This window comes from Escherichia sp. E4702 (assembly GCF_963883545.1).
Taxonomy (GTDB): domain Bacteria; phylum Pseudomonadota; class Gammaproteobacteria; order Enterobacterales; family Enterobacteriaceae; genus Escherichia.
Window position 1 is genome coordinate 1 of the sequence record NZ_CAWORF010000020.1, and the last position, 57,671, is coordinate 57,671.

Annotated in this window: 53 protein-coding genes and 5 tRNA genes (1 of these 58 running past the window's edge); 20 read left to right on the forward strand and 38 right to left on the reverse strand. The window is 50.5% G+C overall.

All coding sequences use genetic code 11. The features are described 5' to 3' along the window. Positions 1-259 precede the first annotated feature (259 nt). From AACU94_RS12785 to AACU94_RS12795, 3 genes are all read right to left on the reverse strand, one after another. The gene (locus AACU94_RS12785) at positions 260-2,521 is read right to left on the reverse strand and encodes a hydratase (RefSeq protein ID WP_135489545.1); all 2,262 of its coding nucleotides are present in this window, start codon (positions 2,519-2,521) and stop codon (positions 260-262) included. A 57-nt stretch (positions 2,522-2,578) separates the two neighbouring features. Continuing rightward, entirely contained in the window at positions 2,579-4,012 is a 1,434-nt protein-coding gene (locus tag AACU94_RS12790; protein WP_001036488.1) for an anion permease, read from the reverse strand. A 75-nt stretch (positions 4,013-4,087) separates the two neighbouring features. Further along, positions 4,088-5,140: a 4-oxalomesaconate tautomerase gene (locus AACU94_RS12795; RefSeq protein WP_135489546.1), complete on the reverse strand. Its 1,053-nt coding sequence runs from the start codon at positions 5,138-5,140 to the stop codon at positions 4,088-4,090. A gap of 183 nt (positions 5,141-5,323) precedes the next feature. On the opposite strand from AACU94_RS12795, the gene AACU94_RS12800 reads away from it, so the two are divergent. Then, entirely contained in the window at positions 5,324-6,277 is a 954-nt protein-coding gene (locus AACU94_RS12800; protein ID WP_135489547.1) for a LysR family transcriptional regulator, read from the forward strand. Positions 6,278-6,318: 41 nt separating this feature from the next. On the opposite strand, the gene pgl is transcribed toward AACU94_RS12800, so the two are convergent. Next, a complete protein-coding gene (pgl, locus tag AACU94_RS12805) occupies positions 6,319-7,314 on the reverse strand; it encodes a 6-phosphogluconolactonase (protein ID WP_135489548.1) in 996 nt (331 codons plus the stop codon). 154 nt (positions 7,315-7,468) lie between these two features. Between pgl and ybhA the strand changes: the two genes are divergently transcribed. Then, complete coding sequence (gene ybhA, locus AACU94_RS12810; protein WP_130214925.1) at positions 7,469-8,287, forward strand: bifunctional pyridoxal phosphate/fructose-1,6-bisphosphate phosphatase; 819 nt, start codon at positions 7,469-7,471, stop codon at positions 8,285-8,287. Here the strand turns inward: ybhA and modC are convergent, their stop codons facing one another. The 4 genes from modC to acrZ form a co-directional block, all read right to left on the reverse strand. After that, the gene (modC, locus tag AACU94_RS12815; RefSeq protein WP_135489549.1) at positions 8,288-9,346 is read right to left on the reverse strand and encodes a molybdenum ABC transporter ATP-binding protein ModC; all 1,059 of its coding nucleotides are present in this window, start codon (positions 9,344-9,346) and stop codon (positions 8,288-8,290) included. 2 nt (positions 9,347-9,348) lie between these two features. Next, positions 9,349-10,038 (reverse strand): molybdate ABC transporter permease subunit, encoded by a 690-nt coding sequence (gene modB / locus AACU94_RS12820; RefSeq protein WP_000604034.1) that lies wholly within the window; start codon positions 10,036-10,038, stop codon positions 9,349-9,351. Continuing rightward, positions 10,038-10,811, reverse strand: a complete 774-nt coding sequence (modA, locus tag AACU94_RS12825; RefSeq protein ID WP_130258664.1) for a molybdate ABC transporter substrate-binding protein — start codon at positions 10,809-10,811, stop codon at positions 10,038-10,040. Before modA ends, modB begins: the two co-directional genes overlap by 1 nt. Positions 10,812-10,976: 165 nt before the next feature. Then, complete coding sequence (gene acrZ, locus AACU94_RS12830; protein WP_000891515.1) at positions 10,977-11,126, reverse strand: multidrug efflux pump accessory protein AcrZ; 150 nt, start codon at positions 11,124-11,126, stop codon at positions 10,977-10,979. Positions 11,127-11,254: 128 nt separating this feature from the next. Here acrZ and modE point away from each other — a divergent pair, with 128 nt between their 5' ends. The 7 genes from modE (at position 11,255) to gpmA (ending at position 19,059) form a co-directional block, all read left to right on the forward strand. After that, positions 11,255-12,043, forward strand: coding sequence for a molybdenum-dependent transcriptional regulator (gene modE / locus AACU94_RS12835; protein WP_130214929.1), 789 nt, complete (start codon positions 11,255-11,257; stop codon positions 12,041-12,043). A gap of 67 nt (positions 12,044-12,110) precedes the next feature. Next, positions 12,111-13,583: a molybdate ABC transporter ATP-binding protein ModF gene (gene modF, locus AACU94_RS12840; RefSeq protein ID WP_135489550.1), complete on the forward strand. Its 1,473-nt coding sequence runs from the start codon at positions 12,111-12,113 to the stop codon at positions 13,581-13,583. 262 nt (positions 13,584-13,845) lie between these two features. Next, positions 13,846-14,862 carry a UDP-glucose 4-epimerase GalE gene (galE, locus tag AACU94_RS12845; protein ID WP_001265443.1) on the forward strand — a complete coding sequence of 339 codons (1,017 nt, stop codon included), beginning with the start codon at positions 13,846-13,848 and terminating at the stop codon, positions 14,860-14,862. 9 nt (positions 14,863-14,871) lie between these two features. Continuing rightward, the gene (gene galT / locus AACU94_RS12850; RefSeq protein WP_130258667.1) at positions 14,872-15,918 is read left to right on the forward strand and encodes a galactose-1-phosphate uridylyltransferase; all 1,047 of its coding nucleotides are present in this window, start codon (positions 14,872-14,874) and stop codon (positions 15,916-15,918) included. Positions 15,919-15,921: 3 nt separating this feature from the next. Beyond that, positions 15,922-17,070 (forward strand): galactokinase, encoded by a 1,149-nt coding sequence (galK, locus tag AACU94_RS12855; RefSeq protein ID WP_000053408.1) that lies wholly within the window; start codon positions 15,922-15,924, stop codon positions 17,068-17,070. Then, positions 17,064-18,104 (forward strand): galactose-1-epimerase, encoded by a 1,041-nt coding sequence (galM, locus tag AACU94_RS12860; RefSeq protein WP_059321515.1) that lies wholly within the window; start codon positions 17,064-17,066, stop codon positions 18,102-18,104. The genes galK and galM overlap by 7 nt, the downstream gene beginning before the upstream one ends. A 202-nt stretch (positions 18,105-18,306) precedes the next feature. Further along, positions 18,307-19,059, forward strand: a complete 753-nt coding sequence (gene gpmA, locus AACU94_RS12865) for a 2,3-diphosphoglycerate-dependent phosphoglycerate mutase (RefSeq protein WP_001295305.1) — start codon at positions 18,307-18,309, stop codon at positions 19,057-19,059. Between the two features lie 158 nt (positions 19,060-19,217). Here the strand turns inward: gpmA and aroG are convergent, their stop codons facing one another. Then, on the reverse strand, positions 19,218-20,270 hold the full coding sequence (gene aroG / locus AACU94_RS12870; RefSeq protein WP_135489551.1) for a 3-deoxy-7-phosphoheptulonate synthase AroG: 1,053 nt from the start codon (positions 20,268-20,270) through the stop codon (positions 19,218-19,220). Positions 20,271-20,585: 315 nt separating this feature from the next. Between aroG and AACU94_RS12875 the strand changes: the two genes are divergently transcribed. Next, positions 20,586-20,966 carry a YbgS-like family protein gene (locus AACU94_RS12875; protein WP_064530615.1) on the forward strand — a complete coding sequence of 127 codons (381 nt, stop codon included), beginning with the start codon at positions 20,586-20,588 and terminating at the stop codon, positions 20,964-20,966. 114 nt (positions 20,967-21,080) lie between these two features. Next, entirely contained in the window at positions 21,081-22,022 is a 942-nt protein-coding gene (gene zitB / locus AACU94_RS12880; RefSeq protein WP_130258669.1) for a CDF family zinc transporter ZitB, read from the forward strand. On the opposite strand, the gene pnuC is transcribed toward zitB, so the two are convergent. From pnuC to cydA, 18 genes are all read right to left on the reverse strand, one after another. After that, positions 22,019-22,738, reverse strand: coding sequence for a nicotinamide riboside transporter PnuC (pnuC, locus tag AACU94_RS12885; RefSeq protein ID WP_130214942.1), 720 nt, complete (start codon positions 22,736-22,738; stop codon positions 22,019-22,021). The genes zitB and pnuC overlap by 4 nt on opposite strands. A 36-nt stretch (positions 22,739-22,774) precedes the next feature. Then, a complete protein-coding gene (gene nadA / locus AACU94_RS12890) occupies positions 22,775-23,818 on the reverse strand; it encodes a quinolinate synthase NadA (protein WP_135489552.1) in 1,044 nt (347 codons plus the stop codon). A gap of 277 nt (positions 23,819-24,095) precedes the next feature. After that, positions 24,096-24,171: transfer RNA gene (locus AACU94_RS12895), tRNA-Lys, on the reverse strand. Positions 24,172-24,203: 32 nt separating this feature from the next. Then, positions 24,204-24,279, reverse strand: a tRNA-Lys gene (locus AACU94_RS12900). Between the two features lie 48 nt (positions 24,280-24,327). Continuing rightward, positions 24,328-24,403, reverse strand: a tRNA-Lys gene (locus AACU94_RS12905). Positions 24,404-24,405: 2 nt separating this feature from the next. Next, positions 24,406-24,481 (reverse strand) — tRNA-Val (locus AACU94_RS12910). 35 nt (positions 24,482-24,516) lie between these two features. Further along, positions 24,517-24,592 (reverse strand) — tRNA-Lys (locus tag AACU94_RS12915). A 164-nt stretch (positions 24,593-24,756) separates the two neighbouring features. Beyond that, on the reverse strand, positions 24,757-25,548 hold the full coding sequence (cpoB, locus tag AACU94_RS12920; protein WP_130214946.1) for a cell division protein CpoB: 792 nt from the start codon (positions 25,546-25,548) through the stop codon (positions 24,757-24,759). Between the two features lie 9 nt (positions 25,549-25,557). After that, entirely contained in the window at positions 25,558-26,079 is a 522-nt protein-coding gene (pal, locus tag AACU94_RS12925) for a peptidoglycan-associated lipoprotein Pal (protein ID WP_001295306.1), read from the reverse strand. A gap of 34 nt (positions 26,080-26,113) precedes the next feature. After that, positions 26,114-27,406, reverse strand: a complete 1,293-nt coding sequence (gene tolB / locus AACU94_RS12930) for a Tol-Pal system beta propeller repeat protein TolB (protein WP_010352214.1) — start codon at positions 27,404-27,406, stop codon at positions 26,114-26,116. Positions 27,407-27,538: 132 nt separating this feature from the next. Next, entirely contained in the window at positions 27,539-28,831 is a 1,293-nt protein-coding gene (gene tolA / locus AACU94_RS12935) for a cell envelope integrity protein TolA (protein WP_130214948.1), read from the reverse strand. Between the two features lie 63 nt (positions 28,832-28,894). Further along, positions 28,895-29,323, reverse strand: a complete 429-nt coding sequence (gene tolR / locus AACU94_RS12940) for a colicin uptake protein TolR (protein ID WP_130214950.1) — start codon at positions 29,321-29,323, stop codon at positions 28,895-28,897. A gap of 3 nt (positions 29,324-29,326) precedes the next feature. Continuing rightward, positions 29,327-30,019: a Tol-Pal system protein TolQ gene (gene tolQ, locus AACU94_RS12945; RefSeq protein ID WP_000131310.1), complete on the reverse strand. Its 693-nt coding sequence runs from the start codon at positions 30,017-30,019 to the stop codon at positions 29,327-29,329. After that, on the reverse strand, positions 30,016-30,420 hold the full coding sequence (ybgC, locus tag AACU94_RS12950; protein WP_001098372.1) for a tol-pal system-associated acyl-CoA thioesterase: 405 nt from the start codon (positions 30,418-30,420) through the stop codon (positions 30,016-30,018). The genes tolQ and ybgC overlap by 4 nt, the downstream gene beginning before the upstream one ends. Before the next feature lie 149 nt (positions 30,421-30,569). Beyond that, positions 30,570-30,863, reverse strand: coding sequence for a cyd operon protein YbgE (gene ybgE, locus AACU94_RS12955; RefSeq protein ID WP_000034602.1), 294 nt, complete (start codon positions 30,861-30,863; stop codon positions 30,570-30,572). Then, the gene (gene cydX, locus AACU94_RS12960; RefSeq protein WP_135489553.1) at positions 30,863-30,976 is read right to left on the reverse strand and encodes a cytochrome bd-I oxidase subunit CydX; all 114 of its coding nucleotides are present in this window, start codon (positions 30,974-30,976) and stop codon (positions 30,863-30,865) included. The genes ybgE and cydX overlap by 1 nt, the downstream gene beginning before the upstream one ends. A 14-nt stretch (positions 30,977-30,990) precedes the next feature. Continuing rightward, positions 30,991-32,130 (reverse strand): cytochrome d ubiquinol oxidase subunit II, encoded by a 1,140-nt coding sequence (gene cydB, locus AACU94_RS12965; protein ID WP_135489554.1) that lies wholly within the window; start codon positions 32,128-32,130, stop codon positions 30,991-30,993. 15 nt (positions 32,131-32,145) lie between these two features. Beyond that, on the reverse strand, positions 32,146-33,714 hold the full coding sequence (gene cydA, locus AACU94_RS12970; RefSeq protein WP_010331061.1) for a cytochrome ubiquinol oxidase subunit I: 1,569 nt from the start codon (positions 33,712-33,714) through the stop codon (positions 32,146-32,148). Positions 33,715-35,093: 1,379 nt separating this feature from the next. Here cydA and glmS point away from each other — a divergent pair. The 8 genes from glmS (at position 35,094) to cobO (ending at position 43,858) form a co-directional block, all read left to right on the forward strand. Further along, a complete protein-coding gene (glmS, locus tag AACU94_RS12975; protein ID WP_064528860.1) occupies positions 35,094-35,543 on the forward strand; it encodes a methylaspartate mutase subunit S in 450 nt (149 codons plus the stop codon). After that, positions 35,543-36,931 (forward strand): methylaspartate mutase accessory protein GlmL, encoded by a 1,389-nt coding sequence (gene glmL / locus AACU94_RS12980; protein WP_135489555.1) that lies wholly within the window; start codon positions 35,543-35,545, stop codon positions 36,929-36,931. Before glmS ends, glmL begins: the two co-directional genes overlap by 1 nt. An 18-nt stretch (positions 36,932-36,949) precedes the next feature. Beyond that, a complete protein-coding gene (locus tag AACU94_RS12985) occupies positions 36,950-38,395 on the forward strand; it encodes a methylaspartate mutase subunit E (RefSeq protein WP_130209900.1) in 1,446 nt (481 codons plus the stop codon). Beyond that, entirely contained in the window at positions 38,395-39,636 is a 1,242-nt protein-coding gene (locus tag AACU94_RS12990; protein WP_130258673.1) for a methylaspartate ammonia-lyase, read from the forward strand. The genes AACU94_RS12985 and AACU94_RS12990 overlap by 1 nt, the downstream gene beginning before the upstream one ends. Positions 39,637-39,639: 3 nt before the next feature. Continuing rightward, a complete protein-coding gene (locus tag AACU94_RS12995) occupies positions 39,640-41,010 on the forward strand; it encodes an acyclic terpene utilization AtuA family protein (RefSeq protein ID WP_135489556.1) in 1,371 nt (456 codons plus the stop codon). After that, positions 41,007-41,324: a DUF4387 domain-containing protein gene (locus tag AACU94_RS13000; RefSeq protein ID WP_130214960.1), complete on the forward strand. Its 318-nt coding sequence runs from the start codon at positions 41,007-41,009 to the stop codon at positions 41,322-41,324. The genes AACU94_RS12995 and AACU94_RS13000 overlap by 4 nt, the downstream gene beginning before the upstream one ends. A 269-nt stretch (positions 41,325-41,593) precedes the next feature. After that, positions 41,594-43,246, forward strand: coding sequence for a class I fumarate hydratase (locus AACU94_RS13005; protein ID WP_135489557.1), 1,653 nt, complete (start codon positions 41,594-41,596; stop codon positions 43,244-43,246). A 9-nt stretch (positions 43,247-43,255) separates the two neighbouring features. Beyond that, complete coding sequence (cobO, locus tag AACU94_RS13010; protein WP_135381136.1) at positions 43,256-43,858, forward strand: cob(I)yrinic acid a,c-diamide adenosyltransferase; 603 nt, start codon at positions 43,256-43,258, stop codon at positions 43,856-43,858. Positions 43,859-43,891: 33 nt separating this feature from the next. Here cobO and AACU94_RS13015 read toward each other — a convergent pair whose 3' ends face one another. The 7 genes from AACU94_RS13015 to hutU all read right to left on the reverse strand — a co-directional run bounded on the left by AACU94_RS13015 (position 43,892) and on the right by hutU (position 52,809). Beyond that, positions 43,892-44,797, reverse strand: a complete 906-nt coding sequence (locus AACU94_RS13015; protein ID WP_130209888.1) for a LysR family transcriptional regulator — start codon at positions 44,795-44,797, stop codon at positions 43,892-43,894. A 270-nt stretch (positions 44,798-45,067) separates the two neighbouring features. Then, positions 45,068-46,738 (reverse strand): HAL/PAL/TAL family ammonia-lyase, encoded by a 1,671-nt coding sequence (locus tag AACU94_RS13020; RefSeq protein WP_135489558.1) that lies wholly within the window; start codon positions 46,736-46,738, stop codon positions 45,068-45,070. A gap of 50 nt (positions 46,739-46,788) precedes the next feature. After that, positions 46,789-47,739 (reverse strand): formimidoylglutamase, encoded by a 951-nt coding sequence (hutG, locus tag AACU94_RS13025; protein ID WP_135489559.1) that lies wholly within the window; start codon positions 47,737-47,739, stop codon positions 46,789-46,791. Further along, positions 47,739-48,950, reverse strand: a complete 1,212-nt coding sequence (hutI, locus tag AACU94_RS13030; RefSeq protein WP_135489560.1) for an imidazolonepropionase — start codon at positions 48,948-48,950, stop codon at positions 47,739-47,741. Before hutI ends, hutG begins: the two co-directional genes overlap by 1 nt. Next, the gene (locus tag AACU94_RS13035; RefSeq protein ID WP_240726475.1) at positions 48,947-49,528 is read right to left on the reverse strand and encodes a HutD/Ves family protein; all 582 of its coding nucleotides are present in this window, start codon (positions 49,526-49,528) and stop codon (positions 48,947-48,949) included. The genes hutI and AACU94_RS13035 overlap by 4 nt, the downstream gene beginning before the upstream one ends. A gap of 10 nt (positions 49,529-49,538) precedes the next feature. Further along, positions 49,539-50,948, reverse strand: coding sequence for a cytosine permease (locus AACU94_RS13040; RefSeq protein WP_130209878.1), 1,410 nt, complete (start codon positions 50,946-50,948; stop codon positions 49,539-49,541). 163 nt (positions 50,949-51,111) lie between these two features. Further along, a complete protein-coding gene (gene hutU / locus AACU94_RS13045) occupies positions 51,112-52,809 on the reverse strand; it encodes a urocanate hydratase (protein ID WP_130259808.1) in 1,698 nt (565 codons plus the stop codon). A 562-nt stretch (positions 52,810-53,371) separates the two neighbouring features. On the opposite strand from hutU, the gene AACU94_RS13050 reads away from it, so the two are divergent. Beyond that, positions 53,372-53,500, forward strand: a complete 129-nt coding sequence (locus tag AACU94_RS13050) for a hypothetical protein (RefSeq protein ID WP_276606037.1) — start codon at positions 53,372-53,374, stop codon at positions 53,498-53,500. A gap of 104 nt (positions 53,501-53,604) precedes the next feature. Here AACU94_RS13050 and sucD read toward each other — a convergent pair whose 3' ends face one another. The 4 genes from sucD to sucA all read right to left on the reverse strand — a co-directional run. After that, the gene (gene sucD, locus AACU94_RS13055; protein WP_135489562.1) at positions 53,605-54,474 is read right to left on the reverse strand and encodes a succinate--CoA ligase subunit alpha; all 870 of its coding nucleotides are present in this window, start codon (positions 54,472-54,474) and stop codon (positions 53,605-53,607) included. Beyond that, a complete protein-coding gene (gene sucC / locus AACU94_RS13060; RefSeq protein ID WP_001048602.1) occupies positions 54,474-55,640 on the reverse strand; it encodes an ADP-forming succinate--CoA ligase subunit beta in 1,167 nt (388 codons plus the stop codon). The genes sucD and sucC overlap by 1 nt, the downstream gene beginning before the upstream one ends. Positions 55,641-55,914: 274 nt before the next feature. Next, on the reverse strand, positions 55,915-57,132 hold the full coding sequence (odhB, locus tag AACU94_RS13065) for a 2-oxoglutarate dehydrogenase complex dihydrolipoyllysine-residue succinyltransferase (protein WP_130214980.1): 1,218 nt from the start codon (positions 57,130-57,132) through the stop codon (positions 55,915-55,917). A gap of 14 nt (positions 57,133-57,146) precedes the next feature. After that, positions 57,147-57,671: the end of a 2-oxoglutarate dehydrogenase E1 component gene (gene sucA / locus AACU94_RS13070; protein WP_001181473.1), read on the reverse strand. The gene runs 2,277 nt beyond the window's last position; only the last 525 of its 2,802 coding nucleotides appear in the window; its start codon lies beyond the right edge, outside the window — the gene reads right to left on this strand; the stop codon is at positions 57,147-57,149.

Consider the following 57,671-nt stretch of genomic DNA (forward strand, 5'->3'; position numbering starts at 1 on the left):
TGTAGGTCGGATAAGATAGCGCAAGCATCGCATCGACAATAAGTGCCGAATACGGCGTAAACACCTTATCCGGCCTACGGTTCGATGCGATTTGTAGGTCGGATAAGATGCGCCAGCATCGCATCCGACAATAAGTGCCGAATGCTGCGTAAACGCCTTATCCGCCTACGGCTCGATGCGATTTGTAGGTCGGATAAGATGCGCAAGCATCGCATCCGACAATAAGTGCCGGATGCGACCTACATTCACATGGCGCTTTTTATATCTGACGGTTTTTATTGAAGTTAATCAAACTACCCGCTTTGATAATCTCGCGCTCTTCAGCAGTCAGACTTTCCATATAGAGCGTAATCTCCCTTACCGGCGCATCTTTATGGATCACATAACCTTTAAATGTCGTACCTGGATTATCCAGCGCCGCTTTAATGCCAGGGATGTAAATGTAATCACCTACGTCAAAGTTCGGTGCCTCCGCCATTTGCAGCGGTAACATCCCCCAGTTGATGACGTTAGAACGGTAGCGTTTAGTCGCGTACTCCTCGGCAATATTCGCCAGACCGCCAATCACTCGCTGGCAGCTCGCAGCCTGCTCACGCGCAGAACCATCGCCTGGTTTGACCGCATAGACCATGCTGCCAATTTCAGTTTGCAGCGGATCAATATTTTCCTGACCAGCAATCTGCTTAATGCGCGCAAAAACGTCTGCCAGTTCGCTGACATTCCCCGCCAGACGCTGATTTTCCAGCTCGGCAGTGGCTTTACTTCTGCCAACATAACCCGGATCACGGCGTGACAGGGTAAATTCCGCCAGACCAATCGGATTTGAACGATACGAAGAGGTTTCACCGGAAGGAATCAATTCGTCAGTGGTGGTCACTTCGTCGAGGATCTTCGAGCACACTTTGAGGACGATATTGTCAGTCAGCGCGCCCAATTCCGGCCAGTCTTTGATGTTCGGTCCGTAGATCAGCGGTTGCTGAGTCGCCCCTTTAACAAAGCCCTGATAAACACGGTTTTTATACGGCGTTACATCGAAGGCGTACTCCGGCACGTTGTCCCAGCAATCGAGTTCGCTGGCAGAGGTTAAATAGCCACCGTTTGCCGCAGTCGCAGCGATAGAACGAGCGTCCATCAACGCCACCGCTGACATCTGCCCATTGGCTGGCTTAGAGCCTTCGCGGTTCGGGAAGTTACGTGTGGTGTGGCGAATACTCAAACCGTTGTTGATTGGCGTATCGCCCGCGCCAAAGCATGGGCCGCAGAACGCGGTTCTGATGATTGCGCCTGCACCAATCAAATCGGCTACCACACCTTTTTTGGCGAGATCCATAAACACCGGCTGTGATGACGGGTAAACCGACAGCGAGAAGGTGTCATTACCACAGGATTGACCGCGCAGCGCATTTGCTGCGGCGATAACGTTTTCATAGTTACCGCCAGAACAGCCAGCGATAATCCCCTGCTGCACTTTCAGGCGACCATTTTCCACTTTATCCAGCAGCGAGAGTTTGGCTTTACCGTGCGCCACGCGTTCGGACTCAATTTCAATCTCACGCAGAATGTCGGTCAGGTTCTGGTTCAGTGTGTCGATTTCATACACGTTGCTCGGGTGGAACGGCAGCGCAATCATCGGTTTGATGGCACTTAAATCAACGCTGATGCAGCCATCGTAGTACGCCATCGGTTGAGGGTTAAGCTGGCAGTAATCCTGGCCGCGACCGTGAAGCGCCAGCCAATTATGCACTTCTTCATCGGTTTGCCAGACAGAACTTAAACAGGTCGTTTCGGTAGTCATTACGTCAACGCTGTTACGGAAATCGGTAGAGAGCGCAGCAACACCGGGACCTACGAATTCCATCACTTTGTTTTTGACGTAGCCGTTTTTAAACACGGCGCCGATAATCGCCAGCGCCACATCCTGCGGCCCCACATACGGCGCAGGTTTTCCGGTCAGATGCACCGCAACCACGCCCGGATAGTCGATATCCCAGGTGTCATTAAGCAGTTGTTTTACCAGCTCGCCGCCGCCCTCACCGACTGCCATTGTCCCTAATGCACCGTAACGGGTGTGGCTGTCTGACCCGAGGATCATTTTGCCGCCGCCTGCCATCATCTCACGCATATATTGATGGATGACCGCAATGTGCGGAGGCACAAAAATACCGCCATAACGCTGAGCCGCCGATAAACCAAAAATATGGTCATCACCGTTAATGGTGCCGCCCACAGCACAGAGTGAGTTATGGCAGTTGGTCAGCACATACGGCAGCGGGAAACGTTCCATACCGGACGCTTTAGCGGTCTGTACAATACCAACAAAGGTAATATCGTGAGAGGCTAATGAATCAAACTTAATTTTAAGTTTATCCATATTTCCGGACGTATTATGAGAAGAGAGAATAGACCAGGCAATAGTGCCTTTTTTTGCTTCTTCTTTTTTTATTTCGCCGGTGAAATGTTCTTCGGCGATTATTTCGTTATTACTGGCGAGAAACACGCCTTTTTCAGATAACTTGGTCATCAAATGCTCCAGATATCTGCGCACTGGAAAGTGCGCAGAAAGATAATGAAGGGATATTTACAGCATGTTCCAGCCGATCAGCATATTCCACCACCATACGCCGAGGGTGATATGCACCAGGAAGGTTAATATCGTCAGTACCGCACCGACCAACCACCAGGATTTAATATCGTTGTAACCCACACCAAAGATGACCGGACCAGCCGCGCCACCATAGTGAGTAACCATGCCGCCGTAGGAGTTGGAGAACAACAGTGCCAGCGCGGTTAACATTAACGGTGCACCGGAGACGTTCGCCAGCATGGCAAATACCGGTAACATGGCAACGATATAGGCACTACCGGAAGCGAAGAAATAACGTACGATGATGCTAAGGAAAATAATAACGAAGAAAGCAACGTTACCGTGACCATCAAATGCCAGGTTATTTTTAAAGACTTCAGCTAACCATTCGAAGAATTTAACTTTCGATAATAAGGAGCTTAAGCCGATAATACCGCCGTACCAGATTAAGGTATTCCAGCCGCCTTTATTTTTAACCACGTCTTCCCAAGTAACGATTCCTAGCAGCAGCATGGTCGCCATAACAACGATTGCCACAGTGGATTCATCAACCCCGAGCGTTTTACTGAAAATCCAGCCCAGCAACGCCAGCACAAAGACACCGAGCAGCATTTTTTCACGGATTTTCATCGGTCCCAGTTCAGCAAGGCCCGCTTTAGCGATGGTTTTGTTATCCACCTTTTTAATTTCTGGCGGATACATGGTGTAAATCACCAGCGGAGTGACCAGCAGCATAATGATACCCGGCAAACCGGCGGCCAACGCCCATCCCCCCCAGCTAATTTGCAGGTGCAGAATGTCGTTGATCATTTTCAGCGCCAGAATGTTCCCTGCCATTGCGGTAAAGAACATATAGCTGGTGGTTTTGGTGACCATGTAAATGGACATCATCAAGTAATGTCCGACACGACGCGGGCTTTTTTCAGGTTCTGACCCCAAAGCCACCGCCACGCTGTTGATGATCGGTAATACAATGCCGCCCGCACGCGCGGTGTTAGACGGTGTTGCCGGAGCCAGTACCAGATCGAGGAATACCGTAACGTAACCCAGACCCAGGGTAGTGCTACCAATTTTACCAATCAGCAAATAGGCAATACGTTTACCTAAGCCGGTGGTCACAAATGCGGCGCTTAAGGTAAACGCCGAGAACACCAGCCAGGTGGTACCTGAAGAGTAACCGCTTAATACGGCGGTGGTTTTAAACGCACCGTCGGATAAGTTACCAACCACCACCATCGAGGCAGCAACGGCAATTAACAGTACGACAGGTTCCGGGAAAGGCTTGATAACCAGCCCCACAATCGCCGCCAGGTAAATACCAAAAAGTACCCATGCCAGTTCGCTTAATCCTGCCGGGGCTGGCATAAAGCCAATAATACATGGGATCGCTAATATCAGAATTAGCTTCCATAACGATTTCTTATTCATTTAAAATCCTGTTCTTTCTGTATGACTCATACAGAAGTCCTTTATTGATTGTCCTTATCACGACAACGAAATTTTTCAGGGAAGATAAACTTCACCGGAAAATATTTTTCTGGTCGTCCGAATAACAGATGCACGTAACGTTGTGGCATCCTGACCTTCATTACTTAAATGAACGTCAAGCGCACCACTGGGGTGTTCAATATTGATATTGCCGTACCCCACAGAAGGGACGATTTGTCGGGTGACGGTGCCTTCCAATGCACAGCTACTGGAAATGGCAATAGCGCCAGTTATCGCCAGCGCGCGATGGCAAGAATGCGGCATAAAATAACGCACATTAATTGCCCCGCCTTTCTGCGCTGGAGAAATAAGCACAGGTTTAGGGATAACCATATTACTGACATCGCCTAAGCCCATTGCTTGACCCGCTTGCAGACGGATAGATTCAATGCGGGCTAATAATGCTTTGTCGGCATCCAGTTCCGCCGGTAATTCATAGCCTGTTTTGCCCAGATATTCAGCCGGAATAATGACGACTGGCATCGCCATATCAATACAGGTCACTGGAACATCGTCAAAATAATCAATCTGATTATCAGTCGGGAAGACTTTTCCGGTTTTTGTTCCTGCGGCATTCAGGAAAGTGAGAGCGACCGGTGCGGCTGTCCCTGGCACACCATCAATTCTGGCGCTACCCTCGTACTCGACAACACCATTTGGCGTTTGCACATCAGCTTCGATGAACGTACCGGTATTGACGTTGCGGATACGCACACGGGTGACCGGTGATGTCGCGGCAATCAAACCATTTTCAATGGCGAATGCCCCAACCCCAGACAGCATATTGCCGCAGTTGGGTGTCGTATCGACACGCTGCTCATGGACGATAACCTGAGCAAACAGATAATTGACATCAGCACGCGGATCGTCGGAACGGCTAATAATGGCGACTTTACTGGTCAGCGGATTACCGCCGCCGATACCATCTATTTCCAGATCGTTACCGGAACCCATAATTGCCATCAATATTTTATCGCGCTGCGTTTGATCTTCGGGTAAATGTTCCGCTAACAGGAACGCGCCCCTCGAGGTTCCACCTCGCATCATCACGCAGGGTATTTTTTTCATAATAATGCCCTCAATTTAAAAACATAACTTATTGCGATATGGTTACATTAAGGGCAAAGCATCTCTAATGACTTTAGCTCCACGATTAATAACATTTTTTCATTAATTTAAGTGATTAAATTGCAGTTAAACTGTTTAACTGTAAATCACTAAAACGCACCGCTTCCATTTTTCGGAGTAATAATGAAGCATGAATTATCAAGTATGAAGGCATTTGTTACGCTGGCAGAGTCCAGTTCATTTAACAATGCTGCTAAATTACTTAATATTACGCAACCTGCATTAACGCGCAGAATAAAAAAGATGGAAGAAGATTTACACATTCAACTTTTTGAGCGTACAACTCGCAAGGTTACGTTAACAAAAGCAGGAAAAAGGTTACTCCCGGAAGCTCGGGAATTAATAAAGAAATTCGATGAAACGCTTTTTAGTATTCGTGATATGAATGCTTATCATCGTGGTATGGTGACGTTAGCGTGTATTCCGACCGCGGTATTTTATTTTTTACCACTGGCAATCGGTAAATTTAATGAGCTGTATCCCAATATTAAAGTGCGGATTCTGGAACAAGGCACGAATAATTGCATGGAATCGGTGCTGTGCAATGAATCTGACTTTGGCATAAACATGAACAATGTCACAAATTCATCCATTGACTTTACCCCACTGGTCAATGAGCCGTTCGTGCTGGCCTGTCGGCGTGACCATCCATTGGCCAAAAAGCAGCTGGTGGAATGGCAGGAGTTAGTAGGTTACAAAATGATTGGCGTGCGTTCCTCCAGCGGCAACCGACTGCTGATTGAGCAAAAATTGTCCGATAAGCCCTGGAAACTGGACTGGTTTTATGAAGTGCGTCATCTTTCGACGTCATTAGGATTGGTGGAAGCGGGACTGGGGATTTCGGCGCTTCCTGGCCTGGCAATGCCTCATGCGCCCTATTCTTCGATTATTGGTATCCCATTGGTGGAACCCGTTATACGTCGAACATTGGGAATAATTCGCCGTAAAGATGCCGTACTTTCTCCAGCAGCAGAACGCTTTTTTGCCTTGCTGATTAATTTATGGACTGACGATAAAGACAATTTGTGGACCAATATCGTCGAACGCCAGAGACACGCGTTACAGGAGATGGGCTAATACTCCCGGCGCAGGAGATTCAGCGCCGGGTAAATCAGCGGTTAGTGTGCGTTCACCACAACCCACATTGGCCCCTGCCCTACCGCATAGCGGCCTTTTTCATGCAGCAGCCCCTGCTCGCCGACAATTTCGTATACCGAGATATGGTGCGATTTTTGCCCGGCAGCAATCAGATATTTGCCACTGTGCTCAACATTAAAGCCGCGCGGCTGAGTTTCCGTTGGCTGGAAGCCTTCTTTACTCAACACGCTGCCATCTTCCGAAACGCTGAAAACGGTAATCAGACTGGCGGTACGGTCGCAGGCGTATAAATGACGACCATCCGGGGTGATATGAATATCAGCCGCCCAACGGGTGTCGGAGAAGTTTTCCGGCATCATATCCAGCGTCTGGACACATTCGATATTGCCGTGCGGATCTTTCAGTTCCCAGACATCCACTGAGCTGTTTAACTCATTGACGCAATATGCATATTGTTCGTTTGGATGGAACACCATATGACGCGGACCGGCCCCTTCAACGGTAGTCACTTCTGCGGGGTCCTGCGCCACCAGATGACCGTCATCGCTGACGGTAAACAGGCAAATACGATCCTGCTTTAATGCCGGAACCCACAGAGTGCGGTTATCTGGTGAAATATTGGCGGAATGACAGCCGTCCAGTCCCTCAACCACATCGACAACGCCCACTGGCAGGCCATCTTCCAGACGCGTTACGCTCACGTTACCCGCATTGTAAGAACCTACAAAGACAAACTGCCCCTGGTGATCGGTGGAAATATGCGTCGGGCTACCCGGCAGCGCAGACTCTGCGGCAAAGGTCAGTGCGCCATCGTCCGGGGCGATACGATACGCCAGGACGCGAAACTCAGGGCGAACACCAACATAGAGATAACGTTTATCCGGGCTGACCACCATTGGCTGCACCTGCCCCGGCACATCGACAACCTGTGTCAGCGTCAGCACGCCTTCATGATTCAGGTTCCAGACGTGAATTTGCTGGCTCTCAGGGCTGGCGATATAAACTGTTTGCTTCATGAATGCTCCTTTGCATTTAGCAACTGACTTTAACAGCTAAAATTAGTCGCTTTTGGCGGTGAATGCTGAATTAAAACGCAGAATTTTGTCCAATAGTGGTATCGGTGTACCATTCTCGTAGACGAAAATTCTTAACCTTAATCTGGAAAACGCCATGACCACACGCGTGATTGCTCTCGACTTAGACGGCACCTTATTGACCCCGAAAAAGACTCTACTTCCCTCATCGATTGAAGCGCTTGCCCGCGCTCGCGAAGCAGGTTACCAATTGATTATCGTCACGGGTCGCCATCACGTCGCTATTCATCCTTTTTATCAGGCGCTGGCGCTGGATACACCTGCTATTTGCTGTAATGGCACCTATTTGTATGATTATCATGCAAAAACTGTGCTTGAAGCCGATCCAATGCCCGTTAACAAAGCCCTGCAACTCATTGAGATGCTGAATGAACACCACATTCACGGTCTGATGTATGTGGATGACGCAATGGTCTATGAGCATCCGACCGGACATGTCATTCGCACGTCTAACTGGGCGCAGACTTTGCCGCCGGAACAGCGCCCGACTTTCACACAAGTCGCTTCTCTGGCTGAAAAGGCGCAACAAGTTAACGCCGTGTGGAAGTTCGCTCTGACGCACGATGACCTGCCGCAGTTACAGCATTTTGGTAAGCATGTTGAACATGAGTTGGGTCTGGAGTGTGAATGGTCCTGGCACGATCAGGTTGATATTGCGCGCGGCGGCAACAGTAAAGGCAAACGCCTGACGAAATGGGTTGAGGCGCAAGGCTGGTCGATGGAAAACGTAGTCGCATTCGGCGATAACTTCAATGATATCAGTATGCTGGAGGCTGCCGGAACGGGTGTAGCGATGGGCAATGCCGATGATGCGGTAAAAGCACGCGCCAATATCGTGATTGGTGACAATACTACCGACAGCATCGCCCAGTTTATTTATAGCCACCTGATTTAATCAGGCGGTTATCGACACACTTTTAATTTGCGCGTATAGCCACAGGCCAGGTTTGATCGCCAGTTCATCCCTGGCCCACGGGCTTATTCGCGCCCACAGCGTTTTACCGCCGACTTCCAGTTCCACTTCCACCTGGCCGTTATCATCATAGCTATTGACGACTTTTGCGCGCAGCACATTGCGGATGCTGGTTTGTTGCGGCGGTTGTAAAACCAGAGAAACATCGGAAGCCTGGATGCGGATGCGTAGCGCGGCTTGCAGCGGTTCATCCAGCTTATTAACCCATAAATGCTGATCGCCCAACGCCAGCGCGGTCATTGCGTAACGCGGATGATGTTCCAGTACCGTTACTTTCAGAATGCTGCTTTGTTGCTCTTTCGGCAGCCACGGATTCATCACGCTACTGCCCCACACTTCTTCCAGCGCCCCGAAAGCTTTCACCTGGCCGTTTTCCAGTACCATCACTTTGTCCGCCAGATGGAGGATTTCATCCAGCGAATGACTGACATACAGCATCGGAATGTTGATTTCCCGCGTCAGCCGTTGCAGATAAGGCAATAGCTCGCGTTTGCGCGGAAGATCCAGCGACGCCAGTGGTTCATCCAGCAATAATAATTCCGGAGCCGTCAGCAATGCCCGACCAATTGCCACACGCTGTTTTTCGCCTCCGGACAGGCTGCCCGGTAAACAGTCAAGCAACGGTTCAATGCCTAAAAGCGCCACCAGCTTATCAAACTGATCGACCATACTTTTCGACATGCCGTAGCGCAGATTGCCACGCACTTTGTAATGCGGGAACAGCCGTGCATCCTGAAACACATAGCCAACGCGACGCTTTTCCGGCGTCAGGCAGATACCTTTTTCGGCATCATTTAGTACCCGACCATTGAGGACAATCCGCCCTTTTTGCGGGCGCGTCAGTCCACTAATGGCGTTAATCAGCGAAGTTTTTCCGGCACCGGAGACGCCAAAGATAGCAGTGATGCCATTGGCGGGCAGCGTTTCATTAATGGTCAGGCAATGGTTGCCCAAGGTCTGGGAAAAATTCAGTTCCAGCATGATTAGCGCCCCGCCCGTTCACGGCTGATTCTGGCCAGCCATTCTGAAATCAACAGGGAGATCATCGCTAGCGCAATAGAAATAATGCACAGTCTCGCTGCGCCGCTTTCACCGCCTGGGGTCTGGATCAGGGTATACATGGCAGAAGGAATGGTTCGCGTTTCACCTGGAATGTTAGAAACAAAGGTGATGGTTGCGCCAAATTCACCGAGCGAACGGGCGAAAGCCAGTACTGTACCGACGATAATTCCCGGCAACGTCAGCGGTAACGTGATAGTAAAGAAAACGCGCCAGCGCCCGGCCCCCAGCGTTCTTGCGGCCTGTTCCAGTTTGACATCAACCCCTTCCAGCGCCAGACGAATCGCCCGCACCATCAACGGAAAAGACATGACGGCGGCAGCGAGAACCGCGCCGCGCCAGCTAAACGCGAAGGTAATGCCAAACCAGTCATACAGGCGTTCGCCGATAAATCCGCGCCGTCCCATAGAAACTAACAGCAAGTAACCGACAACCACGGGCGGTAACACCAGCGGTAGATGCAGTACGCTGTCGAGCAGAGCTTTGCCCGGAAACGTGCAACGCACCAGTAACCAGGCAAAAAAGATCCCAAACGGCAGGCTAAACAGCACAGCCAGGGAAGAAACTTTCAGGCTTAGTAAAACCGCCTGCCATTCTGGATCGGTCAGTATCATTACTTAGTTGTAAATCCGTAACGTTTAAAGATTTCCGCAGCCTGCGGTCCCTTCAGATAATCGTAAAATGCTTTCACTGTCGCGTTGTTATGCCCTTCCACGACGGCAACTGGATATTCCACTTTTTTATGCGAATCTTCCGGGAAGGTGGCGACCACTTTTACCCCTTTGCTGGCAACTGCGTCAGAACCGTAGACAATACCCAGCGGCGCTTCATTACGTTCGACCAGCGCCAGCGCCCCACGAACATCTTCTGCCGGAGCCAGTTTCGGGGAGAGCGTATCCCATGCGCCCAGTTTTTGCAGAGCTTCTTTCGCATAAATGCCAGCCGGAACATGTTCCGGATCGCCAACCGCCAGGCGGCCGCCATTCAGCAGAGAGGTCCAGTTAGTTTTGCTGTCGATGGTGAAATCTTTCTGCTCGCTGGCTTTCGGTGCTACAACGACCAGGCTATTGCCGAGCAAGGTTTGACGCGTGGCGGTATCAATTCCTTTTTTATCAATTGCATAATCCATCCATTTCTGATCGGCAGAAATAAACAGATCCGCAGGCGCACCTGCTTCAATCTGACGAGCCAGAGTAGAAGAGGAGGCGAAAGAAGAAACGACGTCTACGCCTTTCTCTTTTTTATACTGCGTAGCGATATCCTGCATCGCGTTGGTCAGTGATGCTGCGGCAAAAACCGTGATTTTCCCTTCATCCGCCAACGCATTGCCAGCAACAGTGAAAGAGAGCGCCGCCCCGGCAAACAGGTTTAACCATTTACGAGCCATTTGTAACCCCTTTATTTAACGTTATGTAGGCGTCAATATAACGGCAAGTTCAGAATTTTCCCAGCAGTTATTGTTAACCTTTGAGAGGTAGATAGAAAAAATATCGGCAGGAAAAGCAGGAAGTTGAGAAAAAGAAAATGCCCGACTCAGCGGGCATTCATGGAATCAATGATTTTGTCCGGGCTGGTCTTTTTTACCAACACCAGAAAAGATGTTGAATACTTCACCAAGACCGTAAATCAGACCCAGGATGATGGCCATCACGACAGGTACCATGATTACGGCGAATACCAGACTTTTTAATAACTCTAACATGGTCAACTCCAGATGTAGTCCTGTGACTATTCTAACCGTTAAGCACAGAAAAGCACTCCCCTTTTGTGCGGTCAGCTTTGCGTGGCGCTCATTTTCCGTCACAATAAGACTTTTGCCAGGACATTGTTATGCAGGCCGAAATCCTTCTCACTCTTAAGCTGCAACAAAAGCTCTTTGCCGACCCACGCCGCATTTCGCTACTAAAACACATCGCGCTTTCCGGTTCCATCAGCCAGGGGGCGAAAGATGCTGGTATCAGCTATAAAAGCGCCTGGGATGCCATTAACGAAATGAATCAGTTAAGTGAGCATACGCTGGTTGAACGAGCTACGGGCGGAAAAGGCGGTGGCGGTGCTGTGCTGACCCGCTATGGTCAGCGACTGATTCAGCTCTATGACTTACTGGCGCAAATCCAGCAAAAAGCCTTTGATGTATTAAGTGACGATGACGCCCTGCCGCTGAACAGCCTGCTGGCCGCGATCTCACGTTTTTCACTGCAAACCAGCGCCCGTAACCAATGGTTCGGCACCATCACCGCCCGCGATCATGATGACGTTCAACAGCATGTTGATGTCTTACTGGCCGATGGTAAAACACGGCTGAAAGTCGCGATTACCGCGCAAAGTGGCGCGCGTCTGGGGCTGGATGAAGGCAAAGAAGTGTTGATTCTGCTGAAAGCGCCGTGGGTGAACATTACCCAGGATGACACCGTAGCCCAGAGTGCCGACAACCAATTGCCGGGCATTATTCGCCATATAGAGCGCGGCGCAGAACAGTGCGAAGTATTAATGGCGCTACCCGACGGGCAAACCCTGTGCGCCACGGTGCCGGTAAATGAAGCGGCTTCTCTTGAGCAAGGACAGAATGTCACGGCCTACTTTAATGCCGACAGCGTGATTATCGCCACACTGTGCTAAGCGTGTTGACAATTTGTTATGAAACACGTATCCCTGTCAGTAATCGCTGCAAAAAATGGGATATAAAATGTCATCGTTGCAAATTTTGCAAGGCACGTTTCGTCTTAGCGACACAAAAACGCTGCAATTGCCTCAGCTAACGTTAAACGCGGGCGGTAGTTGGGCGTTTGTCGGTTCGAATGGAAGCGGGAAGTCGGCGCTGGCCCGCGCGCTGGCCGGGGAACTTCCGCTTTTGAAAGGTGAACGGCAAAGCCAGTTTTCCCACATCACTCGTCTCTCCTTCGAGCAATTGCAAAAGCTCGTCAGCGACGAATGGCAGCGGAATAACACCGATATGCTCGGCCCTGGCGAAGATGACACCGGGCGCACCACAGCTGAGATCATTCAGGATGAAGTTAAGGACGCACCGCGTTGCGCGCAACTGGCGCAGCAGTTCGGCATTACCGCCCTGCTCGACCGACGTTTTAAATATCTTTCCACTGGCGAGACGCGAAAAACCCTACTGTGTCAGGCGCTGATGTCGGAGCCTGACTTACTGATTCTTGATGAGCCGTTCGATGGCCTGGATGTTGCCTCACGTCAGCAGCTGGCTGAGCGACTCGCCTCGTTACATCAGTCCGGTATTACTCTGGTACTGGTGCTCAATCGCTTCGATGAGATCCCGGAATTTGTCCAGTTTGCTGGCGTGCTGGCGGATTGCACGTTAGCGGAAACTGGCGCTAAAGAGGAACTGCTCCAGCAAGCACTCGTCGCGCAACTGGCGCATAGCGAACAGCTTGAAGGTGTGCAACTGCCGGAGCCGGATGAACCTTCAGCACGTCACGCCTTACCCGCCAACGAACCGCGCATTGTGCTGAACAACGGCGTGGTTTCTTATAACGATCGCCCCATTCTTAATAACCTTAGCTGGCAGGTGAATCCTGGCGAACACTGGCAAATTATCGGGCCAAATGGCGCGGGAAAATCGACATTATTAAGCCTGATTACTGGCGATCATCCGCAAGGTTACAGCAACGATTTGACGCTTTTCGGCCGACGTCGCGGCAGCGGCGAAACCATCTGGGATATTAAAAAGCATATCGGTTACGTCAGCAGTAGTTTGCATCTGGATTACCGGGTCAGCACTACCGTGCGTAATGTGATCCTTTCTGGCTATTTTGATTCGATTGGCATTTATCAGGCCGTTTCGGATCGCCAGCAAAAGCTGGTGCAGCAGTGGCTGGATATTCTCGGCATTGATAAACGCACGGCTGACGCCCCTTTCCATAGTCTTTCCTGGGGACAGCAGCGTCTGGCGCTGATCGTCCGCGCGCTGGTGAAACATCCAACGTTGCTTATTCTCGATGAACCATTGCAGGGGCTTGATCCGCTCAATCGCCAGCTTATCCGCCGTTTTGTTGATGTGCTGATTAGCGAAGGTGAAACGCAATTGTTGTTTGTTTCGCACCACGCTGAAGATGCGCCTGCCTGTATTACCCATCGTCTGGAGTTCGTGCCGGACGGTGACCTTTATCGTTATACACTCACCAAAATTAACTAAGTCTGTAATGCTGGCTGTGCCGGATGCGGCGTAAACGCGTTATCCGGCCCACGGTTCGACGCATCCAGGCATGAAACCGCATCTTTTTTTTCAGATAAAAAGCGCAATCATTCATAAACCCTCTGTTTTATAATCAATTAATCGCGCATAAAAAACGGCTAAATTCCTGTGTAAACGATTCCACTAATTTATTCCATGTCACACTTTTCGCATCTTTGTTATGCTATGGTTATTTCATACCATAAGCCTAATGGAGCGAATTATGAGAGTTCTGGTTACCGGTGGTAGCGGTTACATTGGAAGTCATACCTGTGTGCAATTACTGCAAAACGGTCATGATGTCATCATTCTTGATAACCTCTGTAACAGTAAGCGCAGCGTACTGCCTGTTATCGAGCGTTTAGGCGGCAAACATCCAACGTTTGTTGAAGGCGATATCCGTAACGAAGCGTTGATGACCGAGATCCTGCACGATCACGCTATCGACACCGTGATCCACTTCGCCGGGTTAAAAGCCGTTGGCGAATCGGTACAAAAACCGCTGGAATATTACGACAACAACGTCAACGGCACTCTGCGCCTGATTAGCGCCATGCGCGCCGCTAACGTCAAAAACTTTATTTTTAGCTCCTCCGCCACCGTCTATGGCGATCAGCCCAAAATTCCATACGTTGAAAGCTTCCCGACCGGCACACCGCAAAGCCCTTATGGCAAAAGCAAGCTGATGGTGGAACAGATCCTCACCGACCTGCAAAAAGCCCAGCCGGACTGGAGCATTGCCCTGCTGCGCTACTTCAACCCGGTTGGCGCGCATCCGTCGGGCGATATGGGCGAAGATCCGCAAGGCATTCCGAATAACCTGATGCCGTACATTGCCCAGGTTGCTGTAGGCCGTCGCGACTCGCTGGCTATTTTTGGTAACGATTATCCGACCGAAGACGGTACTGGCGTACGCGATTACATCCACGTAATGGATCTGGCGGACGGTCACGTCGTGGCGATGGAAAAACTGGCGAACAAGCCTGGCGTACACATCTACAACCTCGGCGCAGGCGTAGGCAGCAGCGTGCTGGACGTGGTTAATGCCTTCAGCAAAGCCTGCGGCAAACCGGTTAACTATCATTTTGCACCGCGTCGCGAGGGCGACCTTCCGGCCTACTGGGCGGACGCCAGCAAAGCCGATCGCGAACTGAACTGGCGCGTAACGCGCACACTCGATGAAATGGCGCAGGACACCTGGCACTGGCAGTCACGCCATCCACAGGGATATCCCGATTAAGGAACGACCATGACGCAATTTAATCCCGTTGATCATCCACATCGCCGCTACAACCCGCTCACCGGGCAATGGATTCTGGTTTCACCGCACCGCGCTAAGCGCCCCTGGCAGGGGGCGCAGGAAACGCCAGCCAAACAGGTGTTACCTGCGCACGATCCAGATTGCTTTCTCTGCGCAGGTAATGTGCGGGTGACTGGCGATAAAAACCCCGATTACACCGGGACTTACGTTTTTACCAATGACTTTGCGGCCCTGATGTCTGACACGCCAGATGCGCCAGAAAGCAACGATCCTTTGATGCGTTGCCAGAGCGCGCGCGGTACCAGCCGGGTGATCTGCTTTTCACCGGATCACAGTAAAACGTTGCCAGAACTGAGCGTTGCGGCATTGACGGAAATCGTCAAAACCTGGCAGGAGCAAACCGCAGAACTGGGGGAAACGTACCCATGGGTGCAGGTCTTTGAAAACAAAGGCGCGGCGATGGGCTGCTCTAACCCGCATCCGCACGGACAGATTTGGGCAAATAGCTTCCTGCCTAACGAAGCTGAGCGCGAAGACCGCCTGCAAAAAAAATATTTTGCCGAGCAGAAATCGCCAATGCTGGTGGATTATGTTCAGCGCGAGCTGGCAGACGGTAGCCGTACCGTTGTCGAAACCGAACACTGGTTAGCCGTAGTGCCTTACTGGGCTGCCTGGCCGTTCGAAACGCTACTGCTGCCCAAAGCCCACGTTTTACGGATCACCGATTTGACCGACGCCCAGCGCAGCGATTTGGCGCTGGCGTTGAAAAAGCTGACCAGTCGTTATGACAACCTCTTCCAGTGCTCCTTCCCCTACTCTATGGGCTGGCACGGTGCGCCATTTAATGGCGAAGAGAATCAACACTGGCAGCTGCACGCGCACTTTTATCCGCCTCTGCTGCGCTCCGCCACCGTACGTAAATTTATGGTCGGTTATGAAATGCTGGCAGAAACCCAGCGAGACCTGACCGCAGAACAGGCAGCAGAGCGTTTGCGCGCAGTCAGCGATATCCATTTTCGCGAATCCGGAGTGTAAGAAATGAGTCTGAAAGAAAAAACACAATCTCTGTTTGCCAACGCATTTGGCTACCCTGCCACTCACACCATTCAGGCGCCTGGCCGCGTGAATTTGATTGGTGAACACACCGACTACAACGACGGTTTCGTTCTGCCCTGCGCGATTGATTATCAAACCGTCATTAGCTGTGCGCCACGCGACGACCGTAAAGTTCGCGTAATGGCAGCCGATTATGAAAATCAGCTTGACGAGTTTTCCCTTGATGCGCCCATTGTCGCGCATGAAAACTATCAATGGGCTAACTACGTTCGTGGCGTGGTGAAACATCTGCAACTGCGTAACAACAACTTCGGCGGCGTGGACATGGTGATCAGCGGCAACGTGCCGCAGGGTGCCGGGTTAAGTTCTTCCGCCTCACTGGAAGTCGCGGTCGGAACCGTATTGCAGCAGCTTTATCATCTGCCGCTGGACGGCGCACAAATCGCGCTTAATGGTCAGGAAGCAGAAAACCAGTTTGTAGGCTGTAACTGTGGAATCATGGATCAACTGATTTCCGCGCTCGGCAAGAAAGATCATGCCTTGCTGATCGATTGCCGCTCACTGGGGACCAAAGCTGTTTCCATGCCGAAAGGCGTAGCTGTCGTCATCATCAACAGTAACTTCAAACGTACCCTGGTTGGCAGCGAGTACAATACTCGCCGTGAGCAGTGCGAAACCGGTGCGCGTTTCTTCCAGCAGCCAGCCCTGCGCGATGTCACCATTGAAGAGTTCAACGCTGTTGCACATGAACTGGACCCGATCGTCGCGAAACGCGTGCGTCATATCCTGACTGAAAACGCCCGCACCGTTGAAGCTGCCAGCGCGCTGGAGCAAGGCGACCTCAAACGTATGGGCGAGTTAATGGCGGAGTCTCATGCCTCTATGCGCGATGATTTCGAAATCACCGTGCCGCAAATTGACACTCTGGTTGAAATCGTAAAAGCTGTGATTGGCGACAAAGGTGGCGTACGCATGACCGGCGGCGGATTTGGCGGCTGTATCGTCGCGCTTATTCCGGAAGAGCTGGTGCCTGCCGTACAGCAAGCGGTCGCTGAACAATATGAAGCAAAAACAGGTATTAAAGAGACTTTTTACGTGTGTAAACCATCACAAGGAGCAGGACAGTGCTGAACGAAACTCCCGCACTGGCACCCGATGGTCAGCCGTACCGACTGTTAACTTTGCGTAACAACGCAGGGATGGTAGTCACGCTGATGGACTGGGGTGCGACTTTACTTTCCGCCCGTATCCCGCTTTCCGATGGCAGCGTCCGCGAGGCGCTGCTTGGCTGCGCCAGCCCGGAATGCTACCAGGATCAGGCCGCATTTCTTGGGGCCTCTATTGGTCGTTATGCCAACCGTATCGCCAATAGTCGTTATACCTTTGACGGTGAAACCGTGACGCTGTTGCCAAGTCAGGGCGTCAACCAACTACACGGCGGCCCGGAAGGGTTCGACAAACGCCGCTGGCAGATTGTGAACCAGAATGATCGTCAGGTACTGTTTGCCCTGAGTTCAGATGATGGCGATCAGGGCTTCCCGGGTAATCTCGGCGCGACGGTGCAATATCGTCTGACCGACGATAACCGTATCTCTATTACTTATCGCGCCACAGTTGATAAACCTTGCCCGGTGAATATGACTAATCACGTCTATTTCAACCTCGACGGCGAGCAGTCTGACGTGCGCAATCACAAGTTGCAGATTCTGGCGGACGAATATCTGCCGGTTGATGAAGGCGGCATTCCGCACGACGGCCTGAAATCTGTCGCCGGAACGTCTTTTGATTTCCGCAGCGCCAAAATCATCGCCAGTGAGTTTCTTGCCGACGACGATCAGCGCAAAGTGAAAGGTTACGATCACGCATTCTTGTTACAGGCCAAAGGCGATGGCAAGAAAGTGGCGGCGCATGTCTGGTCAGCAGATGAAAAATTGCAGCTGAAGGTCTACACCACCGCTCCGGCTCTGCAATTCTACTCCGGCAACTTCCTCGGCGGCACACCGTCGCGGGGAACCGAACCTTACGCCGACTGGCAAGGGCTGGCGCTAGAAAGCGAGTTTCTGCCGGACAGCCCGAACCACCCTGAATGGCCGCAACCGGACTGCTTCCTGCGTCCTGGCGAAGAGTATTCCAGCCTGACGGAATATCAGTTTATTGCTGAGTAATGTTAAGCCCTCGTAATGAGGGCTTTCTCCTCATATTGTTCAAATCACCAGCAAATGCCGACATATTTGCAACTCAATATTCACAACAACCTTACACTGCGACACTATTTTCGCTATGGTTATGCGTAAGCATTGCTGTTGCTTCGTCACGGCAATATAATGAGAATTATTATCATTAAAAGATGATTTGAGGAGTAAGTATATGGCTGTAACTAAGCTGGTTCTGGTTCGTCATGGCGAAAGTCAGTGGAACAAAGAAAACCGTTTCACCGGTTGGTACGACGTGGATCTGTCTGAGAAAGGCGTAAGCGAAGCAAAAGCAGCAGGTAAGCTGCTGAAAGAGGAAGGTTACAGCTTTGACTTTGCTTACACCTCTGTGCTGAAACGCGCTATCCATACCCTGTGGAATGTGCTGGACGAACTGGATCAGGCATGGCTGCCCGTTGAGAAATCCTGGAAACTAAACGAACGTCACTACGGTGCGTTGCAGGGTCTGAACAAAGCAGAAACCGCCGAAAAGTATGGCGACGAGCAGGTGAAACAATGGCGTCGTGGTTTTGCGGTGACTCCGCCGGAACTGACTAAAGATGATGAGCGTTATCCGGGTCACGATCCCCGTTACGCGAAACTGAGCGAGAAAGAACTGCCGCTGACGGAAAGCCTGGCGCTGACCATTGACCGCGTGATCCCTTACTGGAATGAAACCATTCTGCCGCGTATGAAGAGCGGTGAGCGCGTGATCATCGCCGCACACGGTAACTCCCTGCGTGCGCTGGTGAAATATCTTGATAACATGAGCGAAGAAGAGATTCTTGAGCTGAATATCCCGACTGGCGTGCCGCTGGTGTATGAGTTCGACGAGAACTTCAAACCGCTGAAACGCTATTATCTGGGTAATGCTGACGAGATCGCGGCGAAAGCAGCTGCTGTCGCTAACCAGGGTAAAGCGAAGTAAACGTCATTTGTTTAATAATGAGAAAGCCGACTGCAAGCGAGTCGGCTTTTTTGTTGCTAACAATGGAGCACATTGCCTGATGCGACGCTGCGCGTCTTATCAGGCCTACGGTGATTCATCGGATACGCCACTCTGACGGCGCATCCGACAATTAAACTTTACCCGCGACGCGCTTTTACTGCATTCGCCAGTTGACGTAACAAAGCATCGGTATCTTCCCAGCCGATGCAGGCATCGGTGATGCTCTTGCCATAAGCCAGCGGCTCGCCGCTCTCCAGACTTTGATTGCCTTCAACCAAATGACTTTCCACCATCACACCAATAATGGCTTTTTCGCCACCAGCAATCTGCTGGCAAACGTCAGCACACACATCCATCTGCTTTTGGAATTGTTTGGACGAGTTGGCATGGCTGAAATCAATCATCACTTGTGCTGGCAGGCCTGCTTTGTTCAGCCCTTCTTTCACTTCAGCAACGTGCTTCGCGCTGTAGTTAGGCTCTTTACCGCCGCGCAGAATGATATGGCAATCGCCGTTACCGCTGGTATTCACAATCGCCGAATGACCCCATTTGGTCACTGAAAGGAAGCAGTGCGGCGCACCGGCGGCATTAATGGCATCGATAGCCACTTTAATCGTACCGTCTGTGCCATTTTTGAAACCTACCGGGCAAGAAAGACCAGATGCCAGTTCGCGGTGCACCTGCGATTCCGTAGTACGTGCGCCAATTGCGCCCCAGCTCATCAGGTCAGCGAGATATTGTGGGGTGATCATGTCGAGAAACTCACCCGCCGCTGGCAGACCGCTGTCGTTAATATCAAGCAGCAATTTACGGGCAATACGCAGACCGTCGTTGATCTGGAAGCTGTTATCCATATGCGGATCGTTAATCAGCCCTTTCCAGCCCACCGTTGTACGCGGCTTTTCAAAATAAACGCGCATTACGATTTCCAGGTCGTCTTTTAGCCCTTCACGCAGCGCCAGCAAGCGAGTGGCATACTCTTTAGCCGCGACAGGATCATGAATTGAGCACGGACCAATCACCACTAACAGGCGATCATCATTACCTTTCAGGATATTATGGATCGCTTTTCGGGCATGGGCAACCGTATTCGCGGCATTTTCAGTAGCAGGGAATTTTTCCAGCAGTGCGACAGGAGGAAGTAACTCTTTGATTTCTTTGATGCGTAAATCGTCGTTCTGATAATTCATGTCTGTTCCAGTGTTGCCATACTTATCTTGGTGAATGCAATCCTTCCAATCTATATCTTCCGTCAGAATGTGTAAACGGGGTTTTACACTATGGACGGAATAATCCTGGAATCGGCAAGAAATACGCCATATTGTCGCGAAAAACGAGATCTCTCCTACAATTTCTAACTGTAACTTCTTTGTTTATTAATTATTTCAAGATTCTCTGCTGGATTTCTTTGCCTGGCTGAAATCTTAAACCATTGCCTGATATTCACCTGCAAATGCACTGTTGGAAGAGGTTATCCGACATAACGACCATAACAGGAGCATCCTATGAAAATGACAAAACTGGCCACACTATTTTTGACTGCCACTCTAAGCCTTGCCAGCGGTGCCGCACTGGCTGCCGATAGTGGAGCGCAAACCAACAACGGCCAGGCAAACGCCGCGGCAGATGCGGGCCAGGTTGCCCCGGACGCTCGTGAAAATGTCGCACCAAATAACGTCGACAATAACGGGGTTAATACCAACTCGGGCGGGACTATGCTGCACCCGAATGGTTCATCCATGAACAATGACGGCATGACCAAAGACGAAGAGCACAAAAATACCATGTGCAAAGACGGTCGCTGCCCGGACATCAATAAAAAGGTACAAACCGGTGATGGCATCAATAATGATGTCGATACCAAAACCGACGGTACTACGCAGTAAGCCAGGATATATGGCTGATAATGGGAGAGCGGAGGCTCTCCTTTTTAATTTTTCCCTTCTAAAAGAAGTATGATGTCATAAAGTTAAGTGAGATAAATTAAGGGATGACTCGTCATGGCGCACTCACACTCACACACTTCCTCACACCTGCCAGAAGATAATAATGCTCGTCGCTTGTTGTATGCTTTCGGCGTAACTGCCGGGTTTATGCTGGTAGAAGTCATTGGCGGTTTTCTTTCCGGTTCTCTGGCATTGCTGGCTGATGCCGGACATATGTTGACCGATACTGCCGCCCTGCTTTTCGCCCTACTCGCCGTGCAATTTTCACGTCGTCCTCCCACCATTCGCCACACTTTCGGTTGGCTAAGATTGACCACGCTCGCGGCGTTTGTGAATGCCATCGCCCTGGTGGTGATTACGATTTTGATTGTCTGGGAGGCGATAGAACGTTTCCGCACGCCGCGTCCGGTTGAAGGCGGTATGATGATGGCGATTGCCGTGGCGGGATTGCTGGCAAATATACTTTCTTTCTGGTTACTTCATCACGGTAGTGAAGAGAAAAACCTCAACGTGCGAGCAGCGGCACTGCATGTGCTTGGGGACCTGCTGGGTTCCGTTGGCGCTATCGTCGCCGCGTTGATAATTATCTGGACCGGCTGGACACCTGCGGACCCCATTCTCTCGATACTCGTGTCGCTTCTGGTTCTACGCAGCGCGTGGCGATTATTGAAAGACAGCGTGAATGAATTACTTGAAGGTGCGCCCGTTTCGCTGGATATTGCTGAAATGAAACGCCGCATGTGCCGGGAAATCCCGGAAGTCCGCAATGTGCACCATGTACATGTGTGGATGGTGGGCGAAAAGCCAGTGATGACGCTGCATGTGCAGGTGATCCCGCCACACGATCACGATGCCTTGTTAGATCAGATCCAACACTATCTGATGGATCACTATCAGATTGAGCACGCCACCATCCAGATGGAATATCAACCTTGTCATGGGCCAGACTGCCACCTGAATGAAGGGGTGTCTGGCCATTCACATCATCACCATTAATGGGACAGCGCGCGTGAACCTCTTTCGCGTGCGCTGTTGATCCACATCCGGCTGCCGTTGAGGGCAATAAAGGTCAGGATCAGATACTCCAGCGACATGGCATAGACGCCCTGCAAGGCGAAAATCACCACGCTAATCACGTTAATGATGACCCACAATAACCAGTTTTCGACGTATTTACGCGTCATCAGGATCATTGCCACGATGGAGAGTACCATCATGCAGGAGTCCCAGAATGGGAAGGCGTCCGGTTGCAATTCTGGCATCACTACCTGCAAACCCAATGCTTGCATAATCGTGACTGCCACGCGGGTCAAAAATGCAAACACCGGATTGATAAATACCGTCATCAGACCAATCGAAACAACGCAAACCGCCAACCAGCTTAGCGCCTTCGGCAATGGCAACCAGCGAATTTTCAACTCAGTTTCATGTTGACTGGTTTGTCGCGACCAGGCATACCAGCCATAAATGTTAGCGGCAAAGAAAAACACCTGTAACAGCAGGCTGGCATACAGCTGAATCTGAAAGAAAATAATGCCAAACAGGGTAACGTTGATCAGGCCAAAAAAGTAGTTACTGATCTTCTCCAGACTGGCAAGGCCAATACACAGTAACCCGGCGATCGTCCCCACCGCTTCGATCCATGAGAGATCGTAACCGCCAGCACCGATCGGTATATGAACCAGAATGTTCTGTGTGCTAAAAAAATCCATCTTTCCCCCATGTGTAGCGTGACGCCTTATTGTCAGTTATCCACGTAGTGTAGCCGCAAAATCCAGCATGCGGTTGAGCGGCACCAGCGCCCTCTCTCGCAGATTTTCGTCAACATGAACCTCGTGATTGCTTCCTCCCTGTTCCAGCGCCTCTGCGATGGCCTGAAGGCCATTCATTGCCATCCACGGACAATGAGCGCAACTTCGACAGGTAGCGCCCTCGCCTGCGGTTGGCGCTTCCAGCAATTTTTTATCTGGCACTGCCTGCTGCATTTTGTAGAAAATGCCCCGGTCAGTCGCCACAATCAGTTGCTGATGCGGCAATGTTTTTGCAGCGTTAATCAACTGACTTGTGGAACCAACAGCATCGGCCATATCGACAATAGCTTGTGGTGACTCCGGATGCACCAGTATGGCAGCATCAGGGTACTGTTTTTGTAAGCGGGTTAACGCCTGAGTCTTAAACTCGTCATGAACGATACAGGCACCTTGCCAGCATAAGATGTCTGCGCCCGTCTGTTTTTGCACGTAACGCCCCAGATGTTTGTCTGGTGCCCAGATAATTTTTTCACCCAAGCTATCCAGATGATCAATGAGTTCGACGGCAATGCTTGAAGTTACCACCCAATCTGCACGCGCTTTTACCGCAGCCGAAGTGTTGGCGTAGACAACGACAGTACGATCGGGATGGGCATCGCAAAATGCGTTGAATTCTTCAATCGGACATCCGAGATCCAGTGAACATTCAGCCTGAAGTGTTGGCATCAGAATTGTTTTTTCCGGGCTGAGAATTTTGGCAGTTTCCCCCATAAATCTCACCCCAGCAACTAACAGCGTAGAAGCGGGATGCTTAGCACCGAAGCGGGCCATTTCCAGAGAATCAGAGATACAGCCGCCGGTTTCTTCAGCCAGCTGTTGAATTTCGGGATCGGTATAGTAGTGGGCGACCATCACCGCATTACGTTCTTTCAGCAGACGTTTTATTTTCTCGCGATAATACGCTTTTTCATCAATGCTTAACGGCGTTGGCTTCGGGGGGAAAGGATAAATCGCCGTTTCAGGATCAAACATCACGCTCATTTGGCCATCTCGTTTTACAGGCTTAACGTTAAAACCGACATAAGCGTGATATTCGCTATTATCGGCGTAATTTGTTTTATATGCTAAACAAGATAGTCGAGTGGTGGGGAAAAGTCACTCGAATTACGTATGAGATGCCGAATGCCATACTTTGCGTCTTATTCCTCCGACGTAGAGTTGTTTACGCAGCAAGCGCGGAGTATGTCATCAGGGTCAAGAATTGAAATTGAGGGATGCCTGAATAGCAAAAAAGCGCCTTTAGGGCGCTTTTTTACATTGGTGGGTCGTGCAGGATTCGAACCTGCGACCAATTGATTAAAAGTCAACTGCTCTACCAACTGAGCTAACGACCCTTGCGGGATTATGCTGCTTTAATCATTCAGGATGGTGGGTCGTGCAGGATTCGAACCTGCGACCAATTGATTAAAAGTCAACTGCTCTACCAACTGAGCTAACGACCCATATGGGTGTTACCTGAATGATTTTTACTCGAATCCAATCTTTAAGATTGGTGGGTCGTGCAGGATTCGAACCTGCGACCAATTGATTAAAAGTCAACTGCTCTACCAACTGAGCTAACGACCCGGTGGTGGGTGATGACGGGATCGAACCGCCGACCCCCTCCTTGTAAGGGAGGTGCTCTCCCAGCTGAGCTAATCACCCGATACTACGCTGGATACTACAACTAACTATGTTAGTGGTGGGTCGTGCAGGATTCGAACCTGCGACCAATTGATTAAAAGTCAACTGCTCTACCAACTGAGCTAACGACCCACTTTTTCGTTGCTTTCGGTTTGTTTGATATCCCGTGGCAACGGCGGCATATATTACTGATTTCAGACTTGAGCGCAACAAAAATTTCGATGTAGATCACTCAACTGCTTATGAATCGCACGACACGACCAGAAATAATGCGACTTCTGGTCGCGTGTTATGCATTACATGGCGTTCAGACGTTTTTGGGCCTGTTTAGCACCATCAGTACCAGGGTATTTACTGATAACCTGCTGGTACACGGCTTTTGCTTTCGCGGTGTCACCTTTGTCCTGCATGATGACGCCAACTTTAAACATCGCATCTGCAGCCTTCGGTGACTTCGGATAGTTTTTCACTACCGAAGCAAAATAGTACGCCGCATCATCTTTCTTACCCTTGTTGTAGTTTAACTGACCCAGCCAATAATTGGCGTTGGGCAGGTAAGTTGAATCAGGATAATTTTTGATGAAATTCTGAAATGCCACCATCGCGTCATCCTGGCGGGATTTATCCTGTACCAGCGCAATAGCTGCATTGTAATCAGTATTTGCATCGCCGCTTTTCACCGGCGCGCCAGCATTCGCAGTACCTGCATCAGCTGTTGGCGTCGTTGCCGCCGCCGCCCCGCTTTGATCGCCGCTGGCTGATTGTGCCGCTGCACCACCGCTGCTAAGGCTATCGATCTGCAACAAGATCTGCTTCTGCCGCTCCACGACCTGATTCAGTTGATACTGATTTTCCTGAATTTGACCACGCAGGGAATCAATATCGGACTGATTATCAGAGAGTTGTTGCTGGAGTTGGGTTAAAAGCTGGCTGTGAGCATTAGAAATACGCTCAAGTTGAGTGACGCGGTCTTCGACCGAGCCTGAGCCGACACTACTGATTGGTGCCTGAGCAAAAGCGGCCCAGGGGGCCGCTATACCAACCAGTAACGACAGACTCAATAGTTGATGTCTGAAGTTACTGCTCATGCAATTCTCTTAGTAAACCAGTACCGCACGACGGTTTTTGGAGTATGCCGCTTCGTCATGACCCAGTACTGCAGGTTTTTCTTTACCGTAAGAAACGATGGAGATCTGGTCTGCAGAAACGCCTTTACCCTGCAGGTACATCTTAACGGCGTTCGCACGACGTTCACCCAGGGAGATGTTGTATTCCGGAGTACCACGTTCGTCCGCGTGACCTTCTACGGTGACTTTGTAAGACGGGTTGCTACGCAGGAAGTTTGCGTGTGCATCCAGCATTTGAGCGAAGTCAGAACGGATATCGTATTTGTCCAGATCGAAGTAAACGATGTTATTCTGCTGCAGCTGTTGCATTTGCAGACGAGCCTGCTCTTCGGAAGACATGTTGCCGTTGCCGCCGTTCGCATCCATACCAGTGCCGGCACCCAGCATGCCTTCGCTGCCGTCATTGCTGGCGTTCTTGTTGGAAGAACATGCCGCAATTGCCATAACAGGCAGAGCAATCATCAGCCCTTTCAGCACTTTGTTCAGTTGCATTTCAATGATTCCTTTACTATTCAATTAATTATTATCACAGATACGGCGACCAGGCAGGGAATTTGACCTGTCCATCAGTTGCCGGAAGACGCGCTTTGAAACGCCCATCTGTAGAAACCAAATTCAGCACGGATCCCATCCCCTGAGAAGAGCTGTAGATTACCATAGTGCCGTTAGGTGCCAGACTTGGCGTTTCATCCAGGAACGTTGAGGACAGAACTTGTACGCCTCCCGTTACCAGATCTTGTTTGGCAATGTGCTGCTGCCCACCATTGGAGCTAACCATTACCATAAATTTACCGTCGCTGCTGACATCCGCATCCTGGTTCTGCGAACCTTCCCAGGTAATACGTTGCGGCGCACCGCCGTTGATATTCACTTTATAAACCTGCGGACGACCGGCCTGGTCAGAAGTAAATGCCAAGTTTTGACTGTCCGGGAACCAGGTCGGTTCGGTGTTGTTGCTGCGACCATCTGTCACCTGACGGATTTGACCAGAGGCTAAATCCATTACGTACAGATTCAGGCTACCAGTTTTCGACAGCGCAAAAGCCAGTTTGCTGCCGTCTGGCGAGAATGCAGGCGCACCGTTGTGACGCGGGAAGGAAGCAACCTGACGCACTGCACCGTTAGCCAGCGTCTGAATTACCAGCGCGGAACGACCGCTTTCGAAGGTAACATATGCCAGTTTAGAACCGTCCGGTGACCACGCCGGAGACATCAGCGGCTGCGGAGAACGGTGAACCACAAACTGGTTGTAGCCATCATAGTCAGACACACGCAACTCATACGGGAACTGGCCACCATTGGTCTGAACAACATAGGCAATACGGGTACGGAACGCACCTTTAATGCCGGTCAGTTTTTCAAACACTTCATCACTGGCGGTATGGCCAGCGTAACGCAGCCATTGTTTGTTTACTTTGTATGAGTTCTGAGCAAGCACAGTACCCGGTGCACCGCCGGTATCAACCAGCTGATAAGCAACATTGTAAGAACCGTCCGGATTCGGAGTGACCTGACCTACAACGACAGCGTCAATGCCCAGCGCAGACCATGCAGCAGGTTGAACTTCCTGCGCGCTACCTGGCTGTTGAGGCAGACGAGCGCGATCTAACGGATTAAATTTACCGCTGTTACGCAAGTCAGCAGCAACGATGCCGCCAATATCTTCAGGTGCCGCACCTGGACCCGCCCACTGGAATGGAACGACACCAATAGGACGACCGGAATCTACACCACTGTCGATCACAATGCGGACTTCAGCATGCAGAACTGACGCCCACAGTATGAGAAAACCAAATGCTACTCGTAATGCCTGCTTCATCATATCTCCCTTATCTGGACAGATAGCCCACGATAATTTAGCAGAATGTTAACAAACTCAAATACACAAAACTACCAGAACCCTACGACAACCGATGTCTGATGTTGACCGCCGTGACGACCAACATCGCGATTACGGTTTGAAGTCCAATGGTGCGTTCTTGAACACTTCATATACTGCCTGGCTTGGTGGTTTCGGGATCTTCGCAAGTTTAGCTGCTGCCAACGCAGCCTGACAAAGAGCGGGATCGCCACCTTCAGGTTTGATATCCAGTAACATGCCATCTGGTGCCAGTTTTATGCGCAGCGTACAGGTTTTACCTGCATAGGACGATGCATCATAGAACTTACTTTCGATAGCAGATTTAATCTGCCCGGCATAGTTATTGATATCTGCGCCTGATGCGCCATTGTTTTTAGTATTACCACTCCCGGCAGGCGAAGCATTGTTCCCTTTCGCCCCTCCCCCCGTTTTCGGTGCATTCTTACCAGAGCTTAGCTCACCGAAAATATCATCTGCCTCCGCGGCAGCTTTTGCTGCAGCCGCTTTTTCAGCTGCTGCTTTTTCTGCTGCTGCTTTTGCCGCTGCGGCTTTTTTGTCTGCGGCGGCTTTTTCTGCAGCTGCTTTCTTATCAGCTGCTGCCTTTTCAGCAGCCGCTTTTTCTGCTGCTTTTTTGTCGGCTGCGGCTTTTTCAGCGGCGGCTTTCTTATCTGCAGCCGCCTTTTCAGCAGCCGCTTTCTGCTCAGCGTCTGCCTTCGCTTTTTCAGCAGCTTCAGTTGCCGCTTTCTTTCTTGCTTCAGCTGCAGCAGCTTCTGCCGCTTCCGCTTTCTTCTTCAGCGCCGCTGCAGCTTTGGCGGCTTCGGCCTCGGCTTTTTTCTGCGCTTCGGCTGCGGCTTTGGCGGCTTCTGCTTCTGCTTTTTTCTTCGCGTCCGCAGCCGCTTTCTTCGCTGCTTCTTCGGCAGCTTTGGCTTCCGCTTCAGCCTTCGCTTTAGCATCTGCCGCCGCTTTCGCTGCTGCCTCTTCCGCTTGCTTCTGCTTTAACTCGGCCTGTTTAGCGGCTTCTTCAGCCTGTTTCTTCTGTTCCTGAGCAGCTAACCGTTCTTTCTCAAGCTGCTTCAGGCGTTCCTGTTCAGCCGCTTGTTTCTCACGCAGTTCTTCAGCAGCCTGCTGTTCCTTCATCTTGCGCTGCTCTTCAGAACGCTTCGCGCTTGATTCCTGGCTTTGCATGCGTTTGTACTGCTCAACTACCGCACCTGAATCAACCATTACAGCGTCGATGGACGAACCACCGCCGCCTCCGGCTGAAGCTTCTATATTCTCATCGAACGAACTCCAGATCAGCACTGCAAATAAGATGACATGCAGCACTGCTGAAATAATTATCGCCCGTTTGAGCTTGTCGTTTTGTTCGGTTGCCTTTGACACTCTCGGTTCCCAAAAACTGTTCGCCTGTTACCCGCTCTCTTAAAGCAAGGGAAACGCAGATGCTTAAATAGGCTGCGTCATTAAACCAACCGATTTCACACCCGCACTGTGTAACAAGTTCAGCGCTTTAATTATTTCATCGTAAGGCACATCTTTTGCGCCACCGATCAGAAAGACCGTTTTCGGGTTGGCATTGAAACGGCTGGATACTTCCGCCACCACCTGCTCTGGTGGTAAACGCTCCAGACGCTCTTTCTCAACCACCACGGTGTACTGACCAATACCAGACACTTCAACAATCACAGGCGGATTATCGTTACTGCTCACCGCCTGTGATTCAGTAGCGTCTGGCAGATCGACCTCCACGCTCTGGGTGATGATGGGCGCTGTCGCCATAAAGATCAGCAACAGCACCAGCAGTACGTCCAGCAACGGTACAATGTTGATTTCGGACTTGAGATCGCGACGACCTCGTCCACGCGCTCTGGCCATGGCTTACCCCTTGTTGCTCTCGCTAACGGTAAACGCCTGGCGGTGCAGAATGGCGGTGAACTCTTCCATAAAGTTGTCGTAGTTCAGCTCCAGTTTGTTGACGCGCTGGTTCAGACGGTTGTAAGCCATAACCGCAGGGATTGCGGCAAACAGACCGATAGCCGTGGCGATCAACGCTTCTGCGATACCCGGTGCAACCATTTGCAGCGTCGCCTGTTTCACCGCGCCGAGCGCGATAAAGGCGTGCATGATCCCCCAGACTGTACCGAACAGACCGATATATGGGCTGATGGAACCTACCGTACCGAGAAACGGAATGTGCGTTTCCAGATTTTCCAGCTCACGGTTCATGGAAATACGCATCGCGCGCGACGCGCCTTCCACTACGGCTTCCGGTGCATGGCTGTTAGCACGATGCAGGCGCACAAATTCTTTGAACCCACTGTAAAAGATTTGTTCCGACCCCGAGAGATTATCTCGTTTTCCCTGGCTCTCCTGATAGAGGCGAGAAAGTTCGATTCCAGACCAGAATTTATCCTCAAACGCTTCGGCTTCGCGAGCCGCGGCGTTAAGAATACGGGTCCGCTGGATAATAATGGCCCAGGATGCGATTGAAAAACCAATCAAAATCAACATGATAAGTTTAACCAGAAGGCTCGCCTTCAGGAACAAATCAAGGATATTCATGTCAGTCACTGCTTAAACTCCGCGACAATAGACTTGGGAAGCGCACGAGGCTTCATTTTGAGTGGGTCAACGCAAACAATCAGAACCTCGGCTTCATTCAGCAGAGTATTCTCAGCGTTGACAATACGTTGCGTGAAAACCAAAGAGGTGCCACGCATTGATGTTATTTCAGTCTGTATTTCGAGCATATCGTCGAGCCGCGCAGGCGCGTAATATTCCACCGTCATCTTACGCACCACGAAGGCAACGCGTTCAGCCATCAGCGCCTGTTGACTGAAGTGATGATGACGCAGCATCTCTGTGCGTGCTCTTTCATAAAAAGCGATGTAACTGGCGTGGTACACCACACCACCGGCATCGGTATCTTCATAGTAGACGCGAACCGGCCATCGAAACAGCGTTGTATTCACTTTACATCCCGGTAATGCAACAAAAATTAGAACTTTTAAACGCTGCTACTATACGCGCGCGATTGAGGTTTGGGAATGAGGGCAAGTTAAGGGAGCGTAAAAATTTATGGACTGTTGAAGGTCCATAAATTTTTAAAGAGAATTCTGATTTAAAAGAAGAAGAAAATCAGCCCGACAATGAGAACGATATCGGCAAGCAGTGGGCAAAAAATCCCTTGCCAAAGAACCTTCTGCGGACGAAAACCCACGCCGTGAATTACGCCAGCACAGACGGCCCACATCAGCAATAAACCATGCCAGATTTCCAGTTCACTGGTCTTCGCGGCAAAACGTGATGGGTCCCAAAACATACATCCTGCTAACAGAAGCGCCATCACGAAGGAAAGCGCCCGCAGGGGGCGCTTGTCCATTACCGCATACAAGGTTGCGATAATCTTACTCATCAGCTGTCTTCTTGACCGGCTTTACCTGATTCGACGTGCTCAAGCGCCAGCGCGGTGATTAGCCCAAACGAACAGGCAAGAAGCGTTCCCAGAATCCATGCGAAATACCACATTTTTAGCTCCTTACTTAGTACAGAGAGTGGGTGTTACGTTCAATATCTTCTTTGGTGATACGTCCGAACATTTTCCAGTAACACCAGGCGGTGTAGAGCAGAATGATCGGAACCAGAACCACCGCAACCCAGGTCATGACGTTAAGCGTCAGCTGGCTGGAAGTTGCATCCCACATTGTCAGACTTGCATTCATCATAGTGCTGGACGGCATCACAAACGGGAACATTGCAATACCGGCAGTCAGGATGATGCAGGCCAGCGTCAGGGAGGAGAACACAAACGCCCACGCGGCTTTATCCATACGTGCAGTCAGAATGGTCAGCAGTGGCAGAACCACACCCAGCGCCGGAATAGACCACAGAATCGGCGTGTTGTTGAAGTTCACCAACCATGCGCCAGCTTCACGAACCACTTCTTTATTCAGCGGGTTAGAGGCAGCGTAATGGTCCATTGTTGATTTCACAACATAACCATCGATACCGTACATCACCCATACGCCAGCCAGTGCGAAGCAGACCAGTGTCACCAGAGCCGCCACCTGAGCCGTTGCACGGGTACGCAGGTGCAGCTCGCCCACGGTACGCATTTGCAGGTAGGTCGCGCCCTGAGTAATGATCATCCCTACGCTCACCACACCTGCCAGCAGGCCGAACGGGTTAAGCAGCTGGAAGAAGTTACCGGTGTAGTACAGACGCAGATATTCATCAACGTTGAACGGTACGCCCTGCAACAGGTTACCGAACGCTACACCAATCACCAGTGGCGGAACGAAGCTACCAATGAAGATGCCCCAGTCCCACATGTTACGCCAGCGGGTTTCTTCAATCTTGGAGCGGTAATCAAAACCGACCGGACGGAAGAACAAAGACGCCAGCACGAGGATCATCGCCACATAGAAGCCGGAGAACGCAGCGGCATAGACCATCGGCCAGGCAGCAAACAGTGCGCCGCCTGCGGTGATCAGCCATACCTGGTTACCGTCCCAGTGTGGTGCGATGGAGTTAATCATAATTCGACGCTCGGTGTCGTTACGACCGAGGAAACGGGTGAGCATGCCCACCCCCATGTCGAAACCGTCAGTGACTGCAAAACCAATCAGCAGAATGCCAACCAGCAGCCACCAGATAAAACGCAATACTTCATAATCGATCATTTGACGACTCCTGTCTTAGCGTGCCGGCTGAGTAGTCGTGGAGGACTGCTCAAAGTGATAGCGACCGGTTTTCAGGCTGCTTGGGCCGAGGCGTGCAAACTTGAACATTAAGAACAATTCTGCCACCAGGAACAGGGTATACAGGCCGCAAATCAGCACCATCGAGAAGATGAGATCGCCTGCGGTCAGTGACGAGTTCGCCACAGCTGTCGGCAACACTTCACCGATAGCCCACGGTTGGCGGCCATATTCAGCCACGAACCAGCCCGCTTCTACAGCAATCCACGGCAGCGGAATACCGTACAGCGCGGCGCGCAGCAGCCATTTTTTCTCGCCAATGCGGTTGCGGATGACACTCCAGAAGGAGAGCGCGATGATTGCCAGCAGCAGGAAGCCACACGCCACCATGATACGGAACGCGAAGTACAGCGGCGCTACACGTGGAATGGAGTCTTTGGTTGCCTGTTGAATCTGAGCTTCAGTCGCATCCGCCACGTTCGGCGTATAGCGTTTCAGCAGCAGACCGTAACCGAGGTCTTTCTTCATGCTATTGAACTGGTCACGAACCGCCTGGTCGGTAGAACCAGAACGCAGTTGTTCGAGCAGAGAGTACGCTTTCATCCCGTTACGGATGCGTTCTTCATGCTGAACCATCAGCTCTTTCAGGCCGATAACTGGCGTATCCACGGAACGCGTTGCAATGATGCCCAGCGCGTAAGGGATCTGGATCGCAAATTTGTTCGTCTGCTCATCCTGATCAGGAATACCGAACAGAGTAAAGGCAGCAGGCGCAGGTTGCGTTTCCCACTCGGCTTCAATTGCAGCCAGTTTGGTTTTCTGCACGTCGCCCATTTCGTAACCGGATTCATCACCCAGAACAATAACAGACAGAACGGCAGCCATACCGAAGCTTGCAGCGATAGCAAAGGAGCGTTTAGCGAAGGCGAAGTCACGGCCTTTCAGCATATACCATGCGCTGATACCGAGGATGAACATCGCGCCAGTCACATAACCAGAGGCTACAGTGTGAACGAATTTCACCTGAGCAACCGGGTTAAGCACCAGTTCGGAGAAGCTCACCATCTCCATACGCATGGTTTCGAAATTGAAATCGGACGCGATTGGGTTTTGCATCCAGCCGTTCGCAACCAGAATCCACAGTGCGGACAGGTTTGAACCGAGCGCCACCAGCCAGGTGACACACATATGCTGAACTTTACCCAGACGATCCCAACCGAAGAAGAACAGACCTACAAAGGTGGATTCGAGGAAGAAGGCCATCAGACCTTCGATTGCCAGCGGAGCACCGAAGATATCCCCTACATAGTGGGAATAGTAAGACCAGTTAGTCCCGAACTGGAACTCCATGGTCAGACCGGTTGCCACACCCAGAGCAAAGTTGATACCAAACAACTTGCCCCAGAACTTGGTCATATCTTTATAAATCTGTTTGCCGGAAAGGACGTAGACCGTTTCCATAATGGCCAGCAGGAACGCCATACCGAGCGTCAGCGGCACAAAAAGGAAGTGGTACATCGCGGTCAAGGCAAACTGTAAGCGCGACAGTTCGACTATATCTAACATCATGACTCCTTGCTCATCGCATGAAGACTCCGAGAGTGAACCCCGTTAGAAAGGGTCACACGCATGCCCCAATACAAAATTATTTGCTCGCCCCTATCGTTGCCATTTCATCAAAAGAGGAAAGACAATGATAAAAAAGTTACAAATATGTTAATGAATAAACCAAATTGATCCCGTAATTATATTACGCCGCAAAATCCTTACAATAAACAGGTTTTTATTGAGCAAATTTGCATTTTTCGACAGTGATCAATTTATAGTGAAATTGTCACTATCCCACCAACTTGATCTACGACAATTTATCGCGTTTTGCAGATTTTTTTCAAGAATTAAAAATTGATTTATATCAAAATCAACCAGATATGTTAATCATGTATAATCTATAGATCATTGGTAATTTTATTGTTAATTTATTGTAACCAAATAGCGCAGTAAAATTACCACTATGGAAATGCATAGATAAAAAACCAGTATTTTATTTAACAGAACCGCCTTACCCACTTTTTATAAGACTAATTGAGTAGATTAGCCAATTTGTTGTCATTTTACATAACATATTTTTATCAAAGTTAATTGATTGTTGTCTTTATGAGCACCCATCTTTACCCCGGAATGTTATTGTTGCTTTGCTAATAATAACGTTGAAGGATGGATTTGTAGAATGCAGGAGGAGGGGAAAGAGAGCTTTTAAGCTAAATTGCATCTGATATAAGTATTTTTCCCCTTTTTATATTCAATGAACGGCTCAGTGAGCCAACATCAAACAACATGAGATTCAATAACTAAGTTTATCCTGCGTTGGTATATGTAAATTATCTTTATTACCCCAGCAGCAAGACGAGACAATGAAACGGTATTATATCTGGACGTTATTGAACACCCGCCCACTCTAAGTAATACGTTCCACTGCTCAAGAATAATCATTTGAGTAGAAGTGATTAATTAGGTCCAATGAATAGCACACCCCCAAATGAGTTATTAACCATTTGTTACTTTAAACATTACCGTTACAATTCCATGTTAAGACGGCAGTAAATTGCATTAATAATGCGCACCAAACTTTATGAACTACTTTTATAACCAGTACCCTCTTAAAAAATGCAAATCAGATGTTGATCACAAATATATCAATACATTAAATCAATATAATTTGAAAAATTAAAATCAATAACAACCATATACGTAATCCATTGAAATAACAGTCATATTTAAAGCAATCACATAAACAAGCATTTTTCGAAAGATATTTTGAAAATAGATCAATTGCAACCAGACGACAGGACACAGACACTCCAGTGTTATTAATCATGTGCCACAGAAACGGCCATAAATACGACGTGTGTAACTTATTTTACTCTCTGTCTTACAAAGGATTACCCATGAAGAAAGCAACACTAGTGCTTGGCGTTATTGGTGCCGACTGCCATGCAGTTGGCAATAAAGTTCTGGATCGCGTTTTTACTTCTCATGACTTCAGAGTCATAAACCTGGGCGTAATGGTCAGCCAGGATGAATATATTGATGCTGCCATTGAAACTGGCGCTGACGCGATAGTGGTTTCCTCTATCTATGGGCATGGGGATATCGACTGTCTGGGTATGCGTGAACGCTGCATCGAACGTGGGCTGGGCGACATTCTGCTCTATGTAGGCGGTAACCTGGTGGTGGGTAAACATGACTTCGCTGACGTGGAAATCAAATTCAAAGAGATGGGTTTTGACCGCGTCTTCGCCCCCAGCCATGACTTAGAAGATGTCTGCCAGCTGATGGCCAACGATATCAACCAGCGTCATGGTGTTGAAACACGTATTTTCGAAGAGGCCATCTGATGCAAATCGTCTCTGTCGATATTGGATCGACGTGGACCAAAGCTGCCCTCTTTACCCGGGAGGGGGACGCGTTAACGCTGGTTAACCACGTTCTGACCCCAACCACCACACATCATCTGGCCGATGGTTTTTTCTCAAGCCTGAATCAGGTGTTAAACGTAGATAACGCCCTCCCTCTGTTAAAAAGCGGCGAAGTCGCATTGAAGTACTCCTCTTCAGCCAAAGGTGGACTGGCGGTTGCCGCAATGGGATTAGTGCCTTCTATTACCCTGGAATCCGCAAAAGTAACCGCTCACTCTGCTGGCGCTAAAATAGCGCAGCATTACTCCTACAAGTTGAACCGCCGTGATATTCAGGCGCTGGAAGAGTCACCACCCGATATCCTCTTGTTCACGGGCGGCACCGACGGCGGAGAAGAGAGTTACGGGCTAAATAACGCCCGTGTGCTGGCGGAATCAAAACTCGAGTGCGCCATTATTTATGCCGGAAACAGGGACATTCAGGACAATATACAAGACATCCTCGGGCATAAAGATCTGACTATCGTCGATAACGTCCTGCCTGACCTTGAAAATCCCTCCCCTTTCGCCGCGCGACAGGCCATCTGCGACATTTTCCTCAAACGCATTGTTAAAGGAAAAGGGCTGGATGTCATTGTTGATGAAACGGGCGAAGAGCCGATGCCAACGCCGTGGACGGTTTTTGAACTGGTTAAGGCAATCAGTAATGTCGATAGCAGTTGGAAAGAGTTCATGCTGATCGACATGGGCGGCGCAACCACCGATATGTATTCTGCCTGTGCCAATAATCTCTCACCCGACACCGTTTTACACGGCGTACCGGAACCCTTCGTAAAACGGACCGTTGAAGGCGATCTGGGAATGCGCGTCTCAGCAATGGTGGTTGGTGAAAGTGCAAAAGACTTAGTTAATGTGATCTTTTCTCAGCACCCCACGCAGCAGGACGCTTTTTATCATTATCTCCGTCATTTGGTTGCACATCCCGACCATTTACCCACTAACGCAGAAGAAAAATATTTCGATACTGTGCTGGCCGGACTGTGCGTAGGTTACGCAACTGAACGTCATGCCGGCACCAAAAAAGAGGTCTGCACCTGCGTCGGCAATGTCGATTTACAGATGGGACGCGACCTGACCACCGTGCGCAAAGTCGTTGGTTCCGGTGGATGGCTGTCGCGCGCCAGCCAGTTTGATATTCATCGTTGGTTGAAATACCGCGAGTTAAACGACGACGGCAAACGCATTCTCTTACCGACCGAATTTGAATATTACCGCGATTCACGGGGGCTATTTCCACTGCTGGCAAACGTCGCCAGAGTCGATCCGCAGGCCGCCGCGCGTACCAGTATTCAATGCTTAACCCTATAACAATTAAGGTAGCAATCAATGGAACTTCGAAATAAGAAATTAACCCATGACGAATTCATGACCGAGCGGCAACAGGTACTGAAAACCTGGGAAACTGGCAAGGATGTTGAAAACTTCGAAGATGGCGTTAAATATCAACAAACTATTCCTGATCACAAACGCTTCTCCCTTGCCCTACTGAAAGCAGACCTGGAAGGTAAAACGCTTAGCCAACCGCGCGCAGGCGTGGCGTTGATGGACGAGCACATCGAACTACTGAAAACACTGCAAGATGAGTGCGATTTGCTGCCGAGCACCATCGATGCCTATACCCGTCTGAATCGTTACGAAGAAGCCGCGGTAGGGATTAAAAAATCCATCGAAGCCGGAACCTCTAAACTGAACGGTTTACCGGTGGTTAACCACGGCGTCGCCGCATGCCGTCGTCTGACCGAAACCTTGCAAAAACCGCTACAGATCCGCCATGGCACACCAGATGCGCGGCTGCTGGCTGAAATCTCAATGGCCAGCGGCTTCACCAGCTATGAAGGCGGCGGCATTTCCTACAATATTCCGTACGCCAAACGCGTAACGCTGGAGAAATCGATCCGCGACTGGCAGTACTGCGACCGTTTAATGGGGCTGTATGAAGAGCACGGCATTCGCATCAACCGCGAACCGTTTGGCCCGCTTACAGGTACCTTGATTCCACCGTTTATCTCGCACTCTATTGCGATAATCGAAGGCTTGCTGGCACTGGAACAGGGCGTGAAATCTATCACCGTCGGTTATGGTCAGGTCGGAAGCCTGACGCAAGATATTGCGGCGATCCAGTCTCTGCGGGAACTCGCTCACGAATACTTCCAGAATCATGGCTATGCAGAGTACGAATTAAGTACGGTGTTCCACCAGTGGATGGGCGGTTTTCCGGAAGACGAGTCAAAAGCGTTCGCGATTATCTCCTGGGGCGCGGCGGTTGCTGGAATGTCGGGCGCGACCAAAGTAATCACCAAGAGTCCGCATGAAGCCTGGGGCATCCCTACCGCTGCCGCCAACGTGCAGGGACTGAAAGCCTCCCGCCAAATGCTCAATATGGTTAGCGATCAGAAATTCCCACCGTGTCCTGCGGTGGAACTGGAAGTTGAGCTGATTAAGAGTGAAGTTCGCGCCGTGCTGAATAAAGTGTTCGAACTGGGGAATGGGGATATCGCGCGCGGTACGGTGCTGGCATTTGAAGCGGGTGTACTGGATGTGCCGTTTGCGCCAGCCGCCTGCAACGCGGGCAAAATTCTTCCGGTTCGCGACAACACCGGCGCGATACGCGTGCTTGAAGCCGGCGCCGTTCCGTTGCCAAAAGACATTCTCGACCTTCACCACGATTACGTTGCTGAACGCGCACGCTTTGAAGGACGCCAACCGACATTCCAGATGGTTGTTGATGACATCAATGCTGTATCCCACAGTAAATTAATAGGAAGACCATAATGAAAATAAAACAGGCCCTGTTCACCGCTGGCTACTCCTCATTCTATTTCGATGACCAGCAGGCGATAAAAAACGGAGCGGGCCACGACGGATTTTTTTATACCGGGGAGCCGGTTACGTCTGGTTTTAGCGCAGTACGTCAGGCTGGGGAGTGCGTTTCAGTTCAGTTGATTCTGGAAAATGGCGCGGTCGCGGTTGGTGACTGTGCTGCGGTACAGTACTCTGGGGCAGGCGGTCGCGATCCGCTGTTCCTCGCCGAGCATTTTATTCCGTTCCTTAATGACCATATCAAACCGTTACTGGAAGGCCGCGATGTGGATGCGTTTGTGCCGAACGCCCGTTTTTTCGACAAGCTGCGTATTGATGGCAACTTGCTGCATACCGCCGTGCGCTATGGATTATCGCAGGCGTTGCTTGACGCTACCGCGCTGGCAACGGGCCGTCTGAAAACTGAAGTAGTTTGCGATGAATGGCAGTTACCGCGCGTGGCAAAATCCATTCCTTTATTTGGCCAGAGCGGCGACGATCGGTATATCGCCGTCGATAAGATGATCCTTAAAGGGATCGACGTACTGCCCCATGCGCTGATTAATAACGTCGAAGAGAAGCTGGGCTTTAAGGGCGAAAAACTGCGCGAATATATCCGCTGGCTGTCAGATCGCATTCTGAGCAAACGTACCAGCGCTCGCTACCACCCTACCCTACACATCGATGTATACGGCACCATCGGTCTGATCTTCGGCATGGATCCCGTTCGCTGCGCGCAATACATCGCCAGCCTGGAAGAAGAAACACAAGGTCTGCCGCTGTACATTGAAGGCCCGGTCGATGCCGGTAACAAACCTGACCAAATTCGCCTGTTGACTGCCATCACCAAAGAGCTGACGCGCCTCGGTTCCGGCGTGAAAATTGTCGCCGACGAATGGTGTAACACCTACCAGGATATCGTTGATTTCACTGATGCAGCCAGTTGCCACATGGTGCAAATCAAAACGCCTGATCTGGGCAGTATTCACAACATCGTCGATGCGGTTCTGTACTGCAACAGCCACGGAATGGAAGCTTATCAGGGTGGCACCTGTAACGAAACCGATGTCAGCGCCCGAACTTGTGTCCACGTAGCTCTTGCCGCGCGTCCCATGCGGATGCTGGTAAAACCGGGGATGGGGTTTGACGAAGGCCTCGACATCGTGTTCAACGAAATGAATCGTACTATCGCGCTGATGCTGGCTAAGGATTAACAGATGGCTCGTTCTTTTAAAGTCTTATCACCTACTGCGATCCTCGGTTACGGCTTTCCTGAAGAGAGCTTCCGCAAAGCGATGGCGGAATCTCCCGATCTGATCGCCGTTGATGCCGGTTCTTCCGATCCTGGCCCGCACTATCTGGGGGCGGGTAAGCCCTTTACCGACCGCGCGGGAGTTAAACGCGACCTGCGCTATATGATCAGCGCTGGCGTGCAAAATAATATTCCAGTGGTGATCGGGACGGCCGGTGGTTCTGGCGCTGCCCCGCATTTGGAGTGGTGTCGTCAAATTATTCACGAGATTGCGCAAGAGGAAAAACTTTCGTTTTCGATGGCGCTGATCCCGGCGGACGTTGACAAAGCCATCGTCCACCAGGCACTGGATAACGGCAAAATAACGGCGCTGGATTTTGTCCCGCCGTTAACGCACGACGCGATTGACGAAAGTACCTACATCGTCGCACAAATGGGCATCGAGCCCTTCCAGCGGGCGCTGAAAGAAGGCGCACAGGTGGTGCTCGGCGGCCGGGCTTATGATCCGGCCTGCTTTGCCGCGCTCCCCATCATGCAAGGCTTTGACGAAGGGCTGGCGCTGCACTGTGGGAAAATTCTCGAATGTGCAGCAATTGCCGCAACGCCAGGCTCCGGCTCTGACTGTGCGATGGGCATCATCGACGATAATGGCTTCACGCTGAAGACGTTCAATCCGCAGCGTAAATTCACCGAAACATCCGCAGCCGCGCATACGCTGTATGAGAAATCAGACCCGTACTTCCTGCCGGGACCAGGTGGTGTTCTGAATCTGAAAGGCTGCACCTTCAAAGCCGTGAACGACGGTGAAGTTTATGTCAGCGGTTCTAAGCATGAAGAAACGCCATATGCCCTGAAACTGGAAGGTGCGCGGCAGGTGGGCTTCCGCTGCCTGACCATCGCAGGCACTCGCGACCCAATTATGATCGCCGGGATCGACAAAATCATTGAAGATGTCAAAGCCAGCGTAACGCGCAACCTGTCGCTGACCGATGACAGCATTCGAATGACATTCCACCTGTACGGTAAAAATGGTGTCATGGGCGACCACGAGCCCATGGAAACTGCCGGACATGAACTGGGGATCGTCCTGGATGTGGTCGCGCCGACGCAAGAAATCGCCAACAGTGTTTGTTCACTGGTGCGCTCCACTATGCTGCACTACGGTTATGAAAATCGCATCGCCACTGCGGGCAACCTGGCGTTCCCGTTCTCCCCTTCTGATATCCAGAGCGGACCCGTATACGAGTTTTCTATCTATCACCTGATTGAAGCCAACGACGCACTGCGCTTTGATTTCCATATTGAACAGGTGACGCCAGAAGGAGTTCAGGCATGAAACAGTCAATTGTCTCACTGGCGCAAGTCATTCGTTCGAAAAATGCCGGACCCTACGAACTGGTTTTAGATATTTTATTTAAAACGAAAGAAAACTATGAGCGAGTTAAATCATCAGGGCAATTGACTCCAGAGCTGATTGCGCGCTTATATCATGTTGAACCTGACTTTATTCATCGTATTGTCTGGTTTGATCCTTCTAATGCAGTAAAAATCGTCATGCCACGAGATATTATCTCCGGGAATGTGGGCGATAATGATGTTTATGGTGCGCAGCAGCACGCACCTTTATTAAGCATTCATTTTGACATTTAATAATTAATACTGTTTAGATTATCAACCCCATAAATGTACCTGCACAGATTTCTTTATGCCAGGTACATTTATCTAAACATATCAATAAAATTGATTACGAAGCTGCCAGCATTATCACAACAGAAATAACTGGTGGCCTACGTTCTCCTAAAAACCATACAACAATCACACGTAATTAAACAAAAAATACTTAAGTCAATACCGAATCTCTGCTGGAAAAAAGACTGCCTTATCATTCGGTAAAAATAACCACAATGTGAGAACACATCATGTCCAAACCATTTATCTGGCAAGAACCGTTTTTACAATATAAAGACGCAACGGAATATAAATTAATCAGCGATCAATATATTACAGTAACGGAAATAGACGGCGAAGAAGTGATAAAAGTCGCTCCGGAAGCATTAACGTTGCTTGCCCGGGAGGCATTTTATGAAGCCTCTTTTTTCTTACGTCCCGTTCACCTGCAACAAGTCGCCAGCATTCTGAACGATCCGCAGGCCAGCAGTAATGACAGATATGTGGCCTTGCAGCTACTGCGCAATGCCGAAGTCTCAGCAAAAGGGATATTACCCAACTGCCAGGACACCGGCACCGCCACCATTGTCGCCAGTAAAGGGCAACACATCTGGACCGGGGGCAATGACGCCGAAGCCTTAAGCAAAGGTATTTACACCACTTTCCAGGAAAATAATCTGCGCTTTTCACAAAATGCGCCACTGGATATGTATACCGAAGTCAATACACAAACCAATCTTCCGGCGCAGATTGATATCGGCGCCGTCCCCGGCGACGAGTACCATTTTCTGTGTGTTAATAAAGGGGGTGGCTCTGCCAATAAAGCTGCGCTTTACCAGGAAACTAAATCTCTCCTGCAACCAGAAAAACTGACTGCGTTTTTAATCGAAAAAATGAAATCGCTGGGAACTGCCGCCTGTCCGCCCTACCACATCGCCTTTGTCGTCGGGGGACTTTCTGCCGATCAGGCGTTAAAAGTCGCCAAACTAGCGTCGACAAAATACTACGATAATCTGCCCACCAGCGGAAACAAGCAGGGACAAGCCTTCCGCGATGTTGAGCTGGAAAAAACCTTGCTCGACGCCAGCCAACAATTTGGTATTGGTGCTCAGTTTGGTGGCAAATATTTCGCTCATGATATTCGTGTTATCCGTCTACCGCGCCACGGCGGCTCCTGCCCAATCGCTATGGCGCTCTCCTGTTCCGCCGATCGTAATATTAAAGCCAAAATTAACAAGCACGGCATCTGGCTGGAAAAACTCGAACATAATCCGGGGCAATATATTCCAGCCTCAATGCGGGAAGACAATCACACGCATAACGTACAGATTGATCTAAATCGTCCATTGCGTGAGGTAATGCAGGATCTCGCCACATTACCGATCGGCACCCGTGTGTCGTTAAGCGGCCCCATCGTAGTGGCGCGTGATATCGCCCACGCCAAAATAAAAGAACGACTGGATAACGGCGAACCGATGCCGGATTACCTGAAACATCATATCGTCTATTACGCTGGCCCCGCGAAAACACCGGAAAATATGGCCTGTGGTTCTCTTGGGCCCACCACGGGCGGTCGAATGGACGGTTATGTCGACGCCTTCCAGGCGGCTGGCGGCAGTCTGGTGATGTTATCGAAAGGCAACCGCAGCCAGCAGGTTACCGATGCCTGTCACAAACATGGCGGCTTTAATCTGGGAAGCATCGGCGGTGCGGCGGCGTTACTGGCACAAGAATATGTCAAAAGCCTGCATTGCCTGGAATATCCGGAGTTGGGCATGGAAGCAGTGTGGATGATGGAGGTTGAAAACTTGCCCGCGTTCATTCTGGTGGATGATAAAGGCAATAATTTCTTTAGTCAGTTTGAGCAGCAACACCGTTGCGCCAATTGCCCCGCCGGGCATTAAGGAAAGTGAATGGAAGCGCGGATTTCAACTGAACGGCATATTCAGCGCCAGCAGAAACTGAAAGAACAGGTCGACACACGCATCGCGGCGGCGACGGAGAAAAAAGGAATATTGATTGTTTTCACTGGTAACGGAAAAGGAAAATCCACCGCCGCTTTTGGTACCGTGACGCGCGCCGTAGGTCATGGCAAAACGGTTGGCGTTGCGCAGTTCATCAAGGGACAATGGGACAACGGCGAATATAACCTTCTCCATCCACTGGGCGTTGAATTTCATATTATGGGAACAGGTTTTACCTGGGAGACACAAAATCGGCAAGCGGATATCGACGCGGCGAAAGAGGTCTGGTCTGAATGCAAGCGGATGCTGGCTGATGACCGTTACGATTTAGTGGTGCTCGATGAGCTGACCTACATGCTGGCTTACCATTATCTGGATACCGAAGAAGTGATCGCTTCGCTACAAAATCGCCCGGCGCAGCAAAACGTCATTGTCACCGGACGCGGCTGCCATAGTGAGATAGTAAAAATGGCGGATACGGTAAGCGAAATCCGTCCCGTCAAGCATGCTTTTGATAACGGTATTCAGGCACAGCCTGGTATCGACTGGTAATGACTGCGCCTGGCATCTCGCCAGGCGCAGGTTTTACATCTCCTCCGGTACGACCGATTTTGCCAGCAACCACTCACGAAAGAGTTGCAAGTGCGGATAATCAGCCTTCTCTTCCCGCCACGTCATAATAAAGCGATTACCGGTACGAATAGGCACATCACACGGGATCACCATGTCACCGCTATCTAAATCGTGTTGAATTGCAAACCGGGGCAACAGCGCCACACCGAGATTAGATCGCACGGCGGCAATCAGCATTGAAAGTAAATCAAAACGTGGCCCGTTATTCACCAATGGACTACTAACGCCAGACAATGCAAACCACTCTTCCCAGCCAGTAATACGGGTGCTTTGATGCAGCAGTGGTAGCTCACTTAATAGCTCTGCAACAGACAGTTTTTGGTCAGGAAGTGAAAGTAAACTGCCGCTGCATACCGGCAGGATCTCTTCCTCAAAGAGATATTCTACCTCCGACCAGGGCGCACAAAAATTTTCGCGCATAATGACGGCATCGTATTCCCGATTAAGAAAATCCCCGTTATTAGCTAATGAGTGAATATTGACAATAATATCGGGATACAATTTATTGAACTCACGTAAATTGGGGATCAACCAGTGCGTGCTGAAAGTAGGATTGACAGCAAGCTCAATAACCTGAACCGTAGGCTGCCAGGTCATGATAGTATTCGTGTCACGTTCAAGCTTATTCAATGTTTCTTTAACAATGCCCAGATAATGCTTTCCGGCATCATTAAGAAATATTCTTTTTTTAGAATGCGCAAATAATGATATATGTAAAAAATCTTCCAGTGCGCTAACTTGCCTGAATACTGCGCTTTGGGTTAACGCTAACTCCTCTGCCGCTCTGGTATAACTTTCATGGCGTGCGACTACCTCAAAAGTTACCAACAGTTCCGTTTTGGGTATTTTTCCTCTCATAATGCCGTCCCTTAAAAATAGTTTAAACTATCAAAAAACCATTACTTATTGCTAAGTAATGGCAACCAAAGCAGCAATAGATATTTTATAAAAATCATGATCGATATTTATAACCCAGCAAGCCCGGCGTGACAATTGTCTCAATCAGATAATAATAATCCGAAAAGCAAAGCGCCCTTCGGATTATTATGATTCAGGTTAAGTGAAGATTATTAAATTGATAGCAATTATCATATCTATGGATATTATGATAAACAATCAACAAAAATTTTATTTTTGATTTATAGCATATCCTTCTAAGAATTTTTGCGAAGCTGCAATATCTGGGGTAAAGACCCGATCCTGGTCGACAAAAGGCACGACTTTTCTGTATTCGGTAAACATTGCTTTGGTGGATTTTCCTAATGCCAGTTGCGGATCGGCCTGCAACCGTAAATCGAGAGCCTGTGCGGAATGCATCAGTTCAATGCCATAAATCACGTTCAGATTATCGACAACCTGTTTCAATCTTCTGGCCGCGTGGTCATTATTGGCGCCGGTATCTTCTATACCTCCGGCAACCGGTTGAATATCGAAAGAAACAGGATTGGCGAGATCGACGTTTTCCGCATGCAGCGCGACAAACGGAATATGCAGCGAACCGAAGCCGTGACCTTTATTACCGGGTGCCGACAGGAAGCGCGTTAAACCGGTAAAGTGCTCATCTTCCAGGTGCAGCGAGCGACGCATACTGTTATGCGAAACATGTACCAACGCCACGGTCAGACGCTGAGTGGCAAGCGCAACAGGTAACGATTCGAAATTCGCCGTCGGGAAGATCCCGCCGCTGACTGCGCCATCTTTAACAAAATATTGCGCGACCTGACTGGAGTCCTGATACGCCTTGTCAGCATTCAGCACCGTTGCTGGGTTGTCATCGGAACTGTTGATTTGTACGGTTATGATCTCTTCAGCATCATGCAAAGCGCGTACTGATTCAGCAATGGTATATACCGTAGTTCTGAACGATAACGGATCTTGCAATGCACGTTTGTCATCTTTATGCCATAAATATGAACCGTTTAACGCATCGCGAATCTCTTTTGCAGAGTCAGCCAACTGCGGGAAAGGACGCACGGCAATTGACTGCGGCAGTACTGGTGCGACGTTACCATTCAACGCTTCCAGACTCATAGCGAAAACCACCGGACTGACATTCAGCAACTGACGTGCCGAACGAACTGCTTCGATAGCGTAGGCTGTCCCGACGCTGTTGTTCGACAAAATCGCCAGCATATCTTTACCCTGCGGCACCAGTGGCTTAAGTCCCACTTTCGCCAGCGCGTCACCACCGCTCATTTGCACGCCATTTACTCGGGCTTTCCATTCCCCCATCATCACCAGACCAACGTGCGAAGCGAGCATAATATCCGCTGCGCCGATGCTTCCCCGCGCCGGAATTAACGGTGTAACGCCGCGGTTAATAAATTCGGCATACAACTCGGCAATATAAGGCTGCGCGCCGGTTTGCCCATGCAGCATAGTATTTAAACGTAATACCATTGAAAGGCGTGCCAGATAATCCGGTAACATCGGACCAACGCCCGCAGAATGGGCGCGCAGCGCGGCAGCATTAAATTTTTTCGACGCGTCAATCACCTCAGGCGTTAAATTTCCTTTGGCATCAAATATCGGCTGGTCTTTATTTAGCCCCACACCTACGGTTAAACCATAAACGGGTGTTCCAGAATGTGCGGCGGTCATCACCAGATCATAACTTTTTTCCATTCTGTCCAGAGCTTTCGCCGCGATTTTGACGTCGTTATCACCTAACGCAATTGACCAGGCCTGGTCAATGGAAAGATGTTCGCCATCCAGAGTAATGGTTGATTTCGCCATCGCGATGGAGCAAACGCTCCAGAGCACAACGGTGACAGTGACTCTTCGTATCAATCCTTTCATTGTGTTTCCTTATCATGATGAGTTTAACAACGGGTTACTGCGACAACGTTTTAATTTGTTCTATCTGTTTTCCCCCGCCGGACAATACTGGTCACCAGGCGAGCGGCAACTTTCGCGGTTAAATTATCGCGATCCAGGTCCGGGTTAAGTTCGGCAATATCCGCCGCAATCAACTTCTCGCTACCGGCGATTAAATTCACAATGGCTTCAGTAATATTTAACGGCACGCCTAGCGGTGATGGCGCAGAAACGCCGGGCGCCTGATAACCGGGTAAAACATCGAGACAAATCGTTAAATAAATGGCGTCACACGCTTGAATATCTGCCGAGAGCGCATTAGCGACCTCATGCAAACCACGTTCAAATTGCAGAGATTCGTCCAGCCAATAACGCACACCGAGACAATCAGCGCGATCAAATAACGCCTGAGTATTGGCAAAACGACTTATTCCCAGCACGCGATAATTAAACGGTTTGCCATGCTGCGCGTTCCACTCTTGCATCTGACGAAACGGCGTACCTGAATTGGCTTTTTCCGCCATCCGTAAATCAAAATGCGCGTCAAGGTTCACAATCAGTAACCGCTGAATATCAGGACGCGACTGCATAATCCCCTGAAATGTTCCCCACGCCACTTCATGACCGCCACCCAGAACCACCGGTAAACTGCCGCGCGCAATGGCTGTAGATACGTTGGCCGCCAGACGATTTTGTGCGGACTCCAGCGCGTGGTCCTCGCTTTGTACATCGCCCATATCGAAAATAGCGCCTTCACAGAGCACCGGCATATTTCCCAACATGCTGCGCAACGCGCCCGGTCCGCCTGCTGCACCCGCTCGCCCACCATTACGTTGCACCCCGTCATCAACGGCAAAACCAATCAGCGAACAACCGCCGTGGCTTTGTTCACTAAACGGTTGCACATGTTGATGCCAGCGAGTGCTGACGCCGATTTCCTGCGAGTCAACACGCCCACTCCACGGCAATAATGTTTGCTTCATTACCAACTCCTTTTTCCGCCGACAATAAGCCCCTGGCAAGGCTGATGCCCAAACCAGTAAGCCAGTTCACGTGGATGGTTAAGATCCCAGACCGCCATATCCGCCCGTAATCCCGGTGCAAGTTCACCCCGATCAACAAGCCCAAGTGCCTTTGCCGCATGACGCGTAACGCCCTGAACGGCTTCCAGCGGCGTCATGCGAAACAGCGTACAGGCCATATTGATCATCAATGGCAATGACATATTGGGAGACGTTCCGGGGTTATGGTCCGTGGAGATAGCAATCGGCACGCCCGCTGCCCGCAAAGCAGCAATCGGCGGCAGATGGGTTTCGCGCAGGAAGTAATAAGCACCGGGGAGCAGTACCGCCACTGTTCCAGCTGCTTTCATGGCGGCGATCCCCGACTCGCTCAGGTATTCCAGATGATCGCAGGAGAGTGCAGAAAACGCCGCCGCCAGCGCAGCGCCTTGCTGGTCAGAAAGCTGTTCGGCATGCAGTTTTACAGGTAATCCATAGTGTTGTGCTTTACTGAAAACGCGCCGTACCTGGTCTGGGCTAAAGGCGATGTTTTCACAAAAAGCGTCAACCGCATCAATAAGCCCCTGTTCATGTAAGACGCCCATCCAGTCGCAAAGCGCCGTAATGTAATCATCACTGCGCCCGGCAAACTCTGGCGGCAAGCTGTGCGCCCCAAGAAACGTAGACTGGATACGTAATCCTGTAGATTCCTGTAAGCGGCGGATAACGCGCAAACAGCGCGCTTCATCTTCCAGCGTCAAGCCATAACCGGATTTTATTTCCAGCGTACTGACGCCTTCACGCAACCAGTTTTGTAGTCGCTGCGCCCCCAGTTCAAACAGTTGTGTTTCGCTGGCCGCCCGCGTGGCATTGACGGTAGATAAGATCCCGCCGCCCGCTCTGGCGATATCTTCATAAGCCACGCCTTGCAGCCGCATCTCAAACTCATTCGCCCGCTGGCCGCCATACACCAGATGCGTATGGCAATCCACCAGGCCGGGGGTCAGCAACTTACCCCGCAGGTCGTGTTCCTCTGTAATGTCAGCCGTCAGTTCGCGAGGGATCTGCGTGGCCTTGCCAAGCCAGACAATAGTGTCGCCACGGCTGATTACTGCACCATTTTCAATCACTCCCCAATCGTTAGCGGAAAGCGTCGCCAGCGTGGTATTTCGCCAGAGCGTTAATGCACTCATAAGGATTTTTCCCCTCGTAGATAATAAAGCCACCAGCCCGCCAGCTCACCGACGGAGACTTTTTTCCGTGGTACGAAACGCCAGGGCTTGCCATCAGGCGCAACCAGCCATAACAACATATTTGCCGCGACAAACACCCTTTTCTTGCCGCTTATCCACTCCCCTTCACACAGCGTGAACAGGCCCGCTTGCGCAAGTGACGGAGGAAGCCAGTCAACGGCACTTTGCACCCGCAACATCCCCGTATCGCCTTCCCGCGCCATGACATTGAGATCGCGAACTGCACCGCCCAGCAGCTGGCAATCTGGCATGGCTTCTCCGGGAAAAATTAAGGCGGGATCGTGACGTTGCAGGTTGATTATCGAATCGGCAAACGTCAGCCTCACCCCTTCCCCATCGAGAATAGCGAGGCCACGTACCACGCCAGGCCACGCCGAAAAAGGACCGTCCTGGCTGACATTGGCCATACTGATGCGTACCAGCCAGTTTTCATCATCAGGCCAGGCATGCAGTTGTCGCGTAACCCCCCCGCCGTTGCGCCACGGTTGCAAGGGCTTATCCATTGCAGATATCAGCATTGGTTCCATATTACGACTCGGGATAAATAGTCTGGGCAGGAACGCTGGTAGTACGTTTTGCCCACGGGTAATAAATAACGGCAGTAATTAACAAGCCGATAATCCAGGAAATATCCGCCCCGCCCATCAGTACAGAAATGGGTCCCTGATACAGTTTTTGATTCAGGAAGGGGATCTGCACCAGCACACCAATTCCATAGCAAACCAACGCGGTTTTGTTATACGCGCCATAGCGCCCCTCCGGGGTATAAAGTGCCGGAATGTCGGTTTTACCTTGTGAGATGAAGTAGTAGTCGATGAGATTGATGGCGCTCCACGGCACAAATACCGTCAACAGCAGCAGAACGAAGTTTTTGAAATTATTCAAAAAGTCTGCGCTTGCCGCCAGCGCGACGACCATTGACAACAGCACGAAACCTACAACGTAGGCAGCACGAACACGCTGTGAAACCTGGCTGCGATTGTTAAAGGCGCTGACGGTCGCCAGAATCGACATAAAGCCGCCGTAGGCATTCAAACAGTTAACCGTCAGTTTGCCGCAAACAATCACCGTATAAATCAGAATGGCAAACGTTGGTCCGGCTAAATCGCCCATAAAACCAACCTGATCTTTCAGGAAGTTAGCACCGCAAGCAGCAACAAGAACGCCAAAAGTCATGGCACATTGCGCGCCAAGCGTAGTTCCCAGAAAGGTGGCAAAGAAGATTGATTTTGCTGGTGTATCAGAGGGTAAATAGCGGGAATAATCAGAGGCGTATGGTGCAAACGTTAATTGCCATCCGGCTGAGAGTGCAATCGTTAATAAGAACACCGATAAGCTAAATGGCTTTTGACCAAATGCCGCAGCCACATCGTAGTGACCACTAAGTTGAGTGGCCAGGTAAATAAACCCCAGAATACTTAATATCCCTGCAACACGGCCAACGACGTGAATAAGTTTATAACCGACCAATGCGATCATCGCGGTAAGCATGCCGAAAATAATAATTCCGGTCGATGCTGACTCAAAACCAAATATCCGGTTAATCGCCTGACCGGATAATACCGTACCCGTCGCGGCAAATCCGAGATACATAATAATCACCATCAGTAACGGTAGCGCCGCTCCTTTGACGCCAAAGCGGATACGACTGGAGATCATCTGTGGTAATCCCAGCTTTGCCCCCTGTGACGAGTGCAATGCCATAACCGCGCCGCCGATAATATTACCGATTAATAAACCAATAATTGCTGACATGGCTTCAGAGCCAAAAATAATCGCTAACGCGCCGTCCACCACGGCGGTAATTTGTAAGTTAGCACTTAGCCATAAAGTAAACTGGCTGGAGGGCGCGCCGTGGCGAGCGGACTCAGGAACGGCGTTAATCGTATTTGATTCTAATACTGGTTTTTTACTGCGGATAGGGCTGCTTGATTCCATGAAAAAGTCTCCTGCAAAATGAGAGGTCATTTTTTGAAACAGCAATAGAGGGTCGAGAGATATTTCTCTCGACGATGTAATGAATATTTTTGATAATTATTGTTATACAGGCGGATAACTTCCCGCCTGTATTAGCGCAAATATTAAATAACAGCGTTAATATTTAGCGAATCATCGGCAATTTCAGACCATAATTTTTGGCACATTCAATTGCCGCCTCATAACCCGCATCCGCATGACGCATAACCCCGGAAGCGCAGTCATTCACCAGCACACGCGCCAGACGTTTTTCGGCTTCTTCGCTACCGTCGGCAACAATAACCATCCCGGCGTGTTGTGAATACCCCATCCCGACGCCGCCGCCATGATGCAGAGACACCCACGTTGCGCCACCTGCGGTATTGAGCAGACCATTGAGCAATGGCCAGTCAGAAACCGCGTCACTGCCATCGAGCATGCTTTCAGTTTCGCGGTTCGGGCTGGCGACAGAACCGGTATCAAGATGATCGCGACCAATCACAATCGGTGCTTTTAGTTCACCGTTGCGCACCATTTCGTTGAATGCCAGCCCCGCCAGGTGACGCTCACCAAGCCCCAGCCAGCAAATACGTGAAGGAAGCCCCTGGAAGGCGATACGCTCACGCGCCATATCCAGCCAGCGATGGGTCAGTACGTTATTGGGGAATAGTTCTTTAATTTTGGCATCGGTTTTATAGATATCTTCCGGGTCACCAGACAGCGCCACCCAACGGAACGGGCCTTTGCCTTCACAAAACATGGGACGAATGTAAGCAGGAACGAAACCCGGGAAATCGAAGGCATTTTGCAGACCTTCGTTGAAAGCCACCTGGCGGATGTTGTTACCATAATCGACAACCGGGATCCCCATCGCCTGGAAGTCCAGCATCCCCTGAACATGCGCCACGCAACTCTGTGCCGCTTCTTTTTGCAGTCTGGCGTGCTGTTGTGGATCCTGCTGTGCAGCACGCCATTGTTCTACGCTCCAGCCCGTTGGCAGGTAACCATAGACCAGATCGTGAGCGGAGGTCTGGTCGGTCACCAGATCCGGCTTGATCGCCCCCTGACGTGCACGTTTCACCAGCTCAGGAACAATTTCCGCCGCATTGCCCAGCAGCGCGATAGAAACGGCTTCTTTGCGTTCGGTGTGGTATTTAATCAGCGCCAGTGCATCATCAAGATCTTTCGCTTGTTTATCGACATAACGGGTACGCAGACGGAAGTCGATGCTACTTTGCTGGCACTCGATATTTAATGAACAAGCTCCCGCCAGAGTCGCCGCCAGCGGTTGTGCACCGCCCATACCACCGAGCCCCGCGGTCAGGATCCATTTTCCACTTAGCGAATTGTTGTAGTGCTGGCGACCTGCTTCGACAAAAGTTTCGAACGTTCCCTGCACAATGCCCTGACTACCGATGTAGATCCACGAGCCCGCGGTCATCTGGCCGTACATGAACAGACCTTTGCGATCCAGTTCATTGAAGTGATCCCAGTTGGCCCATTGCGGTACCAGGTTAGAGTTGGCAATCAGCACGCGGGGCGCGTCAGTATGAGTTTTAAACACGCCCACGGGTTTACCGGACTGTACCAACAGCGACTCATCAGGCTCGAGATTTTTGAGCGATTCGAGGATCTGGTCGAAACATTCCCAGTTACGCGCCGCGCGGCCAATGCCACCGTATACCACCAGATGCTGTGGATTTTCGGCTACGTCGGGATCAAGGTTGTTCTGCAACATCCGATAGGCAGCTTCGATCTGCCAGTTTTTGCAATGCAGTTGAGTTCCTTGTGGCGCATGGATGACGCGACTGGTATCAATACGAGGGTCTGAAGGCTTACTCATGAATCTTCTCCTGTTACTGGATAAAATTAAATGCTGTCATCGCCCAGAAAAAATGAGCGAAGGAATACAGAAACGGTTTATATAATCCCCGTTTATAATTTCGCATTATCAATTCACTTGGTGAATTTCATTTGTTATGGAATATTCACCCTGAATGTAAATTCAAAAAAACTGCCAACGCTTTGTATGCGATTTCAATATGCTTAATTTAACTTTTGGAAAAAGTGATATTGTTGGCAAAATATTTTCTCATTTGAACATATGAATATGATGAGATTGCAAGATGTCTGTAATTTAATTATCCGCAGGAACGTATTCACGATAGCTAATCATTAGCGTAATAGCCGATAAGGCTGCCGCAAACCGAGAGCATGATACATTGATAGATAATGACATTGAAAAAACGGTTCTTAATAAGACAGCATAAGGATATGTCTTATTATCATAAATATACCTTCAGTTTCTATTATCCTTAAAATAATAAAAACAGAGCGTAGCAGATAATTCAAAGCAGAAAAAACAGGCATGCATATAAAATTTTAAAATATGGAATCTGGAGAATATGAATTTTCATTTTCTACAAAATGGCAACGTGAGGAAGTGCCAGTCGCTTATAAGCGATATTGGTACGGTTATCGATGCCCAGCCGAAAGCTGCCTGCGGTCAGATTTCGACCGTGGTTAACGTTTAAGGCATAAAAAAGGCCATCATAAGATGGCCAACCATGTCGAAACCGACAGCCCTTCGCCATTCCTGTAGAGGGAAGCGGCGAGGGCTATTTCTTATTACAGATATTTATTTCAGAACAGTTTTCAGTGCTTCACCGATATCCGCCAGACTGCGAACGGTTTTCACGCCTGCGGCTTCCAGAGCAGCGAATTTCTCATCCGCAGTCCCTTTCCCACCGGCAATGATGGCACCCGCGTGGCCCATACGTTTGCCTTTCGGCGCAGTCACACCAGCGATGTAACCCACAACTGGCTTGGTAACGTGCTCTTTGATGTACGCAGCCGCTTCTTCTTCAGCGCTACCGCCGATCTCACCGATCATCACAATCGCTTCGGTCTGCGGATCTTTTTCGAACATTTCGAGGATGTCGATAAAGTTAGAACCAGGGATCGGGTCGCCGCCGATACCGACACAGGTCGACTGGCCGAAACCGTAACCCGTGGTCTGTTTAACCGCTTCATAGGTCAATGTACCGGAACGGGAAACGATACCCACTTTACCCGGTTTGTGAATGTGACCCGGCTGGATACCGATTTTGCATTCACCCGGAGTGATTACGCCCGGACAGTTCGGGCCGATCATACGAACGCCTGCTTCGTCCAGTTTCACTTTCACAGTCAGCATATCCAGCGTCGGGATGCCTTCAGTGATGGTGATAATCAGTTTGATGCCTGCATCGATAGCTTCCAGAATGGAGTCTTTGCAGAACGGTGCTGGTACGTAGATAACAGAAGCGGTAGCGCCAGTAGCAGCAACAGCTTCACGCACAGTGTTGAACACCGGCAGGCCGAGATGGGTAGTACCGCCTTTACCTGGAGTTACGCCGCCAACCATTTTAGTGCCATATGCAATGGCCTGTTCAGAGTGGAAAGTCCCCTGGCTACCGGTAAAGCCCTGGCAGATAACCTTGGTGTTTTTATCAATTAAAATGGACATTATTTCCCCTCCACTGCGGCAACAACCTGCTGAGCTGCATCCGTCAGACCTTTTGCTGCAATAATATTCAGGCCGCTGTCAGCCAGTTTCTTCGCGCCGAGTTCGGCGTTGTTACCTTCCAGACGTACCACGACCGGTACGTTAACACCCACTTCCGCTACCGCGCCGATGATACCGTCAGCGATCAGGTCGCAACGAACGATACCGCCGAAGATGTTAACCAGAACGGCTTTCACTTTGTCGTCAGAGAGGATGATTTTGAACGCTTCGGTTACGCGCTCTTTGGTTGCGCCGCCGCCCACATCAAGGAAGTTAGCCGGTTCGCCGCCGTGCAGTTTAACGATGTCCATCGTACCCATCGCCAGACCTGCGCCGTTAACCATACAACCGATGTTACCGTCCAGCGCAACGTAGTTCAGTTCCCACTGTGCAGCCTGTGCTTCACGCGGATCTTCCTGCGACTGGTCGCGCATTTCGCGCAGATCAGGCTGGCGGAACAGTGCGTTGCCGTCAGCGCCCAGTTTGCCATCGAGGCAAATCAGATCGCCCTGTTTGGTGATGACCAGCGGGTTGATTTCGATCAGCGCCAGGTCGCGTTCCAGGAAAATAGTCGCCAGACCCATGAAGATTTTGGTGAACTGCTGAACCAGTTTACCTTCCAGACCCAGTTTGAACGCCAGCTCGCGTCCCTGATACGGCATCGGGCCAGTCAGCGGATCAAGCGCAACTTTGTGGATCAGGTGCGGCGTTTCTTCCGCCACTTTTTCGATTTCCACGCCGCCTTCGGTGGAGGCCATAAAGACCACGCGACGGGAACTACGGTCTACAACGGCACCGAGATACAGCTCTTTAGCGATATCGGTCGCCGCTTCAACCAGAATCTGGTTAACCGGTTGGCCATTGGCATCTGTTTGATACGTTACCAGACGCTTGCCCAGCCAGTTTTCTGCAAAAGCACGGATGTCTTCTTTGCTGTTTACAACTTTCACACCGCCCGCTTTACCGCGGCCACCAGCGTGAACCTGACATTTCACTACCCACGGACCGGCACCGATTTTTGAAGCGGCTTCTTCTGCTTCGCGCGGAGTAGTACAGGCATAACCCACCGGTGCTGGTAAGCCATAGCGGGCAAACAGTTGTTTTGCCTGATATTCATGTAAGTTCATGTGTTCTGTCCATCCTTCAGTAATCGTTATCTTTTAAACCGTAGACCGAATATTTCGTATCGCTTCCGGGCATTGTCGGTCACCCGTAGGCCTGATAAGACGCGTAAGCGTCGCATCAGGCATCGCTTGTCGGATGCGGCGCGAGCGCCTTATCCGACCTACCCAGGTGGTCCCGTAGGCCTGATAAGACGCGTTAAGCGTCGCATCAGGCTTCAAATGCCGGAGAAGGCGATAATGTCTTATCCGGTCTACAGTGCAGGTGAAACTTAAACTACTACACGTCCAGCAGCAGACGCGTCGGATCTTCCAGCAACTCTTTGATCGTTACCAGGAAGCCCACGGATTCGCGACCATCGATCAGACGGTGATCGTAAGACAGCGCCAGATACATCATCGGCAGGATCTCAACCTGACCATTCACCGCCATCGGACGATCTTTGATAGCGTGCATACCCAGAATTGCGCTCTGCGGCGGGTTGATGATCGGCGTAGACATCAGGGAACCGAACACACCACCGTTGGTGATGGTGAAGTTACCACCGGTCAGATCTTCAACCGTCAGCTTGCCGTCACGGCCTTTGACTGCCAGCTCTTTGATTTTCTTCTCGATGTCTGCCATGCCGAGGGTATCGACATCACGCAGAACCGGCGTCACCAGGCCGCGCGGCGTAGAAACCGCCATGCTGACGTCGAAATAGTTGTGGTAAACCACGTCATCGCCGTCGATAGAAGCATTCACTTCCGGGTAACGTTTCAGGGCTTCAACCACCGCTTTCACGTAGAAGGACATAAAGCCCAGACGGATGCCGTGACGTTTTTCAAACGCTTCACCGTACTGCTTACGCAGATCCATAATCGGCTTCATGTTGACTTCGTTGAACGTGGTCAGCATGGCGGTGGAATTTTTCGCTTCCAGCAGACGCTCTGCCACACGCTTACGCAGGCGAGTCATCGGGACACGTTTTTCGCTACGTGCAGCCAGAACCGGTTGCGCCGCCGGAGCAGCCGCTGCCGGTGCAGACTCTTTCGCCGGGGCTTTCGCCAGATGTTTTTCCACATCTTCACGGGTCAGACGACCACCCACACCGGTGCCTTTAATGGCGCTGGCGTCGAGGTTGTGTTCAGCCAGCAGGCGACGGATCGCCGGGCTTAACGCATCGTTGTTTTGCTCTTCCAGAGACGCCTGCTGGCGTTGCGCCGGAGTGGACGCTTTCTCTTCAGATTTGGCGCTGGTTTCTTTACCCGCGCTGTTGCCTTCACGCAGGCGACCAAGGATCTGACGAGACGTTACCGTTGTACCTTCATCTTCCAGAACCGCATCCAGAATGCCGTCTGCTGATGCCGGTACTTCCAGTACCACTTTGTCAGTTTCGATTTCTACCAGCACTTCATCACGTACGACTGCGTCGCCGGGTTTTTTATGCCAGGTTGCGACGGTGGCATCGGCTACGGATTCAGGCAGGTCAGGGACCAGAATATCTACGCTACTCATTGTGTATCCTTTATTTATTCGACGTTCAGCGCGTCATTAACCAGATCTTGTTGCTGTTTCTGGTGAACGGACATATACCCTACCGCCGGAGAGGCGGAGGCCGGGCGGCCTGCATAACGCAGAGAAGCCCCAAACGGAATCACTTCACGGAAATGATGCTGGCTGCAGTACCATGCGCCCTGGTTGAGCGGCTCTTCCTGGCACCAGACAAAATCCTTGACGTGAGCAAACTGCTGCAACACTTCCTGCATCGCTTTATGCGGGAACGGGTAGAGTTGCTCGATACGCACAATGGCGACATCGTGTTGATTGTTTTTACGACGTTGTTCCAGCAGGTCGTAATAAACCTTACCAGAACACATCACTACGCGCTTCACGCCCTTCGGATCAAGCTCGTCGATTTCACCGATGGCTGGCAGGAAGGTGCCGTTCGCCAGTTCTTCGAGGCTGGAAACCGCCAGCGGATGACGCAGCAGGGATTTCGGCGACATCACGACCAGCGGACGACGCATCCCGCGCAGCGCCTGACGACGCAGCAT

Bases quoted from the DNA above. Each gene is read 5' to 3' on its own strand.
- hutU (WP_130259808.1), bottom strand. From the start codon at position 52,809: ATGAGTAAGCCTTCAGACCCTCGTATTGATACCAGTCGCGTCATCCAT.
- ybgE (WP_000034602.1), bottom strand. From the start codon at position 30,863: ATGAGTAAGATTATCGCAACCTTGTATGCGGTAATGGACAAGCGCCCC.
- glmL (WP_135489555.1), top strand. From the start codon at position 35,543: ATGCAAATCGTCTCTGTCGATATTGGATCGACGTGGACCAAAGCTGCC.
- nadA (WP_135489552.1), bottom strand. From the start codon at position 23,818: ATGAGCGTGATGTTTGATCCTGAAACGGCGATTTATCCTTTCCCCCCG.
- cydB (WP_135489554.1), bottom strand. From the start codon at position 32,130: ATGATCGATTATGAAGTATTGCGTTTTATCTGGTGGCTGCTGGTTGGC.
- tolB (WP_010352214.1), bottom strand. From the start codon at position 27,406: ATGAAGCAGGCATTACGAGTAGCATTTGGTTTTCTCATACTGTGGGCG.
- AACU94_RS12990 (WP_130258673.1), top strand. From the start codon at position 38,395: ATGAAAATAAAACAGGCCCTGTTCACCGCTGGCTACTCCTCATTCTAT.
- hutG (WP_135489559.1), bottom strand. From the start codon at position 47,739: ATGAAGCAAACATTATTGCCGTGGAGTGGGCGTGTTGACTCGCAGGAA.
- AACU94_RS13020 (WP_135489558.1), bottom strand. From the start codon at position 46,738: ATGAAAGGATTGATACGAAGAGTCACTGTCACCGTTGTGCTCTGGAGC.
- AACU94_RS12790 (WP_001036488.1), bottom strand. From the start codon at position 4,012: ATGAATAAGAAATCGTTATGGAAGCTAATTCTGATATTAGCGATCCCA.
- modB (WP_000604034.1), bottom strand. From the start codon at position 10,038: ATGATACTGACCGATCCAGAATGGCAGGCGGTTTTACTAAGCCTGAAA.
- AACU94_RS12985 (WP_130209900.1), top strand. From the start codon at position 36,950: ATGGAACTTCGAAATAAGAAATTAACCCATGACGAATTCATGACCGAG.
- cydA (WP_010331061.1), bottom strand. From the start codon at position 33,714: ATGTTAGATATAGTCGAACTGTCGCGCTTACAGTTTGCCTTGACCGCG.
- zitB (WP_130258669.1), top strand. From the start codon at position 21,081: ATGGCGCACTCACACTCACACACTTCCTCACACCTGCCAGAAGATAAT.
- modC (WP_135489549.1), bottom strand. From the start codon at position 9,346: ATGCTGGAACTGAATTTTTCCCAGACCTTGGGCAACCATTGCCTGACC.
- galE (WP_001265443.1), top strand. From the start codon at position 13,846: ATGAGAGTTCTGGTTACCGGTGGTAGCGGTTACATTGGAAGTCATACC.
- AACU94_RS13005 (WP_135489557.1), top strand. From the start codon at position 41,594: ATGTCCAAACCATTTATCTGGCAAGAACCGTTTTTACAATATAAAGAC.
- cobO (WP_135381136.1), top strand. From the start codon at position 43,256: ATGGAAGCGCGGATTTCAACTGAACGGCATATTCAGCGCCAGCAGAAA.
- AACU94_RS12785 (WP_135489545.1), bottom strand. From the start codon at position 2,521: ATGACCAAGTTATCTGAAAAAGGCGTGTTTCTCGCCAGTAATAACGAA.
- sucC (WP_001048602.1), bottom strand. From the start codon at position 55,640: ATGAACTTACATGAATATCAGGCAAAACAACTGTTTGCCCGCTATGGC.
- hutI (WP_135489560.1), bottom strand. From the start codon at position 48,950: ATGAGTGCATTAACGCTCTGGCGAAATACCACGCTGGCGACGCTTTCC.
- acrZ (WP_000891515.1), bottom strand. From the start codon at position 11,126: ATGTTAGAGTTATTAAAAAGTCTGGTATTCGCCGTAATCATGGTACCT.
- modF (WP_135489550.1), top strand. From the start codon at position 12,111: ATGTCATCGTTGCAAATTTTGCAAGGCACGTTTCGTCTTAGCGACACA.
- tolR (WP_130214950.1), bottom strand. From the start codon at position 29,323: ATGGCCAGAGCGCGTGGACGAGGTCGTCGCGATCTCAAGTCCGAAATC.
- aroG (WP_135489551.1), bottom strand. From the start codon at position 20,270: ATGAATTATCAGAACGACGATTTACGCATCAAAGAAATCAAAGAGTTA.
- glmS (WP_064528860.1), top strand. From the start codon at position 35,094: ATGAAGAAAGCAACACTAGTGCTTGGCGTTATTGGTGCCGACTGCCAT.
- AACU94_RS12800 (WP_135489547.1), top strand. From the start codon at position 5,324: ATGAAGCATGAATTATCAAGTATGAAGGCATTTGTTACGCTGGCAGAG.
- gpmA (WP_001295305.1), top strand. From the start codon at position 18,307: ATGGCTGTAACTAAGCTGGTTCTGGTTCGTCATGGCGAAAGTCAGTGG.
- pnuC (WP_130214942.1), bottom strand. From the start codon at position 22,738: ATGGATTTTTTTAGCACACAGAACATTCTGGTTCATATACCGATCGGT.
- sucD (WP_135489562.1), bottom strand. From the start codon at position 54,474: ATGTCCATTTTAATTGATAAAAACACCAAGGTTATCTGCCAGGGCTTT.
- galK (WP_000053408.1), top strand. From the start codon at position 15,922: ATGAGTCTGAAAGAAAAAACACAATCTCTGTTTGCCAACGCATTTGGC.
- cpoB (WP_130214946.1), bottom strand. From the start codon at position 25,548: ATGAGCAGTAACTTCAGACATCAACTATTGAGTCTGTCGTTACTGGTT.
- AACU94_RS13015 (WP_130209888.1), bottom strand. From the start codon at position 44,797: ATGAGAGGAAAAATACCCAAAACGGAACTGTTGGTAACTTTTGAGGTA.
- modE (WP_130214929.1), top strand. From the start codon at position 11,255: ATGCAGGCCGAAATCCTTCTCACTCTTAAGCTGCAACAAAAGCTCTTT.
- AACU94_RS12995 (WP_135489556.1), top strand. From the start codon at position 39,640: ATGGCTCGTTCTTTTAAAGTCTTATCACCTACTGCGATCCTCGGTTAC.
- AACU94_RS13040 (WP_130209878.1), bottom strand. From the start codon at position 50,948: ATGGAATCAAGCAGCCCTATCCGCAGTAAAAAACCAGTATTAGAATCA.
- AACU94_RS13000 (WP_130214960.1), top strand. From the start codon at position 41,007: ATGAAACAGTCAATTGTCTCACTGGCGCAAGTCATTCGTTCGAAAAAT.
- galT (WP_130258667.1), top strand. From the start codon at position 14,872: ATGACGCAATTTAATCCCGTTGATCATCCACATCGCCGCTACAACCCG.
- AACU94_RS13035 (WP_240726475.1), bottom strand. From the start codon at position 49,528: ATGCTGATATCTGCAATGGATAAGCCCTTGCAACCGTGGCGCAACGGC.
- pgl (WP_135489548.1), bottom strand. From the start codon at position 7,314: ATGAAGCAAACAGTTTATATCGCCAGCCCTGAGAGCCAGCAAATTCAC.
- pal (WP_001295306.1), bottom strand. From the start codon at position 26,079: ATGCAACTGAACAAAGTGCTGAAAGGGCTGATGATTGCTCTGCCTGTT.
- odhB (WP_130214980.1), bottom strand. From the start codon at position 57,132: ATGAGTAGCGTAGATATTCTGGTCCCTGACCTGCCTGAATCCGTAGCC.
- AACU94_RS13050 (WP_276606037.1), top strand. From the start codon at position 53,372: ATGAATTTTCATTTTCTACAAAATGGCAACGTGAGGAAGTGCCAGTCG.
- AACU94_RS12795 (WP_135489546.1), bottom strand. From the start codon at position 5,140: ATGAAAAAAATACCCTGCGTGATGATGCGAGGTGGAACCTCGAGGGGC.
- ybhA (WP_130214925.1), top strand. From the start codon at position 7,469: ATGACCACACGCGTGATTGCTCTCGACTTAGACGGCACCTTATTGACC.
- modA (WP_130258664.1), bottom strand. From the start codon at position 10,811: ATGGCTCGTAAATGGTTAAACCTGTTTGCCGGGGCGGCGCTCTCTTTC.
- cydX (WP_135489553.1), bottom strand. From the start codon at position 30,976: ATGTGGTATTTCGCATGGATTCTGGGAACGCTTCTTGCCTGTTCGTTT.
- AACU94_RS12875 (WP_064530615.1), top strand. From the start codon at position 20,586: ATGAAAATGACAAAACTGGCCACACTATTTTTGACTGCCACTCTAAGC.